Here is a 57,671-nt window from a genome sequence, read left to right as displayed (position 1 = left end):
AGCAGGGGCTTGACCCCACTCAATTGATACAGGTATGTTCGGATCTGTCTGATCCCGAAACCAAAGAGCGCGAAGTGAATGGCCTGCTTGCTGGCATGAAGAATTTCAGGATGCAGGAGGGCACCATCATCACATCGGATGATTTTGGCGAGGAAACTGTTGAGGGGAAGAAGGTGAAGTATGTGCCGTTGTGGTGGTGGTTGTTGGAAAGAGAACGTATTGGGAAGAACAGATAGTATTATATTGATTAAACCAAGAGAAACTATATTACACATCCTCCACTCCTCTATAATCCCCACATTTATCGCATTTATATATTTCAACATTCACAATCGATGGATTAAGAACTTCAGTTATCTTTGAGGTCATACTATTGACCTTTTGCTGGTTTGTGAATTTCTTCATCTCATCTGGCTCTAAAAACTGACTGTACTTATCGATTAGTTTCATATTGTCGTTACATTTGATGCATGTTTGTTTTTCCATCCAACCACCTTGAAAAATCTTCTTAACAATCAAATTACAATGATGGTTTATATTCGTCTGCTTAGCAGAGTGAAAGTATTATTTAATGGCAGTTTGTGGATAGAATATCTGATTTCTAGCTGATTTGATAACTTCATTTTTATACTCGGCAACACAATATATAATTTAAAATATAGTATGTGAACTAAAAATGGACCGTAACAATGCCATTAAAAGTGATGCAATCTGATCTCTCAGGGCTGACACTTGGGGAAAACAGGGTACTCAACAAGCTAAAAGCAATTTACGGTACTAAGGATTACGATGCTTTCCTGTATCCTCAGCCGCTAATTCTATCTTACAATCCTGATTTCATTCTTATAGATCCTTTTAAAGGTGTATGCATTGTTGAGGTCAAGGACTGGTCGCTTTCGTATATCCAATCTATAAATCAAATCTCAGTTATAGATGCTAATGGTGAGGAATTACATAATCCTGCCTATCGTGCAAGGCAGTATTTCAATGCTATCAAGAATCTTCTTGAAAGGGAAGAGTTCCTTTTGAACGAGAAAAAGGAACTAAGATTTAGATTGTATTCCAAGGTTATTTTCACAAAAATGAATTCCTTAGAGATTTCATCCCTGAAAGAGGTACTTTGTCAGCCAGTTACCGAATGTATCAGTTCTGATCAATTGGCTTCACTTTCTGTCAATACTTTATTCACCGATGATACTATTTTTCTCGACAGAGGGACTGTATCAACAATAAGGGGAAAAATTTTCCCGGAATTGCAGATAAAGCGAGTCCAGACTGAAATATGGCAGTTCAACAGGGTAAATACTCAGGACAACAGAGTGATTGCTACGTTGGATTATGAACAGGAACAATTTGCAAGAAGAATCCCCTATGGTCATTATATGATCACAGGTGTTCCCGGAAGCGGTAAAACCGTGATCCTAGTTGCAAGGGCAATCCATCTTTTAAGAGAAAATCCGGAGTGGAAGATACGAATATTGACCTACAATAAGTCTTTAGAAAAGAAGCTGGAACAGCACTTTAATTCTAAGCGTGAAGACCTTCATTACATGGGCATAAAATACGAGAATATAGATATATCAACTTTCCATCAAATGGCTCGTGAAATCGCTGCTGTCAATATCACAGGTAGTGAAGATGGCCAATTCTGGGATGTAACTCTTCCATACATTGCGATGGACAAAGCTCAACCTATTTATGATGCGGTTTTGATAGATGAGTACCAGGATTTCCACAATTCCTGGATTAAGTTGTGCCTTAAGGTCTGTAAAAAACACGAAGATAAAAATGGAGTGATCAGTGAAAATATCTTCCTTGCAGGTGACAGGTTACAGAGCATCTATAATCCAAAAAGTCATAGTTGGAAAAGCCTTGGAATAACTATCATAGGCAGATCGAAGTTACTAAAAACATCATACCGTTCTGGTGGTTCACATATTGATCTTGCGATGAACTATCTGATGCTCCATGATGAACTTCGGAAGGAAGTGGAAAACTTCTATGAAGGCAGAGATGGCATTTGTCAGAATTTTGATTCGGAAAATTCAGTAACTTTTTTCACCGGAAATTACAGAAAAATAAACAATGTCTTGCTTGATCTACTTGATAACAACTATAACCCGGAAGATATTCTTGTTCTTGGGCCTTCTCATGCGGGTAATGAGAATTTGTATGAGAATTTAGATGATTCAATAAAGCATGTCGCAAAAGTATCAAAAAGATTTGACGAAAACAAATTGCTGATAACTACATATCATTCATCAAAAGGGTTAGAGAATAAAGTTTGCATTCTTCTCAATGTTGATAGATTGGAGAATAAAAGGCTCGTCTATGTAGGTCTTACAAGGGCTTCAGAAAAGCTCTATATCCATTCCTACAAATCAGAAGGTGGCGAAGTATTCAATCAACTTTTATCTTGTAGTTGTCCTACAGATGATGAACTAATTCCAGATTATTCTCCTGTTTTCCCGTCTCTTCAAATAAATCATTAACAATCTATCACTTCTTCCCCTTCCCTCTTTTATCCCTTATATACACAACAACGCTCTTCCCTGCACCATTCTGTGCCCTCTTATCTATCTCAAAAAGGTTAGTCGCTTCTACAAGTTCTCCTAGTTTCGTGAATCCATAGGTTCTGGGGTCAAAAGCTGGATTGCGTTTGATGAGATTGCCGCCAACCTCAGCAAGGAAAGCCCATCCGTCCTCGTCGGCAGAGTCTTCAACGGCATTTCGCAGGTGATTCACAAGTCTTGTATCTCCTTTGAGTTCATTTGCGTTCCACTTTTCTGTTTTTGATAAAGTAGAGATGTTTTCAGTTCCTGTTTCCTGCTTCCTCAGGATTTCAGTATAGATGAATTTGTCACATGCTGAAATAAAAGGCTGTGGAGTTTTCTTTTCACCAAAACCATAGACTTTCAGTCCTGATTCCCTTATCCTCTGTGACAGGCGTGTAAAGTCACTGTCACTTGAAACAATGCAGAAACCATCAAACTTTTCAGTGTAAAGCAGGTCCATAGCATCAATTATGAGCGAACTGTCCGTTGCATTCTTGCCGGTGGTATACGCGAATTGCTGCATCGGCTGTATAGAATGCTCAAGCAGTGCATCTTTCCATGAGTTAAGGTTTGGTTTGGTCCAGTCTCCATAGATCCTTTTCACACTGGCAATACCATAAATCGCGATCTCATCCAATAACCCTTCTATTATCGATGGTTGTGCATTATCAGCATCAATCAGCACTGCTAGTTTATTTTGAGTTCCATTTTCTTCCATTGTCGGCCCACTCCTTATGCTAAAACGACATCAAAAAATGTCAGGTTAAAATCACAGAAACGGATTATTGATCCATGTCATCTTAAATTCTTCATGTTTGCTTCGATAATTCAATGAAACCTCATTATATATTAATTCTTTTTGTAACTATATCAGGATATATGGATCAGGGTTGGTTTACTATAAGTGTCACACATAACCACAAATAATTAATCCTATAAGTGTTTTATAACTTTATTAGGGAGTGCATACTATGGAAAGTGAATTGTACAAAAAAATAATGATCGCAACCGATGGGTCTGAAAATGCGAACAAGGCAGCGATTTCCGGGATCGAGATTGCAAGACTGGCTGAAGCGAAGCTTTATGCGGTGAATGTAATGCCAATGATACCTCATCTTTCTTATTTCGGGGTACCGATTGAACCGCCAAAAAAAGTATCAACCGATGAGGTAAACTTCCATAAACAGCTTGAGCAGGATGGGATAAATGTACTTGAAATTGTAAAGGATATGGGATCCAAAGCAGGTGTTCAGGTGGAAACCGTGCTACTTGAAGGACATCCCGGTTCAGAGATCATAAATTTTGCTGAAAAGAACGAGTTTGATCTGATTGTAATGGGCACCCTGGGAAGGACCGGTCTGGACAGGGTGATTGTTGGAAGCGTGGCATCAGACGTTGGCAGGCATGCAAAGACAAGGGTCATGATAGTCAAATGACAGAGTATCTCCTGTTTTCTTTTGTTCTAAAGAATCATTGTTATAAGAATTATGAAGGAACAAAGATACATATTCTGTCATATAATAAGGTCAGATAATAGCTGACTCTGGGATAGCATTACCAAAAAAGAAAGAGAAAGCTATTATTTTCCTGCTTTCCTAAGACTTTTCATTCTTTCAAGTTCAGCTTCAAGTTCCTGTATTTTCATTTCATCTATCTTATCTGATAGGTCTGCAAGCTCTTGATTTGCCATCTTTACCGAACTGTGAAGCTTTTCAATGATATTCTTTTCCAGGTTCAACTTCTGTTTTTTTGTCTCACTGACAAGATCATCCACAAGAATCTTGCCTTCCTCTTTGCTGAGCTTTCCAGCTTCAACTTTTTCTTTTATAAATTCTCTTATTCTTTCTTCTGACAATGCTGCAAGTCCTGCCCCAATAAGTGCTGCAGCTCCTAAAAGACCGACTTTCTTTATGTTGTCCATATAATATCTCCCACATGTTTGTATAGCTATTTTTCCGGCAATCTCAGGTCAATCCTGATCAAGTAACAGGTTTAGATCCAAACGTAGCGGAGTGGATGCCATAACCCCTGCATCCATATTCCAAAATAGCTATATAATTATTGGAAGTTCCCTATATATTAATACGATGGACTAAAGACATTAAAATAACGATAGCCTGATTACATAACATTCCGTCCATCTACACCAGATCCATAATTTCTTGGTAAAGCGTAAAATTAAAGGCGGAATCATAAAATAGTGAAAAGTTAAATAAAGAATAAGTCTGATCAGGGCATTTCAAGGTGCCCACAACCACAACTTCTCCCAAGGAATGTGGATATCCTATGTTTAAGGAGATGGACTTCATGCTCATTCAGGTTCGCAAGGAATTCGTGATGTTCGGTTTCGATATGTGAGAGCATGTTCTGCTCAACTTCATCAAGGTCATTTCCAAGTGCTATATAGCTGCAATTGTCAATTCCGACATCGCTGCATTTTACCATTCTCATTTTCATAAGCGCTGCTCCATTGATTCTGAATAAAAACTAATATGTGTAGTAGAATATAAACATAGTTTTTTGTTATCAGATTCTCCCTCTTTCTCTTTGGGAACTGGATGAATAATGCTTATAATAATAAAAGGTTCAAATATGTTTTCCTTAAGTTATTTAATTGTCTACATCAATAGTTGATTAGAGTAAAAATGAAAATCAATGATCTCAAAGCAATTCTGAAATTCAGTGCAAGGGAAGAGGCAATGTTTGGCAGGTTCGATTTACCAAAGGATGCTTTTTATCCAATGGTACTTTCCCTGAAGGTCGGCGGTGCCTGGAGCTATTCTACAGAAGACCTTAAGAGCATTTCAGTGATGAAGGTGTTCACGACATACAACGAGGAAACCAGAACAGGCCATACCATTGAAGAAGTATACCTTCTTTTAAATCCGGAATATGTTTCAAAGGAAGGGATCGTCTACAGACTTGAGAAGTGTGGTGGCAGGGACGAGCGTGTCCTTCTCACACGACCATATTCAGTGGTCCTTAAAGCAGAAAGGATAATAGTTGCGTCGGTGAGTACAGAAAGGAAGAAGATATTCGTCAAAGAGCTTGATGAAAAGAACGTGTCGTTTACAGGTCCTTCTGCCTTTTATGCTGATCATGAAATGGAACACCTGGAACACATTGAAATTGATGGCCTTCCAATGTGGGCTTTTGAATATGAGGAAATAAAAAGCTGATCTTTTAACAAATAGTAATCTATTCTATTCTGTAAACACATTTTTATATTAATTACACATGCTTGAAAATAAGCAAAAACAGTTATTCAATAAAACCTTATAACTGACAAATACTAATCATTTCAAACATTGCCGGACCAGTAATAGGTGTGTTAATCGATTAAAAAAAGGTGTTAATATGGGAATGCTAGATGACGTAAAATCCAAGAAAAAACAGAAAGCTGCAGAGAACTGGATGAAGATGGCCGATACAGCCAAAACAATTGAAAAACAGATAGAATATTATACCAAATCATTGGATATTGATCCATATAATGCGGAAGCCTGGTTCAAGAAGGGCAGGTGTCTTGAAAAACTCGGACGTTTCGAGGAAGCAAAGAAATGTTTTGATCTTGCAATAGAGATTGATCCCGATTATCAGGGTCTTATTGGTAAGAAATATGAAGCAACTGCGTCTCCAGCTCCTTCTGTTGATGAGTATGCAGTGTTTCCTCCTAGCCCTCATGAACCTGTTGTGGCAGATGAAAGCGACAATGAAGAGCAATGGATCATAGAAACACCGGATCCTGTTATGGCAGAAAAGAGCGACCTTTCACAGGAAAGTGAATACTCTTTCAGGCCTCCCGAGGGTGATGAGTCCATATTCAGCAACGTAGTTTCTGAAGAAGAGGATAATGGTTCCCCTTCAATTATCAGAAATGATCGGGAAGACTTTTTTGGTAAAGGTTATGACGAATCGCCTGTGAAATCAGAACCGGAGGCTGTTTCAAATAGCAACTACATGGACGATAAAGAAGATGAGGCAATCTCTTCATTTACAGCACCAGCACTTTCTGAAGTTAAAGTGGAAACCGTTGAAGAAAGAGAAGATACATTTTCTTCCACTCCTATGCGAGTTAAGGAAGAATCACCTTCTTCATTCAGTTCAGATGAAAATATTATCCGTAGCAGGCAACCTGTGACTTCTGTATCCGAACGTACCCGCTCTTCTCTGGCAGACATTTCTCAAGCTCCCAAACATAATAAACAGGCAGCTGAGTATGATGCAGGGGAATCTATAGAAAACCATGTAATCTCAGGATATAGTGCATCTTCCAATACCATTGCCAGTCCAAAGTCAGTTGTTGCTTCTGGAGTTGATATCATGGACATCAGGATACCATTGAATGAAACAATAAAATTCTGGGCAATAGGTATTGTTGCAATGCTTATTGTTCTATTAGTAAACTCTCTTCTTTAAAAGGTACTATCTGTGGGAACATATTTGCGCATCCGGCAATTATTATATGATGTCTGAAGGGTCAGATGTCATTTTTAAATTTATGATATTTTACAGGTTGTGTGCTCAAATTTTATGACAGGAAGAGCCAGTATACAAATACTTGCATAATGGTTAGTGGAATCCCTACCCTGGCAAACTCAATGAAACTAAGGCAGACTTTGCCTTTACGCTCTGCATTCTGTATGATAATCACATTACTTGCAGCTCCGAGTATGGAGAGATTTCCTGCAATGGTACTACCTGCAGCTAGTGCAAGCAACCCTCCGGTTGTGATATTTGCATGTGAGAGTATTGGCATATAAAGAGCTACCAGGGGCACATTTGAGATGAACTGGCTAAGGAAGACACTTATTGCCAGTATCATGGGGGTTGCTGTGATATCTACTCCGGAACCACTGATGGCATTCTGGAAAAAACCACTGTTCCAGACGCTTTCCATGAGAATGAACATCGCTGCAAAGAAAATGAGCGTGTGCCAGTCCATGCTCTTCAGAACTTCCTTTCTCCTTTTGCTCAGCAACAGTATCGGAAGTGCTGATATAAGGGCGATATATGTCAGTTTAAGGTCAAATTGCAATCCTGATAAAGCCAATAGTATTTTTATGCAGACCATTGAAAGTACAAGTAAGAGCGACATCCTGGAAAGCCTTGCAAGTCTGATATCAGTGACTGTCGGCTTTGAATGGTTCAGTGAGGGTGAAGTAAAGTGTTCCCTGTAGGATATTTTGAGGAGCAGGTAAGCGATGAAGAGGTTGATAGCCGTTGGTAGCAGCAAGTATTTCATGAATGTCAGGAATGGGTTTTTCATATCGCTTCCAAGCGCTATCAGGAGATTCTGCGGATTTCCGATTGGACTAATAACACTTCCTGTTGTCACTGCAAAAGCCAGCGCCATCAGTAATAGTTTAGGGTTTATGCGGTGTTCTTTTGCAAGAAGCAATACTACAGGTGTACCTATGATCGCAAGTGTATCGTTCATCAAAAATGCAGAAGCAAATCCCATTCCAAACAGGATGTAAAGTATAATTGCATCAATTGAGCCTGCATTTTTGAAAAAACGATATGATAGATGAGACAGGTATCCACTCATTTCTAGAGCCTGTCCTATTGTGAACATCCCGAAAAGAAAAATCATGACATCGAGATTCACAGCACCCATGGCATAAGCTATCGATATCTGGCCGGTTATCAGTACTGCCAGGGTGCCAAGGGTCATTATCTGCCATATTTCAAGGCGGATGTTTCCAACCTGCCTCACAGCTGTAAGGAAAAATACAATTGCAAGTATTATTACAGGTATTATCATTAGAAAACTGGAATCTGCGACAGTACTTAAATACTTATCTGCACCTTGTATTTTGTACTCTTTTGAACACTCACCCTTATCTAGAATGAAAACAAAACAGTTCCACTAATGTTTGGACGATTCAGGTACAATGATGAAGTATTTTACGGAGAGGTATGTGGTAATGCCGTAATTTCACAGGAAGGTTCATGTATGGAGTATGAACTTTCAGAGTTAGAGGTACTGCCGCCTTCGAATCCTTCCAAGATAGTTTGTGTGGGTCTTAATTACCATGATCATGCAAAGGAACTTGGCCTGAGCGTTCCTGAAGAACCAATACTTTTTATCAAGCCATCATCTGCTGTGATTGGACACCATGGGAAGATCCTTTACCCGAAGATCAGCAAAAAAGTGGATTTTGAAGCGGAGCTGGCTATTATAATTGGAAAAAAATGCAAGAACATAACCTATGAAAGAGCTTATGATGTTATTGCAGGTTTTACATGCTTTAATGATGTAACTGCCCGTGACCTGCAGCAGAAGGATGGACAGTGGACAAGAGCCAAGAGTTTTGATACTTTTGCCCCGGTGGGTCCTTTCATAACTACGGTTGCGGATTTCAACCCGGAGGATGCTTCGATCATAAGCCGTGTCAATGGTGAAGTGATGCAGGATTCAAATATCTCCAAGCTTATATTCGATGTGCCTTACCTGATAGAGTTCATTACGGGAGTAATGACGCTGGAAGTGGGGGATATCATTGCAACAGGTACTCCTCCAGGCGTGGGTGAACTTCATCCGGGAGATGTTGTAGAGGTGGAGATTGAGGGAATAGGAACTTTGATCAACGAGGTTGCATAATGTTATTCGATCAGGTTAACAGGGAGCTGGAACTTTCCCAGCGCCATCTGGAAGTTTTAAAAGTTGTTATCGACCGCGGGCCAATCGGCATACTCAAACTGGCAGAAGAAACAGGCATGCCGACACACAAGGTGCGGTATTCATTGCGTGTGCTTGAACAGGAGCAGTTGATAAAGCCTTCATCTCACGGTGCCATGGCAGGTGATGCAGTGGACAAATTCTTTTCTGATTTTGAGAAGGATGTTACTGGCATAATCATCAGATCAGAAGTGATAAGGGAGATTGGAAAATCTTTCTGACCATATCTTTTAAGTTCAGTTCTTATAATTCATCCTATTATGTCTGTCTTTAAAGAGACTAAGGAACATTCCAGATCCCTTATTCATGTTGATCTTATTTTTTCGGAGATTTATAATGACTTTAACTGATGATGATAAGAAAACGATAGAGAAATATGCTCTCCAGAATGCTGTGAAATACGGCCAGGCACCACAGATCGGTGCTGTTATGGGCCGTGTCATGGGCGAGTGCCCACAACTTCGTTCCAAAGCGAAGGATGTTACTCCACTCATACAGGAAATCCTTGTAGAAGTTGCAAAGGAAACGCCTGAACAGTGGCAGGCCCGCCTTGAGGCCATTGCTCCTGAACTCATTGAGGAGCTGAGTGTTAAAAAAGAACCTGATAAGGGCTTAAAAGTACTGGATATTGAAGTAGGGAAGCAGGTTGTAATGCGTTTTGCTCCAAACCCCAATGGTCCGCCAACTCTTGGAAGTACCCGTGGTATCATTGTAAACTCCGAGTATGTAAAGAAATACGGTGGCAAGTTCATCATACGTTTTGATGATACTGACCCCCAGACAAAGCGTCCGATGCTTGAAGCATACGACTGGTATGTGGATGACTGTAAATGGCTTGGTGCAAAACCTGATGAGATAGTTATTGCCTCGGACAGGATACCAATCTACTATGATTATGCCCGCAAGCTCATAGAAATGGGACATGCTTATGTCTGTTTTTGTGATGGTGAGGATTTCAAGAAGTTCAAGGATGCAAAGCAGGCCTGTCCTCACAGGGATGTAAGTCCGCAGGAGAACCTGAAGTATTGGGACAAGATGCTTTCTGGTGAGTACGAGGAGAAAACTGCTGTCCTGCGTATCAAGACCGATATTGATCACAAAGATCCGGCACTGCGTGATTATGGTGCATTCAGGATAGTCAAGACCCCGCATCCACGTCATGAGGTTGGGGACAAATACTGTGTCTGGCCATTGCTCGACTTTGAGGGTGCAATTGAGGACCATGAGCTTGGCATGACCCACATCATCAGAGGCAAGGACCTGATGGACAGTGAGAAGCGCCAGGGTTACATTTACAAATATCTGGGATGGCAGTATCCTAAAACCACTCACTGGGGTCGTGTGAAGATGCACGAGTTCGGCAAGTTCAGTACCAGTGGATTGCGTAAGGCGATAGAGGAAGGTGAATACACTGGCTGGGAAGACCCCCGTCTGCCAACGATTCGTGCCATCCGCAGGAGAGGCATTTTGCCCGAAGCAATCCGAAAATTCATGATAGAGCTGGGTGTCGGTGAGACTGATATCAGTATCAGTATGGATTCTCTCTATGCAGAGAACCGTAAGCTCGTTGACCCGATAGCCAACAGATATTTCTTTGTATGGGATCCGGTCGAGCTTGAAATTACAGGCACAGGTCCATGTACTATAAGTCCTGCTCTCCACCCTACAGAAGACCGTGGATGCCGTGAGATTGAAGTGAACAATAAAGTTTATCTTTGCAAGGAAGATGTGGAAAAACTACAGGCAGGTTCAAAGCTCAGGCTCAAGGACCTGTATAATGTGGAAATTACATCCCTGGAACCTCTGCAGGCAAAGTATCTCGGTGACTCCATGGAATCTATGAAAAAGGAAAAAATGAGGATAATCCACTGGGCTCCAATGGACGGGGTTCCTGTAAAGGTTCTTTCACCGGATGGTGAGTTCACAGGTATTGCTGAGAAGCAGGTTACTTCAGAACTGAACAAGGTCGTGCAGTTCGAGAGGTTCGGTTTCTGCAGGATCGATGCTGTGGGTGAGGACGTAGTGGCTTATTTCACGCATAAGTGAGGGGATTCATAACATTCCCTTTTTATTCTATGTTTTATCCACAAACTCCTTTTTGTTCCTTCTTTTAACCTACTATTGAGGTATTCCAAATGTCCATATTTCCCCGTCCAATCATTGTAATCAGCAAATGTCTTGGTTTTGCTCCCTGTCGCTACGATGTAGGAATGATACAGTTTCCTTTAGTTGAATCCATGAAACCATATGTTGATTTCATCGATATCTGCCCGGAGTGTGAGATCGGACTAGGTGTTCCCAGAGAACCCATTCGCATAGTCTTTAAAGATAAAAAAAGACTAATTCAGCCTGCTACAGGGCTTGATTTTACTGATAAAATGGTGGCTTTTGGTAAATCATATCTTGAAAAACTTGAAGACTTTGATGGATTTATCCTCAAATCAAAGTCTCCTTCATGTGGAATTGGGACTACAAAGGTTTTTCAGGATTCATTCAGCAAAGAATATTTGCACCATCATGAAAATGGTTTTTTCGTGGATGCTGTATTAAGATCTTTCCCTGATCTGCCTGTTATTGATGAAAAACATGTAGATGATCCTTTACTAAGGGATTATTTTCTGACCCGGGTCTTTGCACTGTCCTCCTTCAGGGAAGCTTCCTTTTGCGGGAAGATGCAGACGTTGAATTCATTGGTTGAGTATCATACTAAAAACAAGTTTTTGTTTATGGCATATGACAAACAGCTTATGACATGCATGGGGAATATTGTTGCAAATAGGGGCAATTTTCCGGTTGAGAATGCCTATGAAAATTACCTGTCCCTGTTATTGCAAGTCCTATCAAAACAGGCAGGTACCGGCTCTACCATCAATGCTTTGATGCATGCATTCGGTTATTTATCCCGGAATCTCAGTGCCAGTGAAAAGTTTAACTTCATGCAGAAACTGCAGAAATATCGTGAAGATGGTTCTGTCATCTTTGAACTGAGAAAATGGTTCATATCCAAGGCAGAGGAATTCAGTGCTGACTATCTTTTAAAGCAAACTCTATTCTGCCCTTATCCTCCTGAACTGTCAGGTAGTTTACGGATAGTTTGATATGTCTTAAAAATCCATATTATAATGTCTGTGCAGTGTCCGTTGGGGTGGCACAAAAGGAGGATGTTGTCGTGGAAGATAATGGTATAGAACTAACAGATATTCCAGAGTCGGATGAAGATGAAGAACTTGTGGAAGTGTGTCCAGTCTGTGGCAGCCCGGACATCTATTATGAAGCAGGTGGTATCGAAGGTCTTTACCATTGTAAATACTGTGGTTATATTGGTGGTTTTGTTATTGATGCCAATCTGAAAATGATGCAACTGATCCGTGATGAATATGAGCGTAAGCTCAGGGTTTCTGAATAAAGTGGCCATTTGTAGTATAAAGCACACGGGAAATACGTAAAAATAGTAAAGATTAGGTGGCCAAAGCCACCCATATATATTTCAAAGAGGTTTAAACTTTTACAGGGACAGATCTTACTTCTGTCTTTCTGATCTCTACTCTTCTGAGTGGGTAAATAGATTTTGCGTTCCTGTAAATGTTTGCGGAAAGCTTGCCCATGATCGCTTCTTCGATAAACTGCTCGAAGTTAAGCTCTGCTGCACGTTCCTTAACAATAATGTTCATGACTTCCCTTATGCCTTTTATCTGGCTTGTTCTTGCCCTTTTGACAGTGAAGCATATAGGTTTTACTCTGATGACGTATCCGTCTTTTGTTGTAATGTCAAGGTTTGCATCAATCCTTGATGTTTGACGCTTTACGATAGATCGCAGATAATCTGTGGTAATCTCGTGCCCAAGGAACCTTGTGTTTGCAACGTCACCGTTAACCTCGTTGATCTCGAGCCTGAGTTTTGTGTTATGCTTTGTGAAATCGTTAGCAATTTCTCCGACAGTGGTTTCAACGATACGGCCAATGAGCTGCTCCGGTGTTTCTGCAGGTGTGACACCAATGTTTGTCCTGCTAATGAATCCCGGTGTTTCAACGTTGTACCATGTCTTAGACTTCCATTTGTCTAATTTTCTCTGCACTTTCCTTGCCAAGTAATTCCTCCGAATAAATATGATTGATAATAGATGTAATTCTAATACTATAATGTAATTGTTCAACAAGCTGTCATAATATGATTCTGAAATAAGGTATGCACTGATAATTTGGCGTTCTATACTATGCATATCTCTATATAAAGAGATCGGTTAAGGATTTTGGGCCGGCAATTGAACGCTTGTGAATGACAAAAAGTATTTTATTAATAAATACTCTCTCTAAGACATTCACAATAACAAACCTGTTATTTACATATTTGTAAAACAGTCTCTTGTGATATATGAGTCTAACAGGAGTCCATCATATATGAATTATTCACTGAACAAAATAAGGGAAACAAAACCACTGGTACACCACATTACTAACTGGGTGACTATTTATGACTGTGCGAACATGACAAGGGCATTGGGTGCTCTTCCTGTAATGGCGCATGCCCCCGAAGAATGTACAGAAATGACTGGCATATCTTCTGCATTTGTACTTAATATTGGTACCCTTACAATCGAATTGATTGATGCTATGATACTCTCAGCGACAGCTGCAAATGAAAAGAAGATTCCTGTAGTGCTTGATGCCGTAGGTGTCGGTGCCACGAAGTTCCGTGATGATATGGCAGCAAAGATACTTGACTCTGTTCAGATCGACATAATCAAAGGTAACTATTCCGAGATAGCAAAACTGGCAGGTGAGAATGCCCAGACCAGGGGAGTCGAATCAACAGCTATCGATGCTGATCCAAAGCAGGTTGCAAAAGAATTTGCAAGTTCAAGATCATGTGTTATTGTGATGACAGGTAAAGAGGACATCATCAGTGATGGTAAAAGAACCTTTGTTGTGAGAAACGGTCATGAGCTAATGGGTTCCATTGTAGGGACGGGATGCATGGCTGCATCGGTCATCGGTTCCTTCGCCGCAGTCAATGCAGATTACTGCGATGCAGCAAAGGATGCGCTATGCTATTTTGGAATTGCCGGGGAACTTGCAGCCGAAAAATCTGCGGGTCCGGGAACTTTCAAGATGTATCTATATGATGAGGTATTCAACCTTTCAGATGAAAAAGCGCAATCCATGATGGATGTCGAAGATTACTGAGTTCACCATGAACCAAAAAAGATCTTTGCTAGAGCTTATAGACTTTTATCTGGTGACCGATTCAAGCCTGTCTAAAAAAGGAACGCTGTCAGATGTAGAGGATGCAGTTGCTGCTGGTTGCAGGATAGTCCAGTACAGAGAAAAGTCAAGAAGTACAAAAGATATGATCTTTGAAGCCGTACAGATAAAAAATCTGTGTGGCAGCAAAGCAATATTCCTTGTGAATGACAGGGTTGACGTTGCCATGGCAGTTGATGCCGATGGAGTCCATATAGGCCAGGATGATATGCCCATAGCTACTGCCAGAGCTTTACTGGGTAAAGATAAGATAATCGGTCTCACAGTCCACAATGTTGAGGAAGCCCAGGAGGCCGAAAAAAGCGGTGCTGATTATGTTGGCCTGAGTCCGATCTTTGACACAACTACCAAAAATGATGCAGGTAATGGGATTGGTCCAGAAAGCATAAGGGTTGTGAAGGATGCTATATCTATCCCCGTTGTTGCAATTGGCGGTATTAATAAACAGAATTGTAAAAGTGTTATCAAGGATGGTGCTGACAGCTTGGTTGCAATATCAGCAGTTTTATGTAGTGAAGATGTAAAAAAGGAAACGCAGGATTTTATCGATATTATCAAGAATACAAAGATGGGAATTTAGGACTGACAACTGGATGTACAGAATGAGGAGTTTATTCATCATATAATTATGCACGATCTGTCTAAATATATTGACCATTGTCTCTGTCAAACACATACTTCTCACTTTACTTTGATGTCTTATTTTAAAATGGAGGTAGCTATTCAGCCTGATAACAACACTATCAATCGCAATCTTAACACAAATTTGAGACGTAAATTTTATTATGACTATTTATTTTGATTGTTGCTATTGATTGCTTTTTTGATTATTAGGCTGTTAATGAGCAAACATCTCCGTTTCGATGAAATTAGTATCAATAGGCAGATTGTGATAGGCTGAATAGTTACAAATGGAGAAATACTCTAAGTATTACGTGCAACAGAATAAGCAAAGGATGATTGTATTTGTTTCAGGTTAGAAATCTGGAAATCTTTTAAATTTGTGATTTAATGGCATGTCTAATATTTACTTAAAGTGTTGATACAGCAAGCTGTATCAGGAAACTCACACCATTATATATAGTTGCAAATATTCTATAAAGAAAGGTAAAATCAGTTATTGATATTGTTTTTGTTGAAAAAAATACTTCAATGAGGATTATTGATGTATAGTAGAAATTGTAGGAGTAATGGACTTTAAATTTTCCAGTAAAAAAGAGAGGATAATGAATTATTCTCTCCTACTGAAGACAAATGCCAGTCCAATTATTGCAACCATAGGGATTGCTATGGTAGGAAACTCTGGAATTTCTTCATTCGTTGTCCCAACATTTATGTAAGCCTGAGGGATATCCACACATCCTGCAGCATTCCCTTCACTGTCCTTGTAGCACACTTTTGCATCTCCAAGAACATCAACGGGCAAGTTACTTCCACTCTGAGAACACTTTGCTTCAAAAGACAGGACAACAGTTTCATCATTAGACATGTCAGGGTTAGAATCACCCATACCTATATTGGTCCATGTTATCACTGTATTTCCACTAGCATCTGTAGTTATGCTATCCGGAGTAATGGAAAATGAGCTTTCTTCAACTATGTAATCCTGGGTTACTTCAATGACATCCACGTAATGAGGAATTGTAGAAGTGGCCACTTCAGAATAGATCTCCTGATAGATAGCATCAAGGTTATCTGAAGTTGGTGATGAGAAATACTTCCCTCCTGTTTTATTAGCCATATCCTTTAATTTGCCTTCAGCACCAGCACCCGGGTTACCAAGACCTATGCTATAAATCGTGTACCCTGCGGCAGCAGCATTCACTGCAGTGCTTGGAGTATAAGTCCCATCTCCATCGCTCAGAAAGAGAATTACTTCTGCCGACGGACCAGTTCTCGTATTTGCATTTAAGACATTTATTGCTCCAGTCAGGCCACGATCAAGATTTGTACCTCCACTTGCATACATAGTGCCTATGGAAGTATTTACAGAGGAGAAATCGCTGGTTAAAGCCGTCGTAGATCTTACGGAGGAAGCCCAGCTGACAACACCTGCCTGATCCTTCGCGTCCAGCCTTCCTACGAAATCTTTTGCAGCAGATTTTGCAGCAGCTATTTTCGTACCGGCCATACTTCCAGAACTGTCTATTGCAAACACAATATCTACAGGCACAGCTGCCGTAGTACTGCTGCCTGCCCCAGTTACCGTTATGGCTACTGTAGTATATTCATTTGTGCCACTACCAGCAATATTGATATTTGTTGGTGATGCAGTCTTTGTAACTGTAGGAGGTGCAACAATACTATTCGCATTTACCGTCCCCCCCATCGAGATAGTAACTATGGCTACCAATAGTATTACTATCAATAACTTGTATAATTTTTTATTGATCATTTCTATATTACTCCACTTCTCTATTAAGTACCACCTATGAACTTATTCCTGTAACATAAATGATTTAAGTTTAAGTTTAAGTTTAAGTGTTAAGTTCATAAATAAATCGCAGTTTTTCTCAACTAATATTTATAGATGCCGATATATATATTTCATATAATAAATATATTTGAAAGTAACTTTTTATGTATGTTATATAATGAATCAAACTATAGGAGGAAATACGTAAATGGGATTGTTCCAGGTATTGAAGAAAGGGGCATAATTGTGTCAATGCTTGAATCTGGACAAAGCGTAATAGACAAGTACCAGGTAAATGCTGTGGGACAAGTACAATAATCCAGTGAGAATCAGAATAAGTCAGCGGAACTCTTTGAAGGGAATCCATCAAAGCAAACATTGAAAGGGAATTTCCATTTGATTAAGCAGGAAAAGCACTGTAGTACCAGCGAGAGGTAGTGTGAAAGAGAAAGTTGTAATCGAAATAGATTAAGGAATCCAACCTATGATACTTGCAGGATTCCTTGTTAATACTTTAAGATGATATTGAAAGTGGGTTCAGAGGAACCTGATCCCTCTTGGTACTTCTCCTACTCTTTTCCTGAATTCCTCAGGCCAGTTTGCAGGGTCCAGTCCCTTCTGTGCAAAGAATGCTGAAGCCCATCTTTCAAGTCCGACACCGGAACATCCGGACCAGAGTTCTTCTCCGGACTGGCATTTAACGTTGAATCCGGATGGGTACTTGTTGCCGTTCACACTGACGTTCTGGAATTCCAACCATTCTGCACCTTCGCCACGGTAAGGCAGGACTGCTTCATAGTCAGTTGTACCGGCTTCGGTCTGCTCGGCAACTCCTGTGAGTCCTTCCTGTGCCATGAACCAGGGTGTGACCCATGCTTTTCTCCATTCCAGTTCAAGTATCTCATTGAAGATGTGCATGTACCTGTCGTGCAACTCGTTAGCGACTTTGATAACCTGGTCTTTGGTTCCGACCCAAACTATCTCTATCCTGTGGAACTCATCAACACGCTCCATGCCGTGGATACCACCACTCTCATACCTGTGTGAAGTTCCTGACCTATCGAATACCTTTATCGGGAATTCGTCAGTAGGTACCGTTTCACCCTGCAGGTATGTCCAGAAAGGAGGACACTGTGCATAACACATTCCACCAATGGGGTCGCCTATCTTCTCTTTGATAAGTGATGTAGGGACTTCGAGGGTTACCTTGTAGTGGTCAATTACCTCTTCCCAGAACTCCGGGTCCCTGGTCTTTGGAGGGCATACGTAATAGATCTCTGGATAAACACCCTTTGCATGTCCTGATTTCTGCCAGACTTCCCAGGGCACAAGTTTCGGGAAGATCATTTCTCTGTATCCCAAAGGTTCAAGCAATTCATCAAGCACTATTTTCTCAAAGGTCCTGAACATCTTGGTTGACTGAGGGCCATGTATCCACTGTCCTCTGCTGGCGCCTCTCTTGATCCAGCCCGCTTCCACCATGGCTTTCGTAGGGTCGTCTGAAAACGTATGTTCCTTTTTCTCGCTTTGCCAGAGTACATTCCAGTGCTCGGTCTTCCCACCATATGTCTGCTGTTCCAGCTTATCTTCCATAAGGGAAAGTATCCTGTCAGGCACGCGGTTTGACATTGCAGCCTCATCAACATCAAGCACAAGTCTGATGTTCCCGTTTTCATATGTCATCTCTGCGACATAAGGGATCTTCATTTTTGGAAGTTCTTTTTCAGCTGGTACTTCTATGGTGTATGATCTTACCTCAATTCCACGTACACCTATTTTATAATCTTTCCCGAGCTTGGCTGCAAGGGGCTTCCTCATACGGAGCAGCGCATCATGGACACGTACATGCCTGCCGGATTCAAAGGTAAGATTTATCCTGTCTCCTTCAACATTCCATGCTGTTACCTTTGCTCCCTGCCCTTCAGGTGCTCCTTTGGTCAGAATGGTCTGATTAGCCTCATCAATATATGCGCCAACAATATCTGCAGCAATTGTTGCATCTGCACTTGTTTTCAGTGAACACTCCAGCCTGAATTTGAAATTGATCGGATTTCCGGCATTTTCCGGTTTATCTGCCGGGCAGCATTCATCTCTTTTCTTTGACTCCATTGTGATTCCATTCCTCTTTGATGATAGGGATAAGTAAAGCAGAAATCTATGATTTCTACGTATTTCTATATAATACTTTTATGTGTCTGGTTATGTTATGCATGATGTATCTTTTGCTAATTAAGAGCTTCTCTTTATTGGATGTCCTCCAAGAGTTATTCTTTTAACGGAAAAAAACATCTAAGCCAGAAAAAGAGGTGCTTTATGAAAGTCCTGATATTAGGTGCAGGGGCAGTGGGTCTTACTCTTGCTGCAAAACTCTCTTCCGTTTGTGATGTGCACGCGGTCTGTCGTAAGAGGCATGCTGACAGGATAAAAGATGCTGGTTTTAAGATGACCGGTCTTTGGGGTGAATCAACCAGTAATTTCAGCTGCTCGGAATATGTGCCGGAAGACGATTACGATTACATTATCATCAGTTCCAAGTCAACTGCAACTGAATCTATATGTGAACAATTCTCCAATGTTGTAAGAGGTCGGGAGATTGTCAGTATGCAGAACGGCCTGGGCAACGAGGAGATAATTGCCAGATATACTGATAAGGTAATTGGCGGCACCATCATCACCGGATTTGAATGGGCAGGCGATGCACAGGTACACGTTTCCGTAGAAACAGGTCCTATGAATCTTGGCAGGTTCCCCTCAGGTCTTGATGAAGGGGTGCTTCAACTGGTGGAACTTGTAAAGAGTGCAGGCATACAGGTCACTGCGACGGAAAATATTATGAGTTCCGTCTGGTCAAAAGTATTATACAATTCAGCTCTCAATCCCCTTGGCGCTGTAATGGGTGTCCCCTACGGGAAACTGGAAAATACCCATGCGTGGAATATTATTATCAATCTGGTAAAAGAGGCTTTCATGGTCGCAGAAGCCGAAAGTGTTGCTCTTCCCTGGAAAACTGCGGAAGAGTATCTTTATTACCTGCATGACTTCCAGCTCCCGAACACAGCAGAACACCATTCTTCAATGTTCCAGGACATCTCATCAGGCAGGAAGACTGAGATTGATTTCCTCAATGGTGCCATTGCCGTAAGGGCAAAGGAACTGGGTATCGACGCGCCTTATAATACTTTCATCTCAGAGCAGATACGTTTCATGGAAGCTCTTCAGGCGGAAAAACAAAAACAGGCTTGATATTATTGATCTGTAAATTGTGGTAAAGGAGTGTTTTCATATGGCAACTGTAAGGTCAGTGAATGAACTTGTAAAGCAGGGATTCGAAGGTATAGAAAAAGAGATAATGGAATGCACTGACTGCAAGCTCCATGAAACCGTCACAAATAAGGTCATCAGCAAAGGCTCCCGCAGTCCGAAGGTTGTATTTGTAGGGGAGGCTCCCGGCAAGAATGAGGATGAGACTGGTATTCCTTTCTGCGGAAGGGCCGGAAAAAACCTTGATGTCATGGTTGCTTACATGGGTCTTTCTGAAAATGACTATGCGGTAATAAACACCATAAAGTGCCGCCCTCCTAATAATCGCAGTCCCCTTAAAAACGAAATAAACGCCTGCAAGCCATTCCTTCAGGCCCAGATCGAACTCCTTGCTCCTAAGGTAATCATCCTGCTGGGGAACACTGCGGAAAAAGCCTTTTGTGATGCTGAGAAACTCGAATGGGGCGTTCCCCGAATTGTCGACGGAAAATCTACCCTCCTGAAAATCTATCATCCGGCGGCACTCATATACCAGCGTTCAAGAATCGAGGAGCAGAATGCTCTTATCGATAGCAACAGGCATTTGTGGGAATAAGGCTAACTACATAAATAAAAGTGAGAATTTAGTAAAGTGCTTTTTGAAAGCAAGCTTTATTCTTCAAGATCTTCTGCTATCTCTTCCGCGATTTTTGCATTCATCAGAAGATCGTCAACGGTGGCTATAAGTGACGTGATCTTTTCAGTATAGATATAAATACACACACTTTCGTTCTTGATCTCAGTATGCATGTTTGTCATGTTATCAGGAGCAAGTGAGTTTGCGACCCGCTTAGCTACCTGCATAGCACCCTCGTCTTTGAATTCGATGACAGTGCTTATCTTCATTTGGCCTTCTCCTGCCGGGGAAGTTGTTCTGCAACGATCTCGTCGACCTTGCTGATGAACTGTTCTGCCGTTCCCGGCGGAATTGAGGCACCCGATGCTACATTATGTCCTCCGCCTTCACCACCGACCATTTTAGCAGCTTCACGGAGTGCAAATGAAAGGTCAAGTCCCTTCTCCACAAGTGCACGGGTGCCTCTTGCGGAAACCTTCACAAGGTCCTCTACCTGGTTAACCGCAACAAATGGCATCTCAGGGTTAACATACCTGACAAAAGTACTGGCTATCATACCTGTGGATTCCATGTCCTCTCCTATCAGGTAACCAATGCTCTTTCCCTGCTTTACCATATCCATGCCTTTTTTGATATTCTCTACAATGGATATCTGGTGGGACATTGCCATATCCCTTGCTTCTTCAAGATGTGTTGGATTTCTCATACAGACCGACAGACCCATGCCACCTTTTTCAGCCTTGCCGCAGGTGTTCAGTATCGCAACGAGGTCATATACGTTGTGTACAATCTCCTTGTTCAGGATGTACACGTCACCAATGGCTGCATCGATGGCTTCCGGACTTGCATGCTTTGCAAGTTTAAGTGTGATTGCAGATGTCAGTTTCTTTGTCTTGTCAGTGTCAAGGTCTTCAATGTTGCCATGCAGTCCAAGGATGTCCAGAAAACTATCTATTTTATCCCGGTCGCCGGTTATATCCAGATACGGTTCAGGTGTGTACTCAAGTAATCTGGCAAGTTCTCCATCGCCTATTTTCAGTCCTTTTTTTACAGACACCACGCCTGCATTCACAGCCTCTTCCAGTATGTAGCTGTTGATTGTAGTGAAAAGCTGTTTATCGCCCACCGCACCTGCAATGGCAAGTCCTGCAAGATCTATGTTTGCAGGTTCCATTTCCATTGCCACTAAAAATGTAGTTCCTGATCCTGAAACGTGCATTGCCCCGTCAATTCCCACAAGGTGTGGATTTACAAGGACCTTTGCAGGTGTATCTCCCACGGGAACATGGTGATCAAGTACAACTATTTCCTGTTTTATTTCTGATATTATCTCTGACTGGCCACTGCCCATATCACAGAAAAGCACAAGGTCATCATCCGCAGCACTTGTCTTTACCATATCAACTACGGCCCTGTCAAGCCTAGGTACGATGGTAGTGTGAAAACGGATGTCTTTTCTCAGGAGTGCCTGGCAAATTATCCCGGCAGATGTAAGACCGTCAGCATCATTATGTGAAATGACACGGACATACTTATGCTTTTCAATGACATCTGCTGCTTCTCTTGCCAGTTCCTTCAGTTTTTGCATCTCAATATTAAAGTTCATCCGATATCTCCGGTGTAAAGATAGCAATGTGCCTTAATTAGTTTTTCTTTTATACATCACAATTTCTCCGGGCGCCGTGGAACTTCCAGGTTCCATTACAGTACCGATATTGATGCTGGTATTGATGCCTGTATGGACATCATCTCCCATGATGACACCAAGTTTCCTGCGTCCCGTATCAACTAGTTCGCCTTTTACCATTGACTTTATGTTCCTGTTGTCATGACGAAGGTTAGCGACCTTTGTCCCGGCGCCGAAATTGCAGGCTGTGCCTATGACACTGTCACCAAGATAGCTGAGGTGTCCTATCTTTGTGCCATCCATGATAATGCTGTTCTTGACTTCAACGGCATTGCCAATGTGGACATTGTTGCCGATAGCAGTTGAAGCTCTGATAAAGCAGTTTGGTCCGATATCACAGTTGTCGCCGATGACGACTGGTCCGATTATATAGGCTCCGTTTCGGATAATGGTATTCCTGCCAACTTTTACGTTTCCATTAAGGGTCGTATAAGGCTCAATGATTCCTTCACGGGTATTATCGATTTTATCAAGCAATATCTTGTTTGCGTCCAGCATGTCCCAGGGTCTTCCGATATCAATCCACTCACTTGTAAGTATCTCATAACCTACGCTGCAGCCATCGTCTATCATCATCTGCAGAGAGTCTGTGATCTCATATTCTCCCCTTTTAGATTTTCCTGTCCTGTCAATGTAATCGAAAATAATGTCGTCAAACAGGTATATGCCTGCATTTGCAAGGTTTGTGGGGGGATTCTGTGGTTTCTCGATTATTCTGGTGACCTTATAGTCCGCAGTTTCAATAACACCGAACTGTGAAGGATTTTCCACTTCCTTCACACTGATAATGGCATCCTCGGTCCTGGATATGAGGTGGCTGATATGTTCAGTGCTTACAAGCATATCCCCGTTGAGGACGATGAAATGTCCTTTTACAAATTCTTTTGCATAACCTATGGCGTTTGCCGTCCCAAGCTGTTCTTCCTGGTGCACGTACTCAATGCTAATTCCAAGACCACTGCCATCTCCAAAGTAATTTATTATAGAATCTTCGCGGTATCCTGAAACAATAAGGAATTCACTGACTCCTGCATTTACTGCAGCGTCAATAGTATGTTCCATCATCGGTTTGTTCGCTATTGGTAGCATCACTTTTGGCTTAGAGGCGGTCAGCGGCTTCATACGTGTGCCTTCACCGGCTGCAAGGATCACGACCTTCATTGAAGGCACTCCTTTACAATACTCTCAACTTTGGCATGGAGTTCTTTTACATTCTTTCGGGCTTCTGCTGTAATTCTTATCTTTGCCTCGGTTCCCGATGGCCTGACAAGTACCCAGCCGTCCTCCATGTCTATTCTGATCCCATCTATATTGGAAACCGTACCCATGGTTTCAAGTTTTGACCTGATGGCTTCCATGGCTTTTACCTTTCTTGAATTATCACATGCAACTGTGCTTCTTAATGTAGGATACTGTGGTAACTCCTCTCTCAGGACAGACAATTTCTTCTCTTTGACAATGTCAACAAGTAAAGCTGCAGCATAGATTCCATCGGGACAATATGATATTCTAGGGAATATCCAGCTTCCGGATGGCTCTCCCCCAAAATCTGCTTTTTGTTTTTTAATCTCCTCTGCGACATATACGTCACCAACTTTTGTATGGATTATAGTGGAGTCTGGCAGTGCGTCGTCAACTATCATTGAGGTGTCCACAGGGACCACAATTGTTGGACTGCCTTTACATTCATAGCGTGCAAAGATGGCAAGCATCTCATCTCCCGATACAAACCTCCCGTGCTCATCCACAGCCATCATCCTGTCAGCATCACCATCATGCGCGATACCAAGGTCAGCCTCAAATTCCGTCACTGCTTTTTTGAGCATCCAGAGATTCTTATCATTAGGTTCTGGATTGCGTGCAGGGAAGTGTCCGTCAAGCTGGGAGTTAAGTGTTATGACCTCACATCCCATTTCACGCAAAAGGAAAGGTGTTATTGTTCCACCGGCACCGCCTCCGCAATCCACAACAACCCGGATGGCTGCATCGGTTGAGTGGCTGCGTATCATATCAATGTGGTCTCGAACTGCATTTTCATATGTGGCTATTTTCCCGACCATATTCCATGATGCATTGATAAAATCTTCTTTCTCGATGATGGATTCTATCTCTTCCTGCTGGGCAGAATCAAAGGCCATCCCATCAAGGTTCCATAGTTTAATTCCTACATCTTTTGCAGGGTTGTGCGATGCAGTTATCATAACTCCGCAATCGTAATTACGTGCAGCATATGCAAGTGTGGGTGTTGTGACAAGACCAACTCTTGTAACGTCACATCCAGCAGACATAAGGCCGGAAATGACTGCAAGTTCTATCATTTCTCCAGCTATGCGGGGATCTCTTCCGATGACTGCAGTCTTCTTTGATCTTCCAAGAGCCATTCCTACTTTCAGGGCCAGGTCAACTGTGACTTCTATATTTGCAAGTCCACGGATGCCTGAAGAGCCAAATAATTTCATTCGATATCCTCACTTTTAATAAAATAATTATTCAACGGTTACACTTTTTGCAAGGTTTCGTGGTTTATCAATGGAACAATCTTTTGCCAGTGCAGTATAATATGAAAGTAACTGCAATACCACAGACGAAAGAACTGGTGCAAGCAGTTCATGTGAAGAAGGCACCCGAAGCACAACATCTACATACTTGTCTATTTCAGTGTCATCGTCATCAGCTACCGCAATAACAGTGGCATTTCGTGCCTTGACTTCTTTGATGTTGCTCAATATTTTCTCATAAGTATGTCCTCTGGTTGCTATTGCAACTACGGGTGTTTCATCTGTGATAAGTGCCAAAGGACCATGTTTGAGTTCGCCTGCTGCATAGCCTTCAGCATGTATGTATGAGATTTCCTTTAGTTTCAATGCTCCTTCAAGAGCAACCGGGTAGTTGAGATAGCGCCCGATGAAGAAGTAGTCCCTTTTGTCTGCAAACTGCACAGCACACTCATTTATTGCATCTTTCCTGTTGAGCACTTTTTGTATCTGTCCGGGAAGACGCTTTATTCCAACAATAAGGTCCTTTGCCTCATTTGCGCTGACAACTCCTCGTATCCTTCCAAGATAGATGGCAAGCATGTAGAGTGCTACTAGCTGGGCTGTGAATGTCTTGGTTGCCGCAACTCCTATTTCAGGTCCTGCCCTGGTATAAAGTACACTATCAGCTTCCCTGGTGATGGTACTTCCCACAACATTTGTGATTGCAATACTGCGGCATCCGTAGGAGCTTGAACTCCTGACTGCAGCTAGGGTATCAGCGGTCTCACCTGATTGTGTGATAGCAATTGTCAATTCCTCTCCACACAGGACAGGGTTACTGTACCTGAATTCTGATGCAGTTTCCACGTCAGTGTGGAGTCCTGCGAGTTTTTCAAAAATGTATTTGCCAAGTATGCCTGCATTCCATGAAGTTCCACAGGCTATAATAGTTGCTCTTTTCAGTCTTTTGATCTCGTCCGGTTTAAGATATAGTTCTTCCAGTGTAACAGTTCCCTCAAGTTCGGATAGTTTGCCTGCAAACGTATTTTGGATCGATGTGGGTTGTTCATGTATCTCCTTTAGCATGAAATGTTCATAACCTGCCTTTTCAGCAGCTTCTAAATCCCATTCAATGATTTCCGCGTTTCTGGATACTTGTTTTCCCTCAAGGTCAAATATCTCTATGGAATCGGGTTTTAAAAGCCCGATCTCATTGTCATTGATATAGATTACTTCCTTTGTGTGCTTTAAAAAAGCAGTAACATCAGATGCAGCATAATTGCTGCCTTTCCCAACTCCTATTACAAGGGGACTATCCTTTCTGGCAAAAGCCAGCAGGCCGGGTTCTTCAGCACAAAGAGCTGCAATTGCGTACGAACCTTTGAGTTCTTTTACGGTTTCTGCCAGGCCGTCAAGCAGGCACTTCTGACCTCTGCATTTCATATTGAAATGTAAAAGATGTGCAATAACTTCTGTATCTGTATCGGACTTGAACTCGTAATCAAGCCCTATCAGCCTTTCCTTCAGTTCCATATAGTTTTCGATAATCCCGTTGTGAACTACCGACACATCAGATGATAGATGTGGATGAGCGTTTCTTGTTTCCGGTTTTCCGTGTGTTGCCCATCTTGTATGCCCAATACCAGTGCTTCCCTGCATATTCCATGGAATCACGGCTTCAAGGTCTTTTATTCTTCCTGCTATCTTATATGTTTCAAGCTTTCCGTTAAAAACCGTAACACCTGCAGAGTCATATCCTCTGTATTCCAGCATTTTGAGTGATTCAAGTAAAATAGGTACTGCCTGAGCATCACCAATATATCCAACAATTCCACACATTTTAATCACCCTAAATTACAATTGAATCCGTAGGTATATCTTCAGATATTGTTTTACCGGAACTGATGCGGCAGTTTGTGGAGATCATATTTCCTTCACGGACAAGGACGTTGCCTCCGATCTCAGTATCATCGCCTACGATGGTTCCGAGTTTTTCAGCACTTCGAAGTTCACCTTCTATCTGAATAAGCACATTGTTGCCTTCATCAGTAATGAAGTTGGGACCAGTTGAAACGTTACTTCCGATGACTGAACTTGACACATTACTGTGGGTACTGATACGTACGTCGTTCATGAGGATACTGTTCTTGATATGTGAGAATGAGGCTATTGAAACGTTATTACCAATGCTTGTGGACGGCAGTATAACTACATTTGGCCCTAGATCACAATTATCACCAATGATGACAGGTCCCACAATGTATGATCCAGCCCTGATGGTCGTGTTCTTTCCGATGGATACGTTTCCTTTTATGTGTACTCCTTCTTCAACCTTTCCTTTTGTGAGATCGGTTTCTACATCACCAAGAACAATTGTGTTTGCTTCCAGAAGGTCCCAGGAATATGCTGCATCAAGCCACTCTGCATTAGTTGCTGCCATTGTTACATTCATCCCATTATCGATCATTGCCTGAAGGGTGTCTGTAATAGCATACTCGCCGATCGTCGATATAGGTGTCTTTGCTATCATGTCGAATATTTCCAGTTTGAAAAGATAGATCCCTGTGTTGATCAGGTGACTTACGAGTGTTTTAGGTTTTTCAATAATTTCCCTGACGCTCTTTCCTCTGGCAACTATTACTCCATATCCGCTGACATTGTCCTTTTTACAGGCAAGGAGTGTTGCATCTCCCTCTGCTCCACTTATGAGGTCATGTATTGCATCAGGTCCGATTATATTGTCACCGTTCACAACGACAAATTTCTCTTCAGCGTGATCAATCATCTCACGTGCCTGGAGAATAGCATGTGCAGTTCCTATCTGTGCTTTTTGTTCAACGTATTCTATTTTGACACCAAAGTTTATCCCGTCTTCAAAGTAGTCCATTATACGTTCTTTTTTATATCCAACGACCAGTATTATTTCCCGGATGTCGTTTTTTACAAGGGCATTGATAACATGCTCAAGGATTGGCTTGTTTGCCACCGGAAGCATAACCTTAGATCTAGTATGTGTAAGAGGCCGGCATCTTTTACCTTCACCGGCTGCAAGAATAACTGCTTTCATGGCATATAATGCTCTTTAAAACAATTTATAAGTTACCTTCTAGGTATTTTGAAGTAACTGAAGTTCTATAGTCTAAACGAAGGGAAATAATACTAAAAAAAGAGATGGGTTTGACCTTACGGTCAAACATTTGCAAATCGTGTTTATCTTGTGATCAACATTTCAGCTGTCTCTGGCTTGTATTTCCAGTCAGCTGGCAGAATCTTTGTAGACTGATAATATTTGACCAATCTCCTGATCTTGGACTCAATATTCTGAAGGGAACGTTTGTTGTGAACATCTTTGTGATTGTTGTTCATGTGTTTCCTTAGTCCGATTGCCTTTACGATAAGGTTGTACAGATCCTCAGGCACAGCGAATTTCTCACCATTCTCTCTAAGTATCTGCGTGATCTTTTTACCTGTAGCGATCTTGACATCAGGTACGCCGTATTTGTCCCTGAGTGTCATACCGATCTCACTTGTACTGACACCCTGTCTCCACATGTCAGTCACTACTTTTGTCACTTCTTCATTGGTCACTGTGGACCATGCCGGTGCTTCGGTACGAAGTGGCTTTGTTGGTCCGGAGTTCCCTTTTCTCCGGGTGTGCATTTTTGCCATTGAATTCCTCCTGATAATTGTAAATCGAATCTGTTATAGGTTTAAGATATAGATCCTTATCAGATTGTTGAACTTGGGAGTCAATCTGATAAAATGTTAATATGATTGGCGAAGTGGTTCTTATGAATATCATCATATAATATATATGTTGTGATTGTTGGAATTGTTTTTGTGAAAGGTCCCCGATACTTACCAGAGCAGAAGTACAATATCCGCACCTGCCGGATTTGCTGTCCTGTATATTGCTCCAAGCTGTTCATCGGCAAGCTCATATCTGGTACTGTTATCTGTGGCATTGCGCATAAGTGCAACTGTCTGGTTGACATCATCATTCAAATTGTCTTTTATGTGATTTGAAATAACTTCTATATTCCTGTTCATAATACTAATTTTAACAGTATCTACAATATCAAGGCTGATGCTTTGTTCTTCTTGAGTAAGTTTTATGTCCAGTCCATAAAGTCCGTTTACAGTGTAGTTCATGCATCCAAGAGCACTTTGTATCACAGGACTGCTGTAGTTCATATCGGCAGGTCCTCTAATACATGCAAGTTGCTCGCTGTTTACACTTATCTCCGTGCTGTTAAGTGATTCCAGGTATTCATAGGGAAAGACAATCTCTGTGACCATCTCCGCAGATCCTCCGGATGCAATGTCAATACTGTTGTTGAACATTTCATGCAGTTCTTTATCAGGATCGAGGGAATTTACAGCATTGTAAATACTACTTTCGTTGAATGGTAGGTATACATCTTCCATTGTTACCGGATATATCATTGGCATTGATATCCTCGCCTTTTGACGAATGGCATTTACCGGTGCATTCTCTCCTATTATTATTTCACTTTGTATGTCGTATCCAACAACAGGCTCCCAGTGGGCTTCGAATCTGTAATTGTATCTGTTCCCTATAGTCTTTTCAAGATGAGCTTCAATAACTTTTTCTGTTTCTATCCTTTGCATTCCTGTCATGGGATTGAGGACTTTTATAGTATTGTTTTCCTCCAAGAACAGGTTCATTACAAGACTCTCAGCCACCAGGTCTGAAAAGGTACGATGATGTTGTTCCTTTGTAAACATGGTCTTCTCAGCATTCTCCAGAATCGAATGTTCCGAGAGGTTTACATCAATGTCTGCTAATTCAGTAGGTTTTAATGTGTACTCGTATTCATCCACCGTGCTGCACATAATGGTGTTCATGAGGCGTGCATCCATGTCCTGTGCTGATATGTAGCTTGCAGAACGATATTGTTCATCGGCAGCAATGGAAGGCATAAGAATGATCGCCGAAATGGAAACCAATATCAGAAATAGGATGGCATCGATGCTCGATGAGAATGCATTCTCATCTCTTAATATACTATATACAATGTTCCGGTTGTCATTCTTACCCTGTTTTCTATTTAATGTCATTTAAATCTCTTCTCTTCCATCTTCAGTCTAGTTCACTTCCACTTGTTCTGCATGATCTTCACAGTAATCGTTCCGGGAACACAACGTGCATTGCTTCCAAGTTCTATTACAACAGGTAATGATGCTGCAATGACATCCCTTCCTTGCTGGGAAACGGTTCCTTGTTCAATGATCCATTTATAGTTTCCATCATCAGTCCCTGCTTCAACATAAAAATCCATGTTTGCAGAAAAATGATGGAATAATAAGTAGCGTTCCTCATCTGCAACAGGACTTGCTATCCTGTCAAGTGCTTCCGCAGAAATTAATTCAGGCCTGCTTCCCTGGAGCGACGGATAAGATGCAATGTCTTTTGCTATCATGGCAGCATGCTCATAGTTTTCAAGTGCCTGTGAGTTATCATTGAATGCAATGAAAGTCTTTGAGAGGATCATTGCAAATACTACAAATCCGATTACTACCAGAGCGGTGACTATTATATCATTGTTAGGTTCAAGGAAAGCTTTTTCGTCACTGGTAAACGAGGATATATTCAAGTTCATTCACCTCGTTTCCGTCTGTTACGAACACTGATGTCTTTTCAATGCGTACCCCTTTACTTGTGTTCAAACTAAGGTCATCTGCTGCTGCAATAGCCAAAAAGTCAGTTACATCCGTGTATGGGAATAACGAATGAACTGGATGGTTGATGTTTCCATCGGCAGCAAATTTTCCGTTGAGCATGTTTCTGAATTCATCAGGACTAAATGGGAGTGTCCTGTAGCTAAGCGTTCTGACTGCGGACATATTTCGTCCGTTGTCTGCAAAAGTGCTACTTACATATTCTCCTGAAACTGAAATCTTCAATTTGCTATTGTCAATCAATTGTCGTGAAGATGTATCAAAAAAATATATTGTCGCTGGCTTATCTGTATTTGAATGAATGCTCCCAATTGAATCAATGTTTGATGTCAGGTCAAGTGTTATTACTTCCAGCTCATTCTTTTTGACGATGTCAGAGGAACTGGCAGCTAGACTGTATACTGCTGCAAGGACAACCACAGTTGCAAAAACAAGTGCTGTTTTTGAAAGTATAAGATCTGTCCATGCACTATTGTCGCCAGTCAGTTCTTTAGTATTGACTGAAAAAGCAGATATTGTTGTTTTAACTTCAGTTCGTTTTTTCATTACAATTGCGACTTATCATCAAGTGTAATAAAAATTTTTCCATTTTTATCGCGAACACTTTTCAGAATTATTATGTGAGGTCCGGGACTCAGAACAACACATCCGTCAAGTGTATCATTAGAATAATATGCAACAGATTCTTCTGTTATCTGCTTGCCATTGATCTCTAAGTAGTAGTTATGGGCATCGGAGGGCCATTCATTCTCTTTCCCGGGTATGGCTCCCATTACAAGGTTTGTATTTGATGGAATGTCTATGTCAAGCGTTACATTGCTGCCTGCCCCCATGGAGGCCATCTGGTCAGCATGGGACTCTATCTTTGAAATAACAGCTTGAGCAGCATATATCTCCTCTTTTTCCATAAGTGAATAAATTCCGGTTGACAGCAGAAGCAGTAATGTTCCTATAGATATGGCTGCAACTACCATTCTCATGGGAAGGGCATCTGCTGCCCTTTCATCTTTTTTTATTCTTCTCAGGGATGGTATCATTATTTTTTCCAAGTTTCAGGATGACCTCTTCGATGGTCAGAAGTTCCTGCTCACCGCTATTCATATTTTTCAGGGTGACTTTTCCAGCCTCAACTTCCTGTTCACCTATTATTATTACGTGGTTGGCACCGATGTTGTTAGCGTAGGTCAGCTGTGCCTTGAAGTTTCTTTTCATCAGGTCATTGTAGACTGGCATGTGTGGCCTGAGTTTTATGGAAGTTTTCACGGCCTCAAGACGAGTGCTGTCCTTTGCGATAATGACAATCGGCTTGTCATCAGGTGCTTCTATCTCACAGACTTCCATTATTCTGTCAAATCCAAGGCCAAATCCTGTTGATGGTACATCCCCGCCGCCAAAAAGCTTAATAAGCTGGTATGAACCTCCTCCGCAAACCTGGTTCTGGGCACCGAGTCCTTCTGCATATATTTCAAAAACCGTGCCTGTGTAGTAGTCAAGTCCTCTGGCGATGCCAAAATCAATAGTATATTCAACTCCATAGGTATCCAGAAGTGTCAATAGTTCCTGGAATCTTTGAATTTCAGGGATTTCACCCACAAGTTCCTTTGCATTTGAAATCGCTTCATCTCCGGTAAGGCATATCAGTTCAAGAAGTTTCATACGCAAATCAGCAGGTGCATCAATTTCCTCGAGGAAGTCATTGAGTCCAATGTCATCTTTTTTGTCAACAAGCCTCATTATTTTGCTCTGGTGTTCGGTTTCCAGGATGTTAAGGAGATGTCTTATCACTCCCAGGTTATTGACGTGAAGGTCACCTTTAATGCCCACAGCTTTCAGCATATATGTCGCCAGTGCGATAACTTCGGCATCAGCATCTGCTTTGTTGCTGCCAATGAGTTCCACGCCAAACTGCCAGAATTCCCTGAAACGTCCTTTCTGTGGCCTCTCATACCTGAAGCAGTTCTCAAAATAGAATAACTTCAATGGTTGCTGGTATGCCTGCATTTCATTGACATACATTCTCATGACCGGAGCTGTCAGTTCCGGACGTAGGGTCATTTCCCTGTCTCCTTTGTCAGTGAAGTTGTAGAGTTCTCCTATTATCCCCTCACCGGATTTGAGTGTGAAAAGTTCTAGGCTCTCGAATGTGGGAGTAATTATCTCGTTGAATCCCCAGTTCCTGACAATCTGGCGTAATATGTTCTCTACATGCCTTCTTTGCTTTGTATCCTCTGGGAGGAAATCACGTGTTCCTCGTGGTTTGCTTATTTTCATTTTTGGTCAACCTAATAATATGAATTATGTGCTGAAAGATAATTGTTTGAATAGCTGTTCATGTATTTTTAATCAAGTATGTCTGGTAGTATAAATGGAGTATATTTTACAGTTTCGATTAGTTTTCACTTCTATCTGGTGATTTGAACATTTTGGACATTTGGGTCCTGTCTGTTACTATCCTACAATATATTCTGCAGAAATAGAGCGTACTTAACTGAAATGCTCGATTATTTTTGTTTATATTTAAGATGAACGAATATTGTAATTGGATTATAAATTTTTGATTAAAAAAGAACAAAATAACAAAGTTTATATATTCTTCTGTCCAGTCCTGCTTCGTTTATATTAACGCCAAAAGGTCAGTTTATGAAATCAGATCCCGCGAACAAAAAATGTTGCTTCAGCCAGGATACCCGGGCTTATATTCCTTTTGCGGTCATTGGTATGCTCATGCTTCTTTTTGCCGTAATGGCATCGGTATACATTGCAAAGACTGATTATGAATTGGCTGAGATCATCTATACCACCGATACTAATGATATAGAAAAAACAGCTGTTGAGCTTGCATCTGCTGATCTTGCACGCTGTTTAAACTATGCAGGAATGGAGGCTCTAGTATGGCATGGTGAACATCCGGTCATAAAGCCTGAAAACCTGGCATATGAATCTATGGAATCGGATGGTTTTACCGTAGCTCCTGATTGTCGGAATGCTGAACCTGGTGATACTCTCTGGGTATCTGTGAACCTCCCTTCTAACGCCCTTAACAAAATTGCCTATTCCATAATCGGCAAACAAAGGACCCTTATTGTAAAAAGTAACTCTGGTACAGTTTATCAGACTATAGACTATACTTTTGCCAGTTCATTCTGGACCAGTTCCAGCTTTGAGGAACAAATCGTTATTCCTGCAAATGCGGAATATGGATATACCTATCTAATAATGGAATGTGATAATGAAACTAAAGCAGTAAACTGGTTTCATGTAGGCAGTAGTCCCCTGAAGGATATAACTGCAGAGTACTTCAATGAGTACCTGAGGACAAATTATCAGGCAAACCAGCATACTTTCAACAACTATGCAATCAATGTGGAGCCGGATGTCGCCCCTTCCCAGATAAGGATAGATAAGATAAACGGAACTTTGAATAGGGAGATTTCAAGGTCCACATCTGATGACCCCGGTTATCCTATATATTATACTATGACCGTTGAGGATTTGAATTGCACCCTTGTGGACCTTACCAAAAACACTTCCATAAACTATTCCATGGATGTGACGGCTCTTATCACTTCCAGAGAGCCTTTGCTCGAAGAGCTGGTGAATGAATATGAAAGGGAACTTAATGGCGGTGTGACATCGGACATTGTGCTTGGCACCACCAATATCAGGACTTTTACATATGGTCCATGGCAGCATTACCTGAATGGTCCGCTGAACATCGTGACAGGTCCATCGTTGTCTGCTTCAGTGAATGCCGGGGCTCTTTATGCCCAGAAACGTGTCTTTGATTCTGTGGACCCATGGGCCCTCACTTATACAACTTACTACAATGGGAAAGTTCTGTACAGTGATGTCAAAAGTGATACGAGTAACTATGAGGGTTACAAAGAAAACAATCTGAGTGCCACATATGATCAACTCTCAGAGGCTGGTTCATTTAACATCAGCGTATCCAGCGGAATTAACGAATCCATGAAGGATGCAAATACTACTATAGAAGAAGTGGCAAATACTTCCAAGATCGTGGTTTCGGTTTCCAATTTTACAAATGAAGTGTATAGCAACTGGGTCTACAACGACGAAAAATGGGATGAATATCAGCCGGATCTTATACATAAGGTGAGCCACGAGGTCTACAGTGCTAACATACAGGGGCAGGTTTTCAGGGATGGATTCAATGTTGCAACTCCTTATGATCTAAAGGTAGGTCCGACCAGTTATGGATCCGCTACATATCAGGGGGGAACATCAAAAACAGGTAAAGATGTCAAATGGACAGCACACTATCCTGTCACTATTTCACATACCTGTGCCCTGACACCAGATTACAATTTCAGTGGCATGCTGGATGTGGCTCACAAGGTCAATATCGATGCATCATCTCACAAATGGTACTACAAATCTGTGAGGGTGGATCATGTATCTACGGATATAGTCTGTGAGGGAGTGGATACTACTTATGAATACCTTGGAAATGATACTGTACATAATATTGAACGTACAGACGGATATCTATTAAATGAAGACCATAGTTTCAACTGGAAAGTAACATACAACATTAAATTCAGGATAAAAACACGATGGGATATCTATTACACCTATCACTGGTCATACAAGACTTTCAGTCCCACTGGGTGGAATCATTATAGTGGTGACTCTTCCGGCTCACGGACCAATTATCCCCTTACAGATTATGAAAAGGTATCTCATGCCCGGACCGAGACAGAGAACTTAAGTATTGTCTATCATCAGTTTCTCCCTTCAGGAGGCTACACAGGCATTAGTTCCTATGATGCCGGAAGTAGCAACGATTACAAAACTACCACTGTCACTGTCAATGGCATTGCGGAAAATGATAATGACTGCAGTGATGCAGCAGATAAGTACCGTGAACAGGAATTCTTACCTAAACTACGCATTATCCAGGGTAACTACCTTGTCTACACGAACGGGACGCTTCTCCCCGTGGAAAAGGTATATTGTGATGTCCCGGAATGGCTTCATTCTGAAATGACCAGAGAAATGGGGGATATGTTCGACGCCATTAACACCAATAACCCGGCCAGGGAGGTATCTCTGCTAGGAGAGAACCTTGGTAAGAACCCTACCACGCTGATACAGGAAGCATCTCTTGACCTTGCCGCAGAGATGGCAGAAACAACAAAGCGTGAATCCTTCATCGGACAGACCCAGTACATGAATGGGGATCAGTTCAATACAAGTAGTGATGCCAGTCGTGCTATCGCAAAGAATGAAGCCTACAACTACTTGCTCAAGGAGCTCAGGGAGAGAAATAAAAATGTAGAAGGCTCATTTGAGGATTACATAGACGATTCATTTACCAGGGAGCAGGGCCACTCCATTCTGGATCTTGTTAAGAACAAGATTTCCACCGACGTACTCTTCAACAACCCTGCCATGGATAAAGCATCCACAGCCCTTGCCGCTGAAATGGGCATCATCGAAACAATGAAGGTTGAAGGTCTCCCTGGCAGCAAATACAACTGGACCGAAAACATCACTCTTGTAGTTGACCAGTACCCTGATTACCTCTACCATGATCCCGAGTTTGACCTGCAAAGCCAGTATAAATGGGTCGATGAAGCCAATGGTAAGGAAGTGTATCCTCTGGCTGTGCGCAATGTCTGTGTATTCTCCACGGGGATAGGTGATGATATTGCAAGAATGCTTGCTGCTGCTTCTGAACCCCTGAAAGATGTAATATCCCAATCCATGAGCCAGAGTATTTCGGACATGAATGCTGAAGTGGATTCTCTTATGGCAGATATCCAGATACAGAGTACTGAACTTGCCATGGGTGGTATGTCGGCAGATACTACACTCATTGAACAGAACCGCACAAGGCTGATGAGTGAATATGGCTCAAGTATAAGGCAACAGGTCCCGGATATGGTAGCTGATGAAGTTGCAAAGGACCCGGTTCTGGGTATCTGGATAAGCAGTTCAGAAGTCATTCTGATAACTGAGACTTACCTTTACACTCTTTCTGATGAAGAACTCGTAAATATGGTAGCAGATAACACTCTTCAGGAAGAGATACTTGTCCTGATAAGTGATAAGATCAGAAACGATAATCCCAGTGTAGCTTCTAATGAGATGGATGCAGTGTTGTATCGTCTGGAAGCAGACCTGCGGATAGCTGTGGTAGATGGAGTGTGCGAGGCTGTAAAGATGTGTCAGGAAAGCATTGATGAGTGCTTTGTAAATATAAATACAGAATTACAGAAAAAGCTTGACGAATCAAGTGAGAAGCTGACAGGGCAACTTGCTGAGAAGATGGAAAAGAGGTTACAGAAGTCTATGAAGCTTGTTCCATGTGGGTTGCCGGTGATTCCGCCGCACTGGGTGTGTACTGTGAATGTGTGGGAGTATGATGTGAAGGGCGAATACAAATCTTTTGAAATTATTGATAACGATAACGAATGTATGTTCAATCCGTATTTTGGCCATGATGCACAAACATATATTCGTACAGATGACAGGATTGTTCATCCTACTGAAAAAGACCAAGAGGGCGGCTATATTTATATCGGGGATAACCAGCCAATTGAGTTTAGATTTTCAGGATATGCAGCAACAATAGTAGGGCCTGGGCCAAAGGGAGTTGGTGATAAGATTGGGGAAAGGGATGAAAAATCAGTTGCTTATGATAATTTTGAATCACAATATTGAGGAACAAATATGAATTACAAAATGTTTGCTATAAGTCTTATCTGTTTGTTTGTTTTGTTTTCAATACCTGCATCTTCAGAAAGTTCAAACCTTAAAATAGATGTCTATTATAATGATCAATTGTATCCTGGTGCTTCAACGCCGAAACCACTCTTAAAAATCGGTGAGCCATTCCAGTTAAGATTTGAAGTAACCTGTTACAAAAAGAATGAATTATCAGCAAAATTAACTTCTATTGGAGATAATGATTTTGATATAATTGAAGGACCTACTTCCAAACTAGGGGCTTATACAGACAAAATTATGGAAGCTAATGAAACTTGGATTATTGAATGGACTGTTGCTCCTAACGAAGAATGGGCAGGAGGTAGTGCACCTATAAATTTCTATTATCAAATGATGGATTTAGAAAGACCAAAGACAATTGCTAATGGGAAATTCACCGCCGCCTACGTCACAATTTCCAACGAATACTACGATGGTCCGGCAATTCCATCAGAGTCCACAAATGACCCCACCAGCGAGAGCAGTTCACCAACAACTCCTGCATTTACGGCTTTGTTTGCTGTGTTTGCTTTGATTGCGGCGGTAGTTTACAGGAAAGAGTAGATTCCGTCCTGGAATCTCTTTATCTAATTTCTTTGCTTACTCATCACAAATCAAAACCATTAAATACCACTCTAATGTACTCAGTTATACATCATTGATTCCCTTTCTACAGAGGTATAACTATGGAGCATACAAAGATTTTACTTGATGAGAACGAAATGCCAAAGCAGTGGTATAACATCCTTGCGGACCTGCAGGTTGAGCCGCCATTGAATCCGGCAACCAATGAGCCCATGAACCCGAAGGACCTTGAACCTATATTTGCTAAGGAGTTAATAAAACAGGAGATAAGCTCTGAGAGGTATATCGATATTCCTGAAGAGATCATGGAGATATACACTCTCTGGAGGCCATCTCCTCTGTACAGGGCACACAGGCTTGAGAAGGCACTGGGGACACCGGCAAAGATCTACTATAAGAACGAAAGTGTCAGTCCTGCAGGAAGCCACAAGCCAAACACTGCCGTTGCACAGGCATATTACAACATGAAGGAAGGCACTGAACGGATAACGACTGAAACAGGTGCAGGCCAGTGGGGCAGTGCATTATCACTCTGCTGTAATTATTTTGACATTGAATGTAAGGTCTACATGGTAAGTTCAAGCTACTACCAGAAGCCTTACCGCAAGTCCCTTATCAATCTCTGGGGGGCAACCGTGGTTCCATCTCCAAGCACTGAGACGCAGTTTGGAAGAAAGATCCGTGAAATGTACCCTGACACAACAGGCAGTCTGGGTATCGCCATCAGTGAAGCAATTGAGGATGCAGCGCTCAACGACAATACCAAATATGCATTAGGCAGTGTTCTTAACCACACCTGTCTGCACCAGACAGTGGTAGGTCTTGAAACCCAGGCACAATTCAATAAGACTGAAGACTATCCTGACATCGTTATCGGATGCTGTGGTGGTGGAAGCAACCTTGCCGGTGTGAGCTTGCCTTACATCAGGGACAACATCGCTGGCAAGACCAACACAAGGATCATTGCAGTAGAACCATCCGCATGTCCGACCCTTACTTGTGGAGAGTTCAAGTATGACTTTGGTGACATGGCACAGATGACGCCATTGCTTAAGATGTACACACTTGGCTCAGAGTTCATACCACCTGCTATCCATGCAGGCGGTCTCAGGTACCACGGTGCATCACCAATCGTCAGTAAGCTTGTTGCAGATGGTCTTATGGAAGCAACCTCCTATCATCAGATAGAGATATTTGAAGCAGCAGTTACATTCGCACGCAGTGAAGGAATAGCTCCTGCTCCTGAATCGGCTCATGCTATCAAATGCACCATCGATGAAGCACTTAAATGTAAGCAAACAGGCGAAGAGAAGACGATCATGTTCAATCTTAGTGGTCATGGTCACTTTGACATGGCTTCTTATGACAAGTACTTCACTGGTGATCTGACCAACGATTGATCTTAATGTTTAAATGAGTTAAGTGGCATGATGTACATGCCACTTCTTTTTGTATAGTTTATTTTACTTACTTAACATTCATCTGCATATTTTATTTACCAGCAACAGTGAATATTTTCCAAGTTATATGATTTTTGAAATGTTTATTTTATGTCTCCCACAAATGCTGAGTGGGGTGAACAAACTTTTCGAGTCGGAAGTATGTGTGCATAATAGCAAGAAAGCTTTAGCTATAGTTGGTCATGCATCCTGTTTTTTTGCGATTCATATTTAAAGTATTTTGTTCTATCTCTGCCAGACATGCTTGTACACTTTCAAGTAATTAAGAGGTTAAGGTGAACGAAAGATATGATAAAATGGCACTTCAAATTTGTCAGGTCTGTTAATCGGTCTTGTAGTTGCAGCAGATATTATCCCGGATTTTGCTGATAGGGCAATTTTAATTAGATATAACTCTCTCTTAAATCTCAGTTATCATGAAAATTGAATCTCTGGACCTGCCGGATGAAGTTATCCGTTTTTACCTTTGTTCCGGCATAAAAGAACTTTATCCGCCCCAGGCGCAGACCATTGAAAAAGGACTGCTGGATGGCAACAATATACTTGCTGCAATTCCAACGGCTTCCGGAAAGACACTGCTTGCCGAGCTTGCCATGCTAAAAGCAATTGCAAATGGTGGCAAAGCACTTTATATAGTCCCTCTGCGTGCCCTTGCGACTGAAAAGTTTGAAAGGTTCAGGTCCTTCTCTTCGATAGCAGTAAAAAAAGGAGGCCTGAAAGTTGGTATATCTACTGGTGATTTTGAATCCAGGGATGAGTGGCTTGGTTCCAATGATATAATTGTTGCCACATCTGAAAAGACAGATTCCCTATTGCGTAATGAGACTTCATGGATGCAGGAGATAACCACCATCGTTGTTGACGAAGTCCATCTACTTGATTCGGCTAACAGGGGTCCGACACTTGAAGTTACTCTTACTAAACTCATGAAACTTAATCCTGGATGCCAGATAATCGCTCTTTCGGCAACCGTGGGAAATGCCTATGAGGTTGCAGATTGGCTAAAGGCAAAGCTTGTGCTCAGTGAATGGCGTCCCACCGATCTGCATGAAGGTGTTTATTACGGTGGTAACATTAATTACAGGAGTTCTCAGAAACGCATTGATACTCTAACCCCGGATGATGCCATCAATCTCCTGCTGGACACACTTCATGATGGAGGTCAGTGCCTTGTTTTTGAAAGCAGTCGCAAGAACTGTGTTGCCTTTGCGAAAAGGGCAGGCACTAAGGTTTCAGAACTGCTTGATAAACCCACTCGTAACTCACTTGATGAAATAGTTGAGCAGATAATAGAAAATGGTGAGACCGAAGCATCTAATATCCTGGCACAATGTGTAAGGAATGGCACTGCATTTCATCATGCTGGTCTTAACTCTGCACATCGCAAACTGGTGGAAGACGGCTTCCGGGATAACAAGATAAGGGTGATATGCAGCACGCCAACTCTTGCAGCAGGTCTGAACCTGCCGGCAAGAAGGGTCATTATCAGAAGTTACAGACGCTATGACTCTAACTATGGCATGCAGCCAATACCTGTACTGGACTACAAGCAGATGGCAGGCAGGGCAGGCAGACCACACCTTGATCCTTACGGTGAATCTGTTCTTATAGCACGTTCATACGATGAAATGGAAGGACTTTTTAACAATTATGTTGATGCAGATGCTGAGGATATCTGGTCCAAGCTAGGAACAGAGAATGCCCTGAGGACGCATATCCTCTCAACGATAGTGAATGGTTTTGCAACTACAAGGGATGGCCTGATGGAGTTCATTGAAGCTACCTTCTTTGCTCACCAGAACGACACATGGAGCATTGTGGAAGTGGTGGATGAGTGTCTTACTTTCCTTAGGGGCAATAAGATGCTTGAAGGTGAAGAAACTCTATTACCCACATCCCTTGGAAGACTGATATCCACTCTTTATATAGATCCTCTTTCAGGTGCTTACATAATTGATGGATTGAAGAAAGCAGAGCATATCACAGACCTCACTCTCATGCATCTTATTTGTAAGACACCGGATATGAAGCAGCTCTACATGAGGTCGTGCGATTATGAGATTATCAATGATTTTGTCCTCTCTCACAGTGAGGAATTTGCAGAGATTCCTCCCCGTTCTAGTGAACTTGATTATGAGTGGTTCCTGGGTGAGGTGAAAACCGCTCTTCTTATACTTGACTGGATAAATGAGAAGTCTCTTGATTCCATCACTCGAAAATTCAATGTCGGTGACGGTGATGTGCATGCATTTGCTGATATTGCGGAGTGGTTGATGCATTCCACTTCAAGGCTTGCAGGTCTTTTATCTCTGGAAATGAACAGTGATGCTGGCATGATGGCACAGATACTGGAAAAGAGGATACATTACGGTGCTTCTCCTGAACTTATTGAACTTGTCAGCATAAGGGGGATCGGTCGTGTGCGTGCCCGCAAGCTCTATGACAATGGCCTTAAGACTGTGGATGACATACGAAAATCCGATATCGGCACTGTTTCATCTCTAATTGGTCAAAAAACAGCAGCAAAGCTTTTTGGGGAAATTGGTATCCATTTGAAGGTAGTATCTGATGAATCTGGAAAAATAATCCAAAAGACCATGGATTCGTTGATGGAAAATGAGCAGAGGACTTTCAGCGATTTTGATAAATACATTTAAAATTTATTTGGAAGATTATGCTTTAAGCATTATTTAAGCATTATATATGATGAACAGATATAACATCAGGAAATAGTCATAACGATTTACGAATATCACTGATCATTAGCAATTTACATTATATTCAGGGGAAATATCATGCTTTACAAGAAATTATCTGAACTTACCGATGCAGAAAGGAATAAATTAGTTGGTCGTGGTGGAGAGCTTGCAGACGTTGGGGATACGGTTGCATCTATCCTTAAAGATGTAAAGCAGAATGGTGATGCAGCACTACGGGAATACACCAGGACATTCGATGGTGCTGACATTGAAGTGATTGAAGTTTCAAAGAAGGAGATCGATGCTGCTGCAAGAAGTGTGGATCCGGCTCTTCTGGCTCACCTTGAATTTGCTGCTCACAATATAAGGAAGTTCCATGAGGCACAGATGCCACAGAAGATGTGGTTCATTGAACTTTCACCGGGGATTGAGCTGGGGCAGAAGGTTACTCCTCTTGAAAGTGTAGGTGCCTATGTTCCGGGTGGAAGAGCATCGTATCCTTCCACTGCACTAATGACAATAGTCCCTGCAAAGGTTGCGGGTGTCAGGAATGTTGTTATGTGTACTCCTCCGGGAAAGGATGGGAAGGTTAACTCTCTTACACTTGCGGCAGCAAAGGTAGCCGGTGCAGACCATGTTTATAGATTGGGGGGTGTGCAGGCGGTTGCAGCAATGGCCTATGGTACAGAAAGCGTCATGAAGGTCGACAAGATCGTAGGTCCTGGAAATGTCTTTGTGACTGCGGCAAAAATGCAGGTAAGGGATATGGCAGAAATTGATTTTCCGGCAGGTCCAAGTGAAGTGCTTATCATAGCTGATGATTCCTGTAATGCAAGAATGGCTGCATCAGATATGATAGCTCAGGCGGAACATGATCCAAACGCGGTCTCTGTAATTGTGACAACGTCTGAAAATCTTGCAGTTGCTGTCATGGATGAGATTATTAAGCAGGCAAAGGTAACTCTCAGGAAAGAGATTGTGAATACTTCTCTTGAAAATGCTGCGGTGCTAGTGGCTGATTCTATGGAGGAGTGTATAGCTTTCTCAAATGAGTTTGCTCCTGAGCACCTTGAGATAATGGTTGAAGATTCCGATACCGTCCTTGAAAAAATAGAGCATGCAGGTTCTATATTTGTAGGCAATTATGCCCCCGTCCCTGTAGGCGACTATGCCTCCGGGACCAATCACGTCCTACCTACGGCAGGTTATGCGAGGATATACTCCGGCCTGAACATTGCGCATTTCCTTAAGTCCTCCAGCATACAGAAAATAAGTAAAAAGGGACTTGAAACATTAAAAGATTCTGTTATTTCCATAGCTGAAAAAGAAGGCCTGAAGGCGCACGCAGATTCTGTGCGGGCAAGATTCGAATAAATGACCCCTACATTTTTTTCGTTGTTAAATCGATAATTATTTAATAGGTGAGTACATACATTATTTTAATAAGTTCTCTACGAACTGGAGGTGAGGGAGACTCATGAAAATAAGAGTTGTAAGTTCGCGAGAAGAAATACCGCATCTAAATCCGAATGAAAAGGTAATTCATCTTGCTTTCAGGCCATCGAACAAGGATATTTTTTCACTGGTCCAGACATGCCCCAAAGTGGAAGTTATCCAGATTCCGAGTTCTTACAGACGCACTGTCTCAAAGTCCATTGAAATGTTCATGGCAATGCAGGACATCAAGCTCGTTGAGGGTGATGTATGGGGTCACAGGAAAGATATTAACGAATACTATAGTATCGCTCCGGCATTACTTGATAAGATCAAAGAGCTTAAGTCAGAAGGCATGTCTGATGAAAATATAGTGAACAAACTGGAACGGGAAGGGAAGCTGAACAGGGAAATGCTGTTCTACATATTGAGCAAAAAATAAAATTTCAACGGGTTGGAAAAGGTGCAGTATCTAGCGATACAGCACTTCATTTTATTTATCACATAATAATTTTTAGTTGCAAGATTGTTTTTATTGCATGTTTTGTTTTTAATTATTTTATTTTCACTAGTGTACTCCTTTTTATGTACCTATTATAAAGTTACCTTGTTTTCTTTAATTCTCCGGGACGATGCATATTTATAACTTAGTAAGTTCATTACCATCTAAAAAAGATAAACAGGATTTCACTAACATGGCCCAGAAATATGGTAAAGTCTATTTGGTTGGTTCAGGCCCGGGTGACCCGGAACTATTGACACTTAAAGCGCGCAGGCTTCTTGATACTGCTAAAGTCGTGGTATATGACCAGCTTCCTGGGAAGGCTATAATTGATTCCATCTCCGAAACCGCTGAAAAGATAGATGCAGGTAAACATGCAGGGGATCACACGCTCACTCAGGATGAGATCAATGCTTTGATTATTCAGAAGGCAAAGGAAGGAAATGATGTAGTTCGCCTGAAAGGTGGTGACCCTTATATGTTTGGCCGTGGGGGCGAAGAGGCTCAGGAACTGATAGCAGAGGGAATAGAATTTGAAGTCGTACCAGGCATAACATCAGCAGTTGCTGTTCCTGCGTATGCGGGCATACCGGTGACACATAGGGACCATGCCTCAATGGTCACTTTCATCACGGGGCATGAGGACCCAACCAAAGAGGAAAGCTCCCTTGACTGGGAGACACTTGCAAAATTTGATGGAACCATTGTCGTATTCATGGGTGTCAAGATGCTTGGCAGGAATGTCGGTGAGCTTATGAAATACGGAAAGGACCCAAAGACTCCTGTGGCTCTCATAGAAAGAGGTACAAGACCTGATCAGCGTGTCACAGTTGGTGTCCTTGACAATATAGCCGATATTGCAAAAGAAAGAGGCGTTAAGGCTCCTGCCATAACAGTTATTGGAAACGTTGTCACGCTTCATGAGATACTAGGTGAACAGGTTTCAGACAGTTTGGAGTAGAAGGTTTTCGTATGACAGAACAAGTCAAAAGACCAGTACTTGCAATAATGAGGCCACAGCGCTACATTAACGAATCGGTAGCTCTTGCTGAGTCCATGGGTTTTGAGCCCGTAGCAGTGCCTATGATAGAACTTGCCGATATGAGGGATGAATACTTCGATGGCTTTGTCGAAAGGATTTATTCTGGTATATCGGATTATGTGATCTTCACAAGTGCCAATGGAATTGATTTCACTCTCAGCAAACTCCCTTCAGATGACAGGGGCAGGTTCATTGAAGCACTGAATGCTACAAAGATCATAGCCATTGGTCCCACAACCCGTAAGTCTCTGGAGCATCTGGGTATCAATGTAATTGGAATGCCAGGTGTGTACAGTTCTGAAGGACTGGTGGATTTTCTCTGTCCTGAGATAAAAGGAAAAGTCATTGACACTGCAAGGAGTTTTTATGGTTCATCCTTACTCATAGATGGTCTGAAAGGGTGTGGTGCCGACGTACATGAAACCAATGTTTATACGCTTACAAAACCCGAGGGTAATGAACAGGAAGAATTCATACGCAAGGTATTTGATGGTGAGATTACTGTCTTTGCATTCACCAGTTCCATGATGGTACGTAACTTCTTTGAGTGTGCTGTGAGCCAGACTACAAAGAACGACATAGTCAATATCATGAACAATTCTATAGTAGCAGCTATAGGCATACCTACCGCCCAAACGCTTGAAAGCTATGGTGTGAAGGTTTCAGTTACGCCTGGAAAGTTCACATTTGAAGATATTCTTAAGAAAGTTCTGGAATTGCTCAATTAAGCTTTTCCGGAATTTTCCTGTTTTTATGTTCAGTACCATAGATATAATATAGGATGATTGTATAAGAATTCGCATATATTAGAACGATCTTCTTTTATTCTTCGATTTCGGAGTCTGATCATGATAGGTATTTCAAAACTTTATTGCAGAACTGTGGAGCCCTCAGATGCGCTTCGCTATGGGCGTGACTCAAAGAAACTTCCCTCTCATTTGCTCCAGTTCTCAAAGGATAAAAAGCCGGTTGTAGTCTGGAATGTTACTCAGCGCTGTAATCTTCGGTGTGTTCATTGCTATGCACATTCCAGGGATATTGATTACATAAATGAGCTTACTCTGGAGGAGGGTAAAGCCCTCATAGATGATCTTGCTGATTTTGGATGTCCTGTAATTCTGTTTTCAGGTGGTGAGCCTCTCATGAGAAAAGACCTTCCTGAGTTGGCAGGCTATGCGACATCAAAAGGGATCAGGGCAGTAATATCCACTAACGGAACGATGATCACTCCTGATATGGCAAGAACTCTCAAGGACATAGGTCTCTCCTATGTAGGAATTTCTCTTGATGGTATGCGGGAAACCAACGATAAATTCCGTGGTGTCGAAGGTTCTTTTGACAGAGCATTAGAAGGTCTCCACAACTGCCAGAAAGAAGGCATAAAAGTGGGGTTGAGATTTACCATCAACCGCCATAATGTACATGACATTCCGGCAATATTTGACTTGATGGAGAAGGAAAATATTCCACGTATCTGTTTCTATCATCTTGTGTATGCCGGACGTGGTTCGAAAATGATAAATGAGGATCTCTCTCTTGAGGAAAGCCGCAAGACTGTTGATATGTTGATGGATAAAACACGAGAGCTTCACAACAAGGGTAAGGCGGTTGAGGTTCTGACCGTTGATAATCACTGTGATGGTCCATATATATATCTGCGTCTCCTGAAAGAGGATCCTGAAAGAGCAGCTGAAGTCCTGAAACTCTTAAAAATGAACAGGGGTAACTCTTCAGGTATTGGTTTTGGTTGTGTTTCATGGGATGGCTCGGTTCATCCGGATCAGTTCTGGAGGCATTACTCCTTTGGAAATGTAAAGGATCGTAAGTTCAGTGAGATATGGGGGGACACCAGCGACGAGCTTATGGCCGGGCTAAAAGATCGAAAGCCTCTGATCAGGGGAAATGCTGATAGATGTGCCAGATGCAAGTGGTTCGATGTCTGTAACGGAGACTTCCGTGTACGTGCAGAATCTGTCCGTGGTAATATATGGGCAGATGATCCGGCATGCTACCTGAGCAATGAAGAGATAGGTTACGATGATTTCCAGTAACCTCTTTTTCATTTAATTTTTAACGCATATGCGGGGCCATATAACTCAGCAATAAATAAGCCATGATCCATACTACAAGAGCAAGAAATGCAAATTTAGCTATAAGCTTTGCTAACATTACCATCACCTCTTTACTTTTTGCAGGCTTTCATTGTGCCTCTATGTAAGGGTGAAGTGAACAGGTATAAAAAAGATGTGGCTACTGATGTCACAAATTATGTATTTTTGATATGTATAATCAGATTTCTATGCAGTTTTGCCAGATTCCGTGAATGTTACAGTATTCAAGGGCGCAGAATGCCTTGAAGTTATCAATATTGTTCACATGGAATGTAGCGACAGGGTCCGTGTGGACTGGCTCGAAGGTCATTTTTCCAAAGTCAATTGTTTTTCCTTCTTTTGTTATACCATAGAGTTCAACCCATTCTATGTGGTGTTCGACTGTGTTTGGGTGTGGTACTTCTTTTCCTACAACTACCCGTACAAAGTCAGCTTTTGACTGGCCATGCCCCCTGATTATTTCTATTTCAGGAACATGTTTCTCTTTTCCTTCGACTTCTTTTCCTTTCAATATTTCCCCAAATTCCATATATTTCACCTTTTATCGTTTATTTCGTGTGATTATTGATCATTCTTCTTTGCAGGTGCAGTGAATGTCCTTGATTCAAGCTCTTTGTCAATCATGAAAAGGCCATTTCCGTCATTGCCTACAAGTTTGAGCTTTGCGATCAGTTCATTGTCATTTGCTTCTTCCTCTATCTGTTCTGTGACGAACCACTGGAGGAATATCTGGGTTGCATAGTCCTTTTCTCCATTTGCAAGGTCTACAATGTCATGTATTGACTTTGTGATGAACTGTTCGTGTTTCAGTGTTGCCTCAAACATCTCTAATGGAGTTCCAAAGTTGCCGGGTGGTTTCTCGATTGCATTAAGGACAATCTTTTCACCCTGATCGTTTATGTAATCATATATCTTCATGGCATGGGTCATTTCTTCCTGATACTGGACCATGAACCAGTTGGCGAAACCATTAAGACCGGCATAAGTGCAGTGTGCTGACATGTCCATATAAAGATATGCAGAGTACATTTCCTTATTGATCTGATCGTTAAGGGCTCCTGTCATCTTTTCGCTTAACATTTATTTTCTCCATTCTTTACTTTATATAATCAGAATACAATTACCTCATAGCCTGAATCCATATATCGTGACATGCTTGGATGTCCAAACATTTCATCACACAATTGGAGGTCCTGGTTCTTTGCGCTTTCAAGGCTTTCCATTTTAGATGCACATGCTCTGCATACGCAGTCTATCAATCCCGCATCCTTCGCTTTTGTATAAAGGTTTGTAAATGGTCTGTTTTCACCTTCTGCCTCTTTAATAAGCTTGGTTGCAGAACCTTCGATTATCAATTTAACATCATAACCTTTCTTTTTCATATCAAGTGTATTCATCAAAGCATGGGTGAAACACATTTCCTCTCCGTTAAAAGCAAAAACAGCTATTTTTCTCATAGGACCCCTTTATCTGACAAATCGCTTTTCCTTCCCCGGGTTAATATGATTTAGATTTGTATAAAGTGTTTTCGGTTTCCCATACTTTTATTCAAAATATAGAAGTACTGTGACTGTATTTATTTGACTGGAACAAAATAGTAAGGTTGATATAGTAAATTATCCTCACATGAAGTGGCTTGTCCCATTGCACATAGCTGGTCAAAGAATATGGCATATGTTCCGGACGGTATCATCACCCATTCGTCAAGGAAATATTTGCTTTCGATCGTACACCAATTGCCTTTTGTCCAGTCGGGTTTTTCTACAAGATTCTCTTTTGTGCAGGGGCAGCCTCCCTTTGAAAATATGTTCAGTTTCCGTTCTGTTCCATTTTTTTTGAATTGTCTGCATATTTCATCATCCCTGCTCTAACCAGATAATTTAAATAATGATACACCACTTAGGATAAAAACACAATCACTACATTCAATTACAAGATTACGTTTATCGGAGTGTCACAATGACCGTCCCAAAAGAATATGACCCACACATTATAGAACCTAAATGGCGTGATTCATGGAATATGTCCATGTATCATTTTGACTGGAAAGACAAAAACAGACCCCAGTTCATAATAGATACGCCACCACCATATCCTACGGGAAATTTCCATATAGGCAATTCCCTTAACTGGTGCTACATTGATTTTGTTGCAAGATACAAGCGTATGTGCGGGTATAATGTGATGTTCCCCCAGGGCTGGGATTGCCATGGCCTTCCTACTGAAGTAAAGGTAGAAGAGATCCACGGTATCACAAAGAACGAGGTTCCAAGGGAAGAGTTCAGGAACATGTGTCGTGAGCTTACTGTTGGCAACATTGAGAAAATGAGGAATACAATGCTGAACCTCGGTTTCTCTACTGACTGGAGCAATGAATTCGTGACAATGGAGCCTGAATACTATTCAAAGACCCAGAGGTCTTTCAGGAAGATGTATGATATGGGGCGTCTCTACCAATCTGAGCATCCGGTCAACTGGTGTCCAAGATGTGAGACTGCAATTGCTTTTGCAGAAGTTGAATATGATTCCAGGGAAACCAAACTCAATTACCTGCATTTTGATAAGCTTGAGATCGCAACAAGCAGACCGGAATTACTTGCAGCCTGTGTTGCGGTTGCTATCAACCCCGAGGATGAGCGTTATAAGGAGTATCTCGGTTCAATGGTCATGGTTCCACTTTTCGGTCACGAGGTAAAGGTCATAGGTGACAAGGATGTAGATCCTGCATTCGGTACCGGCGTGGTCATGATATGTACCTTCGGTGACAAGCAGGATGTCAGGTGGTGGATGGAGCACAGTCTCCCGCTGCGTAAGGCAATTGACAAGAACGGTCATATGACCGAGATTGCCGGCAAGTACCACGGAATGAGCATTCCTGAATGTAAGAAAGCCATTATCGAGGATCTTGAAGCAGAAGGTTATCTGTTTGAACAGAAACCTCTTGAACAGAATGTCGGTATGTGCTGGAGATGTGACACTCCTATTGAGATCCTTTCCGAGCGCCAGTGGTTTATCAAGATCGACACAGATGAGGTTTCAAAGGCAGCAAATGAGATTAAATGGCTGCCCGAGTACATGAAGGTCAGGCTTGACAACTGGACGAACACGATGGAATGGGACTGGTGTATTTCCCGCCAGAGACTCTTTGCAACACCAATTCCTGTATGGTACTGTAAACACTGTGGCGAGGTAATGGTCGCAAAGGAAGAATGGATGCCTATTGACCCGACACAACAGCAACCACCTGAAGCATGCAAATGTGGCAGCACAGAGTTCGAGCCTGAAGAGGACGTCCTGGACACCTGGATGGATTCGTCCATCACAGTGCTTCATGTCACAGGCTGGCTTACTGATCATGAGATGAGACTTCCTGCACAACTTCGTCCACAGGGCCATGATATTATCAGAACATGGGCATTCTACTCTATATTACGCTCTATGGCTATTGCAGGCAAAAGACCATGGGATTCTATCCTGATCAACGGTATGGTGCTTGGTGAAGATGGTCATAAGATGAGCAAATCACTTGGTAACGTCATAGCTCCCGAAGAAGTGATTAAGGACTACAGTGCGGATTCTTTCAGGCAATGGGCCGCTATCGGTGGCTCACCAGGATCTGATGTCATGTTCCGCTGGAAAGATGTGGTTTCTGCATCAAGGTTCTTTGCAAAGATGTGGAGTATCTACAGGTTTGCCATGTCTCATCTTGAAGATTACGAGCACTGCGAAGTGGATATCTCAGAACTGAAGATCGTAGACAAGTGGCTTCTCAGTAATCTTTACCGGCTTATCGGATCAGTTACGGAATCTATGGAAATGTATCAGTTTGATGAGGCATTCAAGGCTGTCAGGGGTTTCACATGGGATATCCTTGCTGACAATTACATCGAACTAGTAAAATCACGTCTATATAGCGACGATGATTCCGGAAAGATGGCTGCAAAATATACTCTGTATGTAACCATTGATGCTCTTTCCCGTCTGCTTGCGCCATTTGCTCCGTTCTTTGCAGAGGAAATGTTCTCCCACATAGGTTGTGGCAGCGTACATATCCAGTCCTGGCCAAAAGCATGTGAGTCTATGGTCGATGTGGATGTCGAGAAGTCTGGTGAGTTCATAAAGGATATTGCAAGCAGCGTTCGAAGATACAAGTCTGAGCATGGTATGGCACTCAATGCCCCTCTTGCAAAAATAGAGATATATGGCAGCCTTGCAGACATCACCGATGTACTTGGTGCTACAAACTCTCCTGTGGAGGTCATTGCAGGTGAACCTGATTTTGAGCATGTTCCGGTAAATGTCAAGCCCAACATGGGCATCATCGGTCCGAAATTCAGGGGACAGGCAAAGGACATAATCAATGCACTGATTGAAGAGAATCCCAAAAAGATTGCTGATGAAATTGCAAAAGGAAAGATCACTGTAATGGTTAACGGGGATATGCTTGAGCTTGACCCTGAATGTGTTGAGGTCGAGAAGGAAGTGGTTTCGGCAGGAAGGTCAGTTGATGTTCTGGATATCAGCGGGGTTCCCATTGTTATTGTAAGGTGAACTTCTATGGATGCTTTGTGTGGGTCCTGCCCTCATAAACTTTAAGAGCATCCATCCCTTATTTTATCCAAATTAATATTTATTGCCTGACAGGTGGTTAGTTGAAAATAAAATCCAGGGTCCAGTTAAGGAAATCTGCAAAGAATCAACTTTTAAGCGATATCAATTCCATTTTTGGCGAAGAGGTAAAACAGCTTGAAAACAGCAAGTTTGAAACAGCAAACGTAGATGAACTTTCCCTTATATTAGTAGATGGTGAACCGCTTCTGTTTCAGGTAAACGGTACCTATTTCCCGACTGTAAGGGGAGCATTGAAGCTGGGGCTCAGGAAGAATGTAGTAGTAATTGACTCCGGAGCAGTGCGCTTTGTTATCAACGGTGCTGATGTCATGTCTCCGGGAATTGTCAGCGCAGATCCCGATATCAAGGAGAATGATCCTGTTATAATTATCGAAGAGGCTCACAAAAAACCCCTTGCCATTGGGACGGCTATGATGCCGGGGACAGATATGGCAGGAAATAAGGGTAAAGCAGTAAAATCTGTTCATTACGTAGGGGACAAGCTCTGGAATCTTGACATATGAAAGAAATCATTAAAATAGAATGAGTTTGTATATAAATGTCAGCAACACATGACACCTAATACTAACATTCCAGTAACATTTTAAGTAGTAGCGATATCAATATAACAATGTTTTTGAATACATGAGGGTGAATTATGGCAAATATCATGAACAAATTATTCGGTGGAAGCAGTAAAAGCTCAACCACTGAGGATGAATATACGGAACTTGACCTTACCAAGTACGAAGAGGTAATGGATGATGAGCCTGCACAGACCTACATCAGGGTTGCAGAACTAACAAACCTTAATGAGCTTACCTCACTCAAAAAAGAGATATATGATGGTAATATCGTAATGATCGATATATCCCACATCAAAGTGGACAAATTGTTGCTTGATCGTGCTTTAAAAGACCTCAAGGAAGTAGTACTGGATGTTCATGGCGATATTGCCGGCATCAAGGACGATCAAGTTCTTGTAACACCTACAGGTATTAAGATAGACAGATCAAAGATCATTGGTGGAAGATATTGATAGATCGGGATTCCTGTCAGAGTTTTCAAACAAGGACTTCCTGTCCTCTTTGCCACGATGATTTGATAATCAACTGGCAGGGTGATGAGATTCCTTTTTTTGGCGAAGTAATGTACATAACTGCAATGTGCAAATGCAGTTTCCGGTTTACTGACACTATTATTCTCGCGCAGAAAGAGCCAATGCGGTACGAGCTGAAAGTAGAATGTCTTGAAGATCTCAATAGTAGGGTTGTGCGCTCCACCTCAGGTACTATCAGGATACCCGAACTTGGAATTGACGTTGAGCCTGGTTCTATCTCTGATTCTTATATTACCAATATTGAAGGTGTACTTGACAGGATATACAGCGTAGTTGTCACTGCTACTAAATGGTCAGAAGGGGATGAGGAAAAGCATTCCCGTGGGCTTGAGGTCCAGAAAGCTCTGGAAGAGGCTATTGATGGTAAAAAGGTTCTTACCGTTATAATAGAGGATCCTTTTGGTAACAGTGCTATTATTTCTGAAAAGGCAAAATCATATGTGCTTGCTCCTGATGAAGCTGAACATCTAAAGACAGGAATGATCGTCTTTGATGTGAACTCTTCGGAGGTGGAGCTTGATGCATGTGACTCCGAACACATACTAAAGGAATAATTTTTGTATTCTCTTTTCTATTTTATCTGAGAACCCTTAAGTATTTATTTGCTGAATAGATACTATCCTAACTAAATTATACATGGGGGAAGTTATCTGGACGACGAATCATGTAAAGGGGCAAGCTTGCCATTGATCGGCGATGATGCGCCTTCTTTTAAAGCCAGGACTACTCTGGGACTGGTAAATTTCCCGGAAGATTACAAAGGAAAATGGGTTATCTTTTTCAGCCATCCTTCTGACTTTACTCCGGTCTGCACTACGGAATTCATAAAATGTGCTACTATGCAGGAAGAGTTGAAACAGCTCAATACTGAACTAATAGGTCTTTCTGTTGACAGTATCTACTCCCACATCGCATGGCTGGAAACTATCCGGGATAGGATCGATTACAAGGGCTTTAAGAATATAGATGTGATGTTCCCGGTCATAGAGGACCTGAGTATGGGGGTTGCACGTAAGTACGGCATGATCCATCCGAATGCCCATTATACGCCCGAATCTATCCTTGAGAGGTTTGAAAAGTCCGGAGGAGTTGTACAAATACAGGAATTTACAACAGAAACTATCCGGGCTGTTTTCATAATTGATCCAATGGGTAAAATAAGGGCTATTCTCTACTATCCTTTTTCCAATGGCAGAAGCATGGATGAGGTAAAGCGTCTATTAGTTGCGATACAAAAGTCTGATAGTGAACAAGTATCAACTCCTGAGGGGTGGCTTCCGGGAGATGATGTAATTTTGCCATGTCCTGTTACGTGGATCGGAGCCAAGGAAAGAACTGATACGTCAGATGAGGGCCTGAGATGTATTGACTGGTTCCTTTGTTTTAAAAAGGACATTAATCGGCCTTAAATGCATATCCATTTTACATTTTTATTCTTTATTTGTTTTACTCTGTCGACTTTGGCCTACTGTTTGGGCTATGAAAGGAAATGGCTATAAGCAATGTACTTATTAATGTAGCCAAAATCAAGTATAAACAGGTGAATAAATGGCAGAGCAAGAAAAAGAGGCTGCACTTCCTTCTAAAGATAATTTCAGTGAATGGTATAATGATCTTCTTATGAAAGGTGAGATCATGGATGTACGTTATCCTGTCAAAGGATTATATGTATGGTTTCCTTTTGGTTTTAGCATCAGAAGGAATGTTTACAATATTATTCGCAAGCTGCTTGACAAGGATCATCAGGAAACACTGTTTCCACTTCTTATTCCTGAAAATGAGTTCATGAAAGAAGCCGAACATATCAAAGGCTTTGAGGACGAAGTCTACTGGGTAACCCATGGCGGTACTACTCCGCTGGATGTTAAACTGGCACTGAGGCCTACAAGCGAGACTGCTATCTATCCGATGTACAAGTTGTGGATCAGGTCTCATGCAGATATGCCTCTAAAACTCTACCAGATAGTCAACACATTCAGATATGAAACTAAACACACGCGTCCGTTGATCAGGTTGCGTGAGATAACTTCCTTTAAGGAAGCTCATACGGTCCATGCTACATGGGAAGATGCGGCATCACAGGTTGATGAGGCTATAAGGATCTATACTGAGTTCTACCGTCAGCTTGCTGTTCCTGTTCTTGCATCCAGGAGGCCGGACTGGGACAAGTTCCCAGGTGCTGATTATACAATAGCCACTGATGCCTTGATGCCCGATGGCAAGACTTTACAGGTAGGTACGGCTCATCACCTTGGCGATAATTTTGCAAAAACATTCGATATAACTTATGAAAATACGGATGGGGAGCAGGTTTATGCTTACCAGACATGTTATGGCATATCCGAACGTTCCATTGCTGCCATGATATCCATACATGGTGATGATAAAGGTCTGGTTCTTCCTCCGGCAATTGCTCCTGTGCAAGTCGTGATAATTCCTATTATATTCAAGGAATCTCAGGATGTTCTTGAAGCTTGCGAAAATTTAAAGGTCACTCTTGAAGAAGCAGGGCTGCGTGTAAAGATGGATGCAAGCGACATCCGTCCGGGTGCCAAATACTATAAATGGGAAATGCGCGGCGTTCCTGTAAGACTGGAACTTGGTCCGAGGGATCTTAAAAATAATGCCGCTATGCTTGCCCGTCGTGACACGGGTGAGAAACAGCAGGTGTCTCTGGATACTATTAAAGATGAAGTCCTTTCTTTGCTCTATAAGATCCATGAGGATCTATATGATAAGGCAAAGGCACGCGTCCAGGAACGCATCTTTGAATGTGAGGAATTTGATGTAATGAAAGAGAAACTCAATCAGGGGATCGCAAAGATCTTCTGGTGCGGTAATAAGGAATGCGGCCTGAAGCTTGAGGATGAGATCGGCGCGGGTATACTTGGCATACCCACTGATCAGGCAGAAGGATGTTCCGGCAAATGTCCTGTATGCGGCTTGGATGCAAACACGCAGGTATATGTTGCCAGGACTTACTGAAGTTTCTCTGGAAAAAGTCATATACACCTTCTAAAATACATCTAGGCGATTGGTATGGATACAATAGCACCTGAAAAAGTCCGGTTACCTGAAAAACCATTGTTCGTATGCGTTCTTGGAAACACAGAGACGGCCTATATAGAAGGTCTGTCTGCGGCAGGCAAGACTGCAAAACTAACCGACTACACGCCGGCGGGCGATGCTGAAGTCCTTGAAACGGGCACTATCATTGATATTCCTATCCTGCCAATGACGCCTCCGTATGATACGCCTACACCTGCCCTTATTACGCGTGCGGCTCTTTCACTGACAGGAATTCCTCATATATTTGTAAATGCAGGTTTGAAGGTTCTTCCGGCAAAACAGGTGCCACTGTTCGATATCGGTGGACTTCCAGGTGATGATATAAGAAAACCGATTGCAGTGCACAATGTTGAAAATGCCTTCAAAAATGCCTTTGCTCTTGGTGAGAAGCTTGCAAAGGATCATGACTTTATTGTGATCGGCGAAAGTATTCCTGCGGGAACAACAACCGCTAATGCAGTGCTCCAGTCTCTGGGTTATGATGGTAATGTCAGCAGCAGTTCAAGCTCTAATCCGCTTAATCTTAAAAAACAGGTTGTAGAGGAAGCCCTTAAGTCATCAGGTATTACTTGTGGTTCTCTGCGCAATGATCCGCTCAAAGCGCTGGCATACGTTGGTGATCCCATGATGGTTGCAGTTGCAGGTCTTGCAGCAGGTCTGGGGGATATTCCTATTATTCTTGCAGGGGGCACTCAGATGGTTTCTATATTTGCGGTTATCAAACATCTGGGTTACCCAACGGGAAATATGAAAATAGTTACTACCAGCTATGTTATACGTGACACCTCGGCAAATTTTGTAGATCTTGCCAGGGAGTTAGGTGCCAGCTACGAGGGTGTAGATCCTGGGTTTGGTAAGTCCAGATCCAAGGGCTTGCAACAGTATGAGGTTGGTTTTGTTAAGGAGGGCGTAGGTGCAGGCGGTGCTATCTATATGACTGGTATGTTTGGTTATTCTATGGAAGAATTGCGCTTAAAGATAGAGTTACTTTGTGATGAGTTGTGCAAATTAGGGGATTTGAACCGGGTCGTTGGTGAAACTATCTAAGCCGCAGGGGATGTGGTACCGCTAAATATATCATTGATAAGATGTATTCTGGGGATACTACCCGAAATTATGGGGCTGTGGCCTAGCCCGGCATGGCGATGGGCTCCAGCGGATAAATGATGAACAACGGGTCTACTGAGATCAACCCGACGGGGTTGGTTTGTGAGGAGCCGTTGGAGCACTGATATGTGCTCGTGAACTGAAAGCTGCTTTTTGCAGCTGTTCGGAGAGACCCGTCGATCGTGAGTTCGAATCTCACCAGCCCCACTTCCTTCCTTGCATTGATTGTTCTTTTGCAAGGCTGGTTTTTCTTTTGATGCCTAAACTTTATATGCAGATAAAACTATATAATTAATAGTAAAATATAAAATAATAAATTACCACAACGAATGTGACAAGATACTGAGGTTACCACCAGTCTTATATTGGACTATATTTATTTAATTTACGTGCAAACAGGGAGCCTATGATTCATGCGAGATCAGGATAAAGTACTCATTGTTGATGACGAACAGGCCATAGTGGAGTTGATGGGCCTTTACCTTAAATCGGATTATGACATAATTCCTGCTTATAGTGGGCAGGAAGCACTGG

General features: G+C 42.0%; 55 protein-coding genes and 1 tRNA gene (2 of these 56 cut by a window edge). 33 read left to right on the top strand and 23 right to left on the bottom strand.

What is annotated here, in order from left to right:
* A protein-coding gene (locus tag BB781_RS08305; protein WP_164997823.1) for an ATP-binding protein crosses the window boundary here: on the top strand, positions 1 to 236 show its final stretch. The gene continues 1,093 nt to the left of window position 1, outside the view; 236 of the gene's 1,329 nt are visible here — the last part of the coding sequence; the start codon falls outside the window, past its left edge; its stop codon occupies positions 234 to 236.
* Between the two features lie 31 nt (positions 237 to 267).
* Here the strand turns inward: BB781_RS08305 and BB781_RS08300 are convergent, their stop codons facing one another.
* Positions 268 to 486: a hypothetical protein gene (locus BB781_RS08300; protein WP_094228027.1), complete on the bottom strand. Its 219-nt coding sequence runs from the start codon at positions 484 to 486 to the stop codon at positions 268 to 270.
* A 203-nt stretch (positions 487 to 689) separates the two neighbouring features.
* Here BB781_RS08300 and BB781_RS08295 point away from each other — a divergent pair, with 203 nt between their 5' ends.
* Complete coding sequence (locus BB781_RS08295) at positions 690 to 2,492, top strand: nuclease-related domain-containing DEAD/DEAH box helicase (protein WP_094228026.1); 1,803 nt, start codon at positions 690 to 692, stop codon at positions 2,490 to 2,492.
* Between the two features lie 7 nt (positions 2,493 to 2,499).
* On the opposite strand, the gene BB781_RS08290 is transcribed toward BB781_RS08295, so the two are convergent.
* Positions 2,500 to 3,273, bottom strand: a complete 774-nt coding sequence (locus BB781_RS08290; RefSeq protein WP_094228025.1) for an NYN domain-containing protein — start codon at positions 3,271 to 3,273, stop codon at positions 2,500 to 2,502.
* Positions 3,274 to 3,526: 253 nt separating this feature from the next.
* On the opposite strand from BB781_RS08290, the gene BB781_RS08285 reads away from it, so the two are divergent.
* Entirely contained in the window at positions 3,527 to 3,991 is a 465-nt protein-coding gene (locus tag BB781_RS08285; RefSeq protein ID WP_094228024.1) for a universal stress protein, read from the top strand.
* Between the two features lie 143 nt (positions 3,992 to 4,134).
* On the opposite strand, the gene BB781_RS08280 is transcribed toward BB781_RS08285, so the two are convergent.
* Both BB781_RS08280 and BB781_RS08275 read right to left on the bottom strand, forming a co-directional pair.
* Positions 4,135 to 4,476, bottom strand: a complete 342-nt coding sequence (locus BB781_RS08280) for a hypothetical protein (protein WP_094228023.1) — start codon at positions 4,474 to 4,476, stop codon at positions 4,135 to 4,137.
* 308 nt (positions 4,477 to 4,784) lie between these two features.
* Entirely contained in the window at positions 4,785 to 5,012 is a 228-nt protein-coding gene (locus BB781_RS08275; RefSeq protein ID WP_242492584.1) for a DUF1059 domain-containing protein, read from the bottom strand.
* Positions 5,013 to 5,200: 188 nt separating this feature from the next.
* Between BB781_RS08275 and BB781_RS08270 the strand changes: the two genes are divergently transcribed.
* Both BB781_RS08270 and BB781_RS08265 read left to right on the top strand, forming a co-directional pair.
* Positions 5,201 to 5,734, top strand: a complete 534-nt coding sequence (locus BB781_RS08270) for a putative ATP-dependent zinc protease (RefSeq protein ID WP_094228022.1) — start codon at positions 5,201 to 5,203, stop codon at positions 5,732 to 5,734.
* A 178-nt stretch (positions 5,735 to 5,912) separates the two neighbouring features.
* Entirely contained in the window at positions 5,913 to 6,974 is a 1,062-nt protein-coding gene (locus BB781_RS08265; protein ID WP_094228021.1) for a tetratricopeptide repeat protein, read from the top strand.
* Positions 6,975 to 7,086: 112 nt separating this feature from the next.
* On the opposite strand, the gene BB781_RS08260 is transcribed toward BB781_RS08265, so the two are convergent.
* Positions 7,087 to 8,322: an ArsB/NhaD family transporter gene (locus BB781_RS08260; RefSeq protein ID WP_094228020.1), complete on the bottom strand. Its 1,236-nt coding sequence runs from the start codon at positions 8,320 to 8,322 to the stop codon at positions 7,087 to 7,089.
* A 108-nt stretch (positions 8,323 to 8,430) separates the two neighbouring features.
* On the opposite strand from BB781_RS08260, the gene BB781_RS08255 reads away from it, so the two are divergent.
* From BB781_RS08255 to BB781_RS08235, 5 genes are all read left to right on the top strand, one after another.
* The gene (locus BB781_RS08255) at positions 8,431 to 9,162 is read left to right on the top strand and encodes a fumarylacetoacetate hydrolase family protein (RefSeq protein WP_094228019.1); all 732 of its coding nucleotides are present in this window, start codon (positions 8,431 to 8,433) and stop codon (positions 9,160 to 9,162) included.
* The gene (locus BB781_RS08250) at positions 9,162 to 9,461 is read left to right on the top strand and encodes a hypothetical protein (protein ID WP_094228018.1); all 300 of its coding nucleotides are present in this window, start codon (positions 9,162 to 9,164) and stop codon (positions 9,459 to 9,461) included. Before BB781_RS08255 ends, BB781_RS08250 begins: the two co-directional genes overlap by 1 nt.
* Before the next feature lie 115 nt (positions 9,462 to 9,576).
* Positions 9,577 to 11,286 (top strand): glutamate--tRNA ligase, encoded by a 1,710-nt coding sequence (locus tag BB781_RS08245; RefSeq protein WP_094228017.1) that lies wholly within the window; start codon positions 9,577 to 9,579, stop codon positions 11,284 to 11,286.
* Between the two features lie 89 nt (positions 11,287 to 11,375).
* The gene (locus BB781_RS08240; RefSeq protein ID WP_094228016.1) at positions 11,376 to 12,338 is read left to right on the top strand and encodes a YbgA family protein; all 963 of its coding nucleotides are present in this window, start codon (positions 11,376 to 11,378) and stop codon (positions 12,336 to 12,338) included.
* Between the two features lie 47 nt (positions 12,339 to 12,385).
* Positions 12,386 to 12,646: a hypothetical protein gene (locus BB781_RS08235; RefSeq protein ID WP_242492583.1), complete on the top strand. Its 261-nt coding sequence runs from the start codon at positions 12,386 to 12,388 to the stop codon at positions 12,644 to 12,646.
* Positions 12,647 to 12,737: 91 nt separating this feature from the next.
* Here the strand turns inward: BB781_RS08235 and BB781_RS08230 are convergent, their stop codons facing one another.
* Complete coding sequence (locus tag BB781_RS08230) at positions 12,738 to 13,328, bottom strand: 30S ribosomal protein S3ae (RefSeq protein ID WP_094228015.1); 591 nt, start codon at positions 13,326 to 13,328, stop codon at positions 12,738 to 12,740.
* A 310-nt stretch (positions 13,329 to 13,638) separates the two neighbouring features.
* Here BB781_RS08230 and thiM point away from each other — a divergent pair, with 310 nt between their 5' ends.
* Positions 13,639 to 14,424 carry a hydroxyethylthiazole kinase gene (thiM, locus tag BB781_RS08225; RefSeq protein WP_094228014.1) on the top strand — a complete coding sequence of 262 codons (786 nt, stop codon included), beginning with the start codon at positions 13,639 to 13,641 and terminating at the stop codon, positions 14,422 to 14,424.
* 7 nt (positions 14,425 to 14,431) lie between these two features.
* Complete coding sequence (gene thiE, locus BB781_RS08220) at positions 14,432 to 15,082, top strand: thiamine phosphate synthase (protein WP_094228045.1); 651 nt, start codon at positions 14,432 to 14,434, stop codon at positions 15,080 to 15,082.
* Positions 15,083 to 15,733: 651 nt separating this feature from the next.
* Here the strand turns inward: thiE and BB781_RS08215 are convergent.
* A complete protein-coding gene (locus BB781_RS08215; RefSeq protein WP_094228013.1) occupies positions 15,734 to 16,897 on the bottom strand; it encodes a VWA domain-containing protein in 1,164 nt (387 codons plus the stop codon).
* 135 nt (positions 16,898 to 17,032) lie between these two features.
* On the opposite strand from BB781_RS08215, the gene BB781_RS15700 reads away from it, so the two are divergent.
* Positions 17,033 to 17,236 (top strand): hypothetical protein, encoded by a 204-nt coding sequence (locus BB781_RS15700; RefSeq protein WP_164997822.1) that lies wholly within the window; start codon positions 17,033 to 17,035, stop codon positions 17,234 to 17,236.
* Positions 17,237 to 17,455: 219 nt separating this feature from the next.
* On the opposite strand, the gene BB781_RS08210 is transcribed toward BB781_RS15700, so the two are convergent.
* A complete protein-coding gene (locus tag BB781_RS08210; protein ID WP_394335332.1) occupies positions 17,456 to 19,027 on the bottom strand; it encodes a serine--tRNA ligase in 1,572 nt (523 codons plus the stop codon).
* A 204-nt stretch (positions 19,028 to 19,231) separates the two neighbouring features.
* On the opposite strand from BB781_RS08210, the gene BB781_RS08205 reads away from it, so the two are divergent.
* Both BB781_RS08205 and BB781_RS08200 read left to right on the top strand, forming a co-directional pair.
* On the top strand, positions 19,232 to 20,161 hold the full coding sequence (locus BB781_RS08205) for a ketopantoate reductase family protein (RefSeq protein WP_094228012.1): 930 nt from the start codon (positions 19,232 to 19,234) through the stop codon (positions 20,159 to 20,161).
* 40 nt (positions 20,162 to 20,201) lie between these two features.
* Positions 20,202 to 20,774, top strand: coding sequence for a uracil-DNA glycosylase (locus BB781_RS08200; RefSeq protein ID WP_094228011.1), 573 nt, complete (start codon positions 20,202 to 20,204; stop codon positions 20,772 to 20,774).
* Positions 20,775 to 20,830: 56 nt separating this feature from the next.
* On the opposite strand, the gene BB781_RS08195 is transcribed toward BB781_RS08200, so the two are convergent.
* From BB781_RS08195 to hisS, 12 genes are all read right to left on the bottom strand, one after another.
* Complete coding sequence (locus BB781_RS08195) at positions 20,831 to 21,064, bottom strand: KEOPS complex subunit Pcc1 (protein ID WP_094228010.1); 234 nt, start codon at positions 21,062 to 21,064, stop codon at positions 20,831 to 20,833.
* Positions 21,061 to 22,401: a DHHA1 domain-containing protein gene (locus tag BB781_RS08190; protein WP_094228009.1), complete on the bottom strand. Its 1,341-nt coding sequence runs from the start codon at positions 22,399 to 22,401 to the stop codon at positions 21,061 to 21,063. The genes BB781_RS08195 and BB781_RS08190 overlap by 4 nt, the downstream gene beginning before the upstream one ends.
* Before the next feature lie 33 nt (positions 22,402 to 22,434).
* Positions 22,435 to 23,643, bottom strand: a complete 1,209-nt coding sequence (gene glmU, locus BB781_RS08185) for a bifunctional sugar-1-phosphate nucleotidylyltransferase/acetyltransferase (RefSeq protein WP_094228008.1) — start codon at positions 23,641 to 23,643, stop codon at positions 22,435 to 22,437.
* On the bottom strand, positions 23,640 to 24,941 hold the full coding sequence (gene glmM, locus BB781_RS08180) for a phosphoglucosamine mutase (protein WP_094228007.1): 1,302 nt from the start codon (positions 24,939 to 24,941) through the stop codon (positions 23,640 to 23,642). Before glmM ends, glmU (BB781_RS08185) begins: the two co-directional genes overlap by 4 nt.
* A 27-nt stretch (positions 24,942 to 24,968) precedes the next feature.
* Positions 24,969 to 26,798, bottom strand: coding sequence for a glutamine--fructose-6-phosphate transaminase (isomerizing) (glmS, locus tag BB781_RS08175; RefSeq protein ID WP_094228006.1), 1,830 nt, complete (start codon positions 26,796 to 26,798; stop codon positions 24,969 to 24,971).
* Between the two features lie 10 nt (positions 26,799 to 26,808).
* Positions 26,809 to 28,026 carry a bifunctional sugar-1-phosphate nucleotidylyltransferase/acetyltransferase gene (glmU, locus tag BB781_RS08170; RefSeq protein ID WP_094228005.1) on the bottom strand — a complete coding sequence of 406 codons (1,218 nt, stop codon included), beginning with the start codon at positions 28,024 to 28,026 and terminating at the stop codon, positions 26,809 to 26,811.
* Between the two features lie 143 nt (positions 28,027 to 28,169).
* Entirely contained in the window at positions 28,170 to 28,628 is a 459-nt protein-coding gene (locus BB781_RS08165; protein WP_094228004.1) for a 30S ribosomal protein S15, read from the bottom strand.
* 189 nt (positions 28,629 to 28,817) lie between these two features.
* Entirely contained in the window at positions 28,818 to 30,041 is a 1,224-nt protein-coding gene (locus BB781_RS08160) for a DUF7284 family protein (protein WP_094228003.1), read from the bottom strand.
* Between the two features lie 32 nt (positions 30,042 to 30,073).
* Positions 30,074 to 30,577: a hypothetical protein gene (locus BB781_RS08155; RefSeq protein WP_094228002.1), complete on the bottom strand. Its 504-nt coding sequence runs from the start codon at positions 30,575 to 30,577 to the stop codon at positions 30,074 to 30,076.
* A complete protein-coding gene (locus BB781_RS08150; protein WP_094228001.1) occupies positions 30,552 to 31,208 on the bottom strand; it encodes a hypothetical protein in 657 nt (218 codons plus the stop codon). Before BB781_RS08150 ends, BB781_RS08155 begins: the two co-directional genes overlap by 26 nt.
* Positions 31,208 to 31,699, bottom strand: a complete 492-nt coding sequence (locus BB781_RS08145; RefSeq protein ID WP_094228000.1) for a hypothetical protein — start codon at positions 31,697 to 31,699, stop codon at positions 31,208 to 31,210. The genes BB781_RS08150 and BB781_RS08145 overlap by 1 nt, the downstream gene beginning before the upstream one ends.
* Positions 31,665 to 32,933 carry a histidine--tRNA ligase gene (hisS, locus tag BB781_RS08140; RefSeq protein WP_094227999.1) on the bottom strand — a complete coding sequence of 423 codons (1,269 nt, stop codon included), beginning with the start codon at positions 32,931 to 32,933 and terminating at the stop codon, positions 31,665 to 31,667. Before hisS ends, BB781_RS08145 begins: the two co-directional genes overlap by 35 nt.
* Before the next feature lie 369 nt (positions 32,934 to 33,302).
* Here hisS and BB781_RS08135 point away from each other — a divergent pair, with 369 nt between their 5' ends.
* From BB781_RS08135 to ahbC, 9 genes are all read left to right on the top strand, one after another.
* Entirely contained in the window at positions 33,303 to 37,352 is a 4,050-nt protein-coding gene (locus BB781_RS08135) for a DUF7286 family protein (protein WP_094227998.1), read from the top strand.
* A 9-nt stretch (positions 37,353 to 37,361) separates the two neighbouring features.
* A complete protein-coding gene (locus tag BB781_RS08130; RefSeq protein WP_094227997.1) occupies positions 37,362 to 37,961 on the top strand; it encodes a sarcinarray family MAST domain-containing protein in 600 nt (199 codons plus the stop codon).
* A gap of 122 nt (positions 37,962 to 38,083) precedes the next feature.
* Positions 38,084 to 39,382: a TrpB-like pyridoxal phosphate-dependent enzyme gene (locus BB781_RS08125; RefSeq protein ID WP_094227996.1), complete on the top strand. Its 1,299-nt coding sequence runs from the start codon at positions 38,084 to 38,086 to the stop codon at positions 39,380 to 39,382.
* Between the two features lie 476 nt (positions 39,383 to 39,858).
* A complete protein-coding gene (locus tag BB781_RS08120; RefSeq protein WP_094227995.1) occupies positions 39,859 to 42,099 on the top strand; it encodes an ATP-dependent DNA helicase in 2,241 nt (746 codons plus the stop codon).
* Positions 42,100 to 42,237: 138 nt separating this feature from the next.
* Positions 42,238 to 43,515, top strand: a complete 1,278-nt coding sequence (gene hisD / locus BB781_RS08115; RefSeq protein WP_094227994.1) for a histidinol dehydrogenase — start codon at positions 42,238 to 42,240, stop codon at positions 43,513 to 43,515.
* 103 nt (positions 43,516 to 43,618) lie between these two features.
* Positions 43,619 to 44,017: a DUF1699 family protein gene (locus tag BB781_RS08110; RefSeq protein WP_094227993.1), complete on the top strand. Its 399-nt coding sequence runs from the start codon at positions 43,619 to 43,621 to the stop codon at positions 44,015 to 44,017.
* A gap of 253 nt (positions 44,018 to 44,270) precedes the next feature.
* Positions 44,271 to 45,038 carry a uroporphyrinogen-III C-methyltransferase gene (cobA, locus tag BB781_RS08105; protein ID WP_094227992.1) on the top strand — a complete coding sequence of 256 codons (768 nt, stop codon included), beginning with the start codon at positions 44,271 to 44,273 and terminating at the stop codon, positions 45,036 to 45,038.
* An 11-nt stretch (positions 45,039 to 45,049) separates the two neighbouring features.
* Positions 45,050 to 45,847 carry a uroporphyrinogen-III synthase gene (locus BB781_RS08100; RefSeq protein ID WP_094227991.1) on the top strand — a complete coding sequence of 266 codons (798 nt, stop codon included), beginning with the start codon at positions 45,050 to 45,052 and terminating at the stop codon, positions 45,845 to 45,847.
* A gap of 120 nt (positions 45,848 to 45,967) precedes the next feature.
* Entirely contained in the window at positions 45,968 to 47,170 is a 1,203-nt protein-coding gene (ahbC, locus tag BB781_RS08095; protein WP_094227990.1) for a 12,18-didecarboxysiroheme deacetylase, read from the top strand.
* 238 nt (positions 47,171 to 47,408) lie between these two features.
* Here ahbC and BB781_RS08090 read toward each other — a convergent pair whose 3' ends face one another.
* Genes BB781_RS08090 through BB781_RS08080 form a run of 3 tightly spaced genes read right to left on the bottom strand, consistent with a single transcriptional unit; the run spans position 47,409 to position 48,687 of the window.
* Complete coding sequence (locus tag BB781_RS08090; RefSeq protein WP_094227989.1) at positions 47,409 to 47,759, bottom strand: desulfoferrodoxin family protein; 351 nt, start codon at positions 47,757 to 47,759, stop codon at positions 47,409 to 47,411.
* A gap of 32 nt (positions 47,760 to 47,791) precedes the next feature.
* Positions 47,792 to 48,310: a ferritin gene (locus BB781_RS08085; protein WP_094227988.1), complete on the bottom strand. Its 519-nt coding sequence runs from the start codon at positions 48,308 to 48,310 to the stop codon at positions 47,792 to 47,794.
* Between the two features lie 29 nt (positions 48,311 to 48,339).
* Positions 48,340 to 48,687: a DsrE family protein gene (locus BB781_RS08080; RefSeq protein WP_094227987.1), complete on the bottom strand. Its 348-nt coding sequence runs from the start codon at positions 48,685 to 48,687 to the stop codon at positions 48,340 to 48,342.
* Positions 48,688 to 49,189: 502 nt separating this feature from the next.
* On the opposite strand from BB781_RS08080, the gene BB781_RS08075 reads away from it, so the two are divergent.
* From BB781_RS08075 to BB781_RS08035, 9 genes are all read left to right on the top strand, one after another.
* Positions 49,190 to 51,781, top strand: a complete 2,592-nt coding sequence (locus BB781_RS08075) for a valine--tRNA ligase (RefSeq protein ID WP_094227986.1) — start codon at positions 49,190 to 49,192, stop codon at positions 51,779 to 51,781.
* A gap of 101 nt (positions 51,782 to 51,882) precedes the next feature.
* A complete protein-coding gene (locus tag BB781_RS08070) occupies positions 51,883 to 52,365 on the top strand; it encodes an RNA-binding protein (protein ID WP_094227985.1) in 483 nt (160 codons plus the stop codon).
* Positions 52,366 to 52,499: 134 nt separating this feature from the next.
* A complete protein-coding gene (locus BB781_RS08065) occupies positions 52,500 to 52,880 on the top strand; it encodes a cell division protein SepF (RefSeq protein WP_094227984.1) in 381 nt (126 codons plus the stop codon).
* Positions 52,877 to 53,515: a ZPR1 zinc finger domain-containing protein gene (locus BB781_RS08060; RefSeq protein WP_094227983.1), complete on the top strand. Its 639-nt coding sequence runs from the start codon at positions 52,877 to 52,879 to the stop codon at positions 53,513 to 53,515. The genes BB781_RS08065 and BB781_RS08060 overlap by 4 nt, the downstream gene beginning before the upstream one ends.
* A gap of 126 nt (positions 53,516 to 53,641) precedes the next feature.
* Positions 53,642 to 54,370 carry a redoxin domain-containing protein gene (locus tag BB781_RS08055; RefSeq protein WP_242492582.1) on the top strand — a complete coding sequence of 243 codons (729 nt, stop codon included), beginning with the start codon at positions 53,642 to 53,644 and terminating at the stop codon, positions 54,368 to 54,370.
* Positions 54,371 to 54,509: 139 nt separating this feature from the next.
* A complete protein-coding gene (gene proS, locus BB781_RS08050; RefSeq protein ID WP_094227981.1) occupies positions 54,510 to 55,946 on the top strand; it encodes a proline--tRNA ligase in 1,437 nt (478 codons plus the stop codon).
* 54 nt (positions 55,947 to 56,000) lie between these two features.
* On the top strand, positions 56,001 to 57,077 hold the full coding sequence (cobT, locus tag BB781_RS08045; RefSeq protein WP_094227980.1) for a nicotinate mononucleotide-dependent phosphoribosyltransferase CobT: 1,077 nt from the start codon (positions 56,001 to 56,003) through the stop codon (positions 57,075 to 57,077).
* 71 nt (positions 57,078 to 57,148) lie between these two features.
* Positions 57,149 to 57,344 (top strand) — tRNA-Trp (locus BB781_RS08040).
* A 206-nt stretch (positions 57,345 to 57,550) separates the two neighbouring features.
* A protein-coding gene (locus BB781_RS08035) for a response regulator (RefSeq protein WP_094227979.1) crosses the window boundary here: on the top strand, positions 57,551 to 57,671 show its start. 641 nt of this gene lie beyond the right edge of the window; 121 of the gene's 762 nt are visible here — the first part of the coding sequence; the start codon lies at positions 57,551 to 57,553; the stop codon falls past the right edge of the window.

Origin of the sequence: Methanolobus psychrotolerans, from assembly GCF_002243045.1 — an archaeon.
Taxonomy (GTDB): domain Archaea; phylum Halobacteriota; class Methanosarcinia; order Methanosarcinales; family Methanosarcinaceae; genus Methanolobus; species Methanolobus psychrotolerans.
This window is presented reverse-complemented; position numbering and strand designations above follow the sequence as displayed.

What these genes read in the sequence shown, in the direction of transcription:
- BB781_RS08300 (WP_094228027.1), bottom strand. Translation starts at nt 486, where the DNA reads ATGGAAAAACAAACATGCATCAAATGTAACGACAATATGAAACTAATC.
- BB781_RS08295 (WP_094228026.1), top strand. Translation starts at nt 690, where the DNA reads ATGCCATTAAAAGTGATGCAATCTGATCTCTCAGGGCTGACACTTGGG.
- BB781_RS08290 (WP_094228025.1), bottom strand. Translation starts at nt 3,273, where the DNA reads ATGGAAGAAAATGGAACTCAAAATAAACTAGCAGTGCTGATTGATGCT.
- BB781_RS08285 (WP_094228024.1), top strand. Translation starts at nt 3,527, where the DNA reads ATGGAAAGTGAATTGTACAAAAAAATAATGATCGCAACCGATGGGTCT.
- BB781_RS08280 (WP_094228023.1), bottom strand. Translation starts at nt 4,476, where the DNA reads ATGGACAACATAAAGAAAGTCGGTCTTTTAGGAGCTGCAGCACTTATT.
- BB781_RS08275 (WP_242492584.1), bottom strand. Translation starts at nt 5,012, where the DNA reads ATGAAAATGAGAATGGTAAAATGCAGCGATGTCGGAATTGACAATTGC.
- BB781_RS08270 (WP_094228022.1), top strand. Translation starts at nt 5,201, where the DNA reads ATGAAAATCAATGATCTCAAAGCAATTCTGAAATTCAGTGCAAGGGAA.
- BB781_RS08265 (WP_094228021.1), top strand. Translation starts at nt 5,913, where the DNA reads ATGGGAATGCTAGATGACGTAAAATCCAAGAAAAAACAGAAAGCTGCA.
- BB781_RS08260 (WP_094228020.1), bottom strand. Translation starts at nt 8,322, where the DNA reads ATGATAATACCTGTAATAATACTTGCAATTGTATTTTTCCTTACAGCT.
- BB781_RS08255 (WP_094228019.1), top strand. Translation starts at nt 8,431, where the DNA reads ATGTTTGGACGATTCAGGTACAATGATGAAGTATTTTACGGAGAGGTA.
- BB781_RS08250 (WP_094228018.1), top strand. Translation starts at nt 9,162, where the DNA reads ATGTTATTCGATCAGGTTAACAGGGAGCTGGAACTTTCCCAGCGCCAT.
- BB781_RS08245 (WP_094228017.1), top strand. Translation starts at nt 9,577, where the DNA reads ATGACTTTAACTGATGATGATAAGAAAACGATAGAGAAATATGCTCTC.
- BB781_RS08240 (WP_094228016.1), top strand. Translation starts at nt 11,376, where the DNA reads ATGTCCATATTTCCCCGTCCAATCATTGTAATCAGCAAATGTCTTGGT.
- thiM (WP_094228014.1), top strand. Translation starts at nt 13,639, where the DNA reads ATGAATTATTCACTGAACAAAATAAGGGAAACAAAACCACTGGTACAC.
- thiE (WP_094228045.1), top strand. Translation starts at nt 14,432, where the DNA reads ATGAACCAAAAAAGATCTTTGCTAGAGCTTATAGACTTTTATCTGGTG.
- BB781_RS08215 (WP_094228013.1), bottom strand. Translation starts at nt 16,897, where the DNA reads ATGATCAATAAAAAATTATACAAGTTATTGATAGTAATACTATTGGTA.
- BB781_RS15700 (WP_164997822.1), top strand. Translation starts at nt 17,033, where the DNA reads ATGCCGATATATATATTTCATATAATAAATATATTTGAAAGTAACTTT.
- BB781_RS08210 (WP_394335332.1), bottom strand. Translation starts at nt 19,027, where the DNA reads ATGGAGTCAAAGAAAAGAGATGAATGCTGCCCGGCAGATAAACCGGAA.
- BB781_RS08205 (WP_094228012.1), top strand. Translation starts at nt 19,232, where the DNA reads ATGAAAGTCCTGATATTAGGTGCAGGGGCAGTGGGTCTTACTCTTGCT.
- BB781_RS08200 (WP_094228011.1), top strand. Translation starts at nt 20,202, where the DNA reads ATGGCAACTGTAAGGTCAGTGAATGAACTTGTAAAGCAGGGATTCGAA.
- BB781_RS08195 (WP_094228010.1), bottom strand. Translation starts at nt 21,064, where the DNA reads ATGAAGATAAGCACTGTCATCGAATTCAAAGACGAGGGTGCTATGCAG.
- BB781_RS08190 (WP_094228009.1), bottom strand. Translation starts at nt 22,401, where the DNA reads ATGAACTTTAATATTGAGATGCAAAAACTGAAGGAACTGGCAAGAGAA.
- glmU (WP_094228008.1), bottom strand. Translation starts at nt 23,643, where the DNA reads ATGAAGGTCGTGATCCTTGCAGCCGGTGAAGGCACACGTATGAAGCCG.
- glmM (WP_094228007.1), bottom strand. Translation starts at nt 24,941, where the DNA reads ATGAAATTATTTGGCTCTTCAGGCATCCGTGGACTTGCAAATATAGAA.
- glmS (WP_094228006.1), bottom strand. Translation starts at nt 26,798, where the DNA reads ATGTGTGGAATTGTTGGATATATTGGTGATGCTCAGGCAGTACCTATT.
- glmU (WP_094228005.1), bottom strand. Translation starts at nt 28,026, where the DNA reads ATGAAAGCAGTTATTCTTGCAGCCGGTGAAGGTAAAAGATGCCGGCCT.
- BB781_RS08165 (WP_094228004.1), bottom strand. Translation starts at nt 28,628, where the DNA reads ATGGCAAAAATGCACACCCGGAGAAAAGGGAACTCCGGACCAACAAAG.
- BB781_RS08160 (WP_094228003.1), bottom strand. Translation starts at nt 30,041, where the DNA reads ATGACATTAAATAGAAAACAGGGTAAGAATGACAACCGGAACATTGTA.
- BB781_RS08150 (WP_094228001.1), bottom strand. Translation starts at nt 31,208, where the DNA reads ATGAAAAAACGAACTGAAGTTAAAACAACAATATCTGCTTTTTCAGTC.
- BB781_RS08145 (WP_094228000.1), bottom strand. Translation starts at nt 31,699, where the DNA reads ATGATACCATCCCTGAGAAGAATAAAAAAAGATGAAAGGGCAGCAGAT.
- hisS (WP_094227999.1), bottom strand. Translation starts at nt 32,933, where the DNA reads ATGAAAATAAGCAAACCACGAGGAACACGTGATTTCCTCCCAGAGGAT.
- BB781_RS08135 (WP_094227998.1), top strand. Translation starts at nt 33,303, where the DNA reads ATGAAATCAGATCCCGCGAACAAAAAATGTTGCTTCAGCCAGGATACC.
- BB781_RS08130 (WP_094227997.1), top strand. Translation starts at nt 37,362, where the DNA reads ATGAATTACAAAATGTTTGCTATAAGTCTTATCTGTTTGTTTGTTTTG.
- BB781_RS08125 (WP_094227996.1), top strand. Translation starts at nt 38,084, where the DNA reads ATGGAGCATACAAAGATTTTACTTGATGAGAACGAAATGCCAAAGCAG.
- BB781_RS08120 (WP_094227995.1), top strand. Translation starts at nt 39,859, where the DNA reads ATGAAAATTGAATCTCTGGACCTGCCGGATGAAGTTATCCGTTTTTAC.
- hisD (WP_094227994.1), top strand. Translation starts at nt 42,238, where the DNA reads ATGCTTTACAAGAAATTATCTGAACTTACCGATGCAGAAAGGAATAAA.
- BB781_RS08110 (WP_094227993.1), top strand. Translation starts at nt 43,619, where the DNA reads ATGAAAATAAGAGTTGTAAGTTCGCGAGAAGAAATACCGCATCTAAAT.
- cobA (WP_094227992.1), top strand. Translation starts at nt 44,271, where the DNA reads ATGGCCCAGAAATATGGTAAAGTCTATTTGGTTGGTTCAGGCCCGGGT.
- BB781_RS08100 (WP_094227991.1), top strand. Translation starts at nt 45,050, where the DNA reads ATGACAGAACAAGTCAAAAGACCAGTACTTGCAATAATGAGGCCACAG.
- ahbC (WP_094227990.1), top strand. Translation starts at nt 45,968, where the DNA reads ATGATAGGTATTTCAAAACTTTATTGCAGAACTGTGGAGCCCTCAGAT.
- BB781_RS08090 (WP_094227989.1), bottom strand. Translation starts at nt 47,759, where the DNA reads ATGGAATTTGGGGAAATATTGAAAGGAAAAGAAGTCGAAGGAAAAGAG.
- BB781_RS08085 (WP_094227988.1), bottom strand. Translation starts at nt 48,310, where the DNA reads ATGTTAAGCGAAAAGATGACAGGAGCCCTTAACGATCAGATCAATAAG.
- BB781_RS08080 (WP_094227987.1), bottom strand. Translation starts at nt 48,687, where the DNA reads ATGAGAAAAATAGCTGTTTTTGCTTTTAACGGAGAGGAAATGTGTTTC.
- BB781_RS08075 (WP_094227986.1), top strand. Translation starts at nt 49,190, where the DNA reads ATGACCGTCCCAAAAGAATATGACCCACACATTATAGAACCTAAATGG.
- BB781_RS08065 (WP_094227984.1), top strand. Translation starts at nt 52,500, where the DNA reads ATGGCAAATATCATGAACAAATTATTCGGTGGAAGCAGTAAAAGCTCA.
- proS (WP_094227981.1), top strand. Translation starts at nt 54,510, where the DNA reads ATGGCAGAGCAAGAAAAAGAGGCTGCACTTCCTTCTAAAGATAATTTC.
- cobT (WP_094227980.1), top strand. Translation starts at nt 56,001, where the DNA reads ATGGATACAATAGCACCTGAAAAAGTCCGGTTACCTGAAAAACCATTG.